The organism is Microbacterium sp. MPKO10, assembly GCF_026107415.2.
Taxonomy (GTDB): domain Bacteria; phylum Actinomycetota; class Actinomycetes; order Actinomycetales; family Microbacteriaceae; genus Paramicrobacterium.
On the sequence record NZ_JAPCHX010000001.1, the window covers coordinates 512896 to 570566 of the forward strand.

A 57671-nucleotide genomic window follows, 5' to 3' on the forward strand; every position below is an offset into this window, starting at 1 on the left:
TCGCCGGTCTCGGGCACTGTCCACACTTCGCCGCCGAGCGGCGCAACGGGAGTTTGGGCAGCCTCATTCACAGGAACCTGCACTGAGTCCCACGAGATATCCGTCTCGTTCAGCGCAGGAATCTGCCACGGCCCATTCACCATCATCGCCGCCTTGCCCGCGGCGAACTGGTCTTTCACGTCAGCCTGCGACCAGTTGAGAACGCTGTTCGATGCCGAGCCATCGTCGACGAGGTCCACCCATAGCTGCAGCGCTTCCTGCACCTCTGGCGTGTCGAGATCGGTCTCGTCTCCACCGTTCGTCCACATGAAGGGCAGGAACTGCCAGGCGCCCTCGTATGTGGCGATCGCCGAGAACGCGATTCCGTACTGGTCGCCGTCGGTCAGTGCGGCCGCGGCGTCCTTCAGCTCGGCCCAGGTCTCGGGCGGATCGATGCCGGCCTCCTCGAGAAGGTCGACGTTGTAGAACAGGCCGAGCGTGTTGACGGCAGGAGCGAGCCCGAAGAGCTCACCCTCGTACGTTGCAGCCTCGATGATTCCGTCGGCGAACCCCTCGGTGTCGACGTCGTAGTTGCTCAGCGGCGAGAGCCCGCCCGTCGCGGCGATCTCTTGCACATCGGGATTGTCGAGCATGAGCACGTCGGGAAGCGTCTTCGATGATGAGCGCTGCAGAACCTTCTGAATGAGATCCTTCCCCGGAACCGACTCGCGGTCGATGGTGACCCCGAGATCGGCAGCGCACGTATCCAAAGCCTCTTGCACGAGGGTCTTGTCTGGTTCGTTGTTGTAGTAGTCGAGAATCGTCAGGGTGTCTGGATCACCCGAGCTGCCCGACGATCCGCCGCTGCACCCGCTGAGCGCGATCGGCACGACCGCGGCGGCTGCCAGAACGGTGAGATACCGGCGATGACGCATTGTTGGCTCCTTTGCCTGTAGTAAAGCGCTTAACTCTTCGTCCGTAACCGAGTATCAGTCGACACGCTGGCTCTGTCAAGAAGAAAGTTAAGCGTTTATCTTGTTGTTATGCTCAGCGTGATCGAAGCTCATGAAAGACTGCAAGCGATCACACACCGGAAAGGGCGGGTCCGTGGCCACGATGCACGAAGTCGCGCAGCGCGCAGGCGTCTCGATCGCCACCGTTTCCTTCGTTGTCAACGATTCGAAGCCCGTCGCCCCTGCCACTCGCGCCCGTGTCGAGGCCGCGATGAAAGAACTCGGATACCACCGCAACTCGGTAGGCCGAGCTCTTGCTCGAGGCAGGACCTACATCATCGCCCTGCTTTACCCTGCCCTGCAGCACAGCTTCAGCAGAACGGCGGTGCGCTTCTTCACCAGCGCGGCAGCGCAAGCGCGCGAACGCGGCTATAACCTCGTGCTCTGGCCGATCAGCAACGAGGCAGAGCAGGTCACCGAGCTCACATCGACGGGTCTCGTCGACGGCGTGCTGCTCATGGAAGTGCAACTCGACGATTCCCGTGTCGGCGAGCTGGAACGCGGCAAAACGCCGTTCGCGCTCATCGGGCGCACACAAGATACCGCGGGCATCGCGTTCGTCGACATCGACTTCGAAACGACGATCGAATCGGCAATCGACCACCTCATGAAGCTCGGGCACACCAACTTCGCGCTTGTCGACGGCGGCTATGGCAGCGACGCGCTGTCCGGCTACGGGCCAGTCGCACGATCGCGGTCTGCATTCGGCGAGGTGACGACGCAGCGCGGTCTGAGCAGCGTGATGCTCACGTGCGACGAGAACCCAGACGCCGGCCGTGAGATCGCAGCCGAGCTGGTAGCCGACCACGCCGAAACGACGGCAGTGCTCGTCATGAACGAACTCGCCGCACCGGGAATCGTTGCCGGAGTGAAGAATGTCGGCATCGCCATTCCCGATGACATGTCGATCATCTCGGTCGGTTCCTCCGCCGACATGGCCTCGATGGCCGACCCGCAGCTGACGCTCATGACGTCGCCGTCGACCGAGTTAGGCCGTTCGGGGGTGGACGCAGTCATCGACCGAATCGAGAACCCGCTCAACCCGCTTCCGCAAGCGCTCATACCCTGCACCTTCACGGCGGGACGGTCGGTGGCGCGCGTGCGCAGCTCGTCATGACACGTGCCGAAGCATGAGCAGTCGGGCGGCCGGTTCGTCGGGAAGCGTGACGGTCAGCACACCCGAGGCACCGTTCCACTCCGTCTGCGTTGGCAGCGCGGTCGGGTACAGGCACGACACCTCGATCGCCAATCCTGTGAATTCTTGCAACGGAATCTCGACGCTCGTCGGGCCGCTTCGCCTCCACACCGAGAGGTAGGTGCGGTTGGCTGCTGTGAGGCCAAGCGACAGAACATCGTCGTGCCAGCCGGGCAGACCGTGCGGCCAGATCGGTGCTGAGACCGCAAGATCGGCGCGTATTCCCCGATAGACAGTGATCGCCTCGCGCACCTGCTCCGCCTGCTGCCGGTCGAGCAGGTCGAGGCGCCCTCCGAGGTGCACACGCCCGAGCAGGCTGTTGACCATCGAGAAGGCGAGTCGCTCGCTGCTCCAGTCGGCGTTTGGATACGCCCAGACAGCACCTTGCTCTGGCGTGACGGCGGTCGGTGCCGCCGCGGCGATGGGCGCGTAGTGAAGCGGGTCTTGGTTGTCGCTCGTCGACTGAACCGGATGCAGCGCAAGCGACGCGTAGTCCATGCGCTGCCCTCCGCTCGCGCAGTTCTCAATCACCAGGGTCGGATGCCGGTCGAGCAGACTCGAGACCCACTCAAGGTAGGCGCGCCCATGTTCGAGCTGACCATCGCCCGGACTGCTGCCCGACACATCGGTGCCCTGCGTCACATCCACGTTGTAATCGAACTTCAGATAGCCGACGCCGTAATCGGTGATGAGTCGCTCGACGACCCCGTTCAACCGGTCGATCACGGCGGGGTGACGAAAGTCGAGCTGGTAGCGACCCGCCTCGATAACGCGAACTCCGTCGCGCTGAAAGAACGCCTCGTGCGGCAGCTCATCTGCCGCCGTGCTTCGCACGCCGATCGATTCGGGTTCGAGCCAGAGCCCGGCAATCATGCCCGCCGTGCGAATACGCTCAGTCACCTCAGAGAGCCCTCCGGGGAAGCGCCACGGCGTTTCCCGCCATTCGCCGACGGCATCCCACCAGGCACGATCATCGGCGTGCCATCCCGCGTCGATGCAGAAGTACTCGGCGCCCGCAGACGCCGCCGCGTCGATGAGCGGACGCAGCTTCTCGGTCGTCGGGTCGCCCATGAGCGCATTCATGAAGTCGTTGAAGATCACCGGGAGCCGCTCGTTGTCCGGGTGCGGCCGGCGAATGCGTCGCCGATACGCGTTCATGGCGGCAAACGCGGCATCGTCTCCGCGCGCGACGGCGACGGCAGCGGCAACGCCGCGAAATCGCTCGCCCGGCGCAAGCCGACGCGTCCACGCGTGCGCCTGATCGGTCGGCCCCGTTCCCACGACGTAGAGCGCGCCTTCCCAGTCGCCGATCTCCCACCGCCAGCCGCCGTTGTTCTCGATCTGCCAGAGCGTCGAGCGAGAACCGTCGTTCGCGCTCAGCATTCCGAGCGGAAGGTGGCCGCCGCTCGACCAGCTTCCTCGGCCCGTCAGCGAGAACGACGCGCGCGAGCCCGCATACCTCCACTGGGCGAGGCCGACATCGTCGAGGCCCAGGTCGCCGGGAGGGCTGTGCTGCCAGGATGCCTCGCGAAACCAGCTGTTGTCGGCGAACGCGACTCTCTGATCGTTCCACCACGCACTGCCGGGAGCAGTGAGCCCTCCCAGCGCAAACGACGAGAGCAGCTGCACGTCGGCGGCGGCGTCACCGTCGTTGATCACGTCGGTCTGCCACCGAACCACCGCGATGTCGCGCCAGCTGCGAAGCCGCGTCACAACGGTGAGCGAGCTGCCGGGGTCACGCATGGTCACCTCGAGCCTGCTGCTGTCACCCTCCGTCGTCTCGTCGTGCGACACATAGCGCATCCGTCGACTCAGTGCGCTGCCCATCAGCCGCTCCGAGGAGGCGATGGCGTTGCCCTCCCCCGCAACGCGCACTTCGGCAAGGGGAAGACCGGCGGAACCCGCAGACCATCCCGACTCCCCCTGGGCGCCGATGTACGCCACCCGCGGCGGCGTCGCTTCGCAATCGATGACAACCTCAAGGCTCCCTGGCCTCCAGGTGATGGGACCGGTCATGCGCGCTCTCCTTCGCCGTTGCGCGCAGTGCGATTGCGCGCGTCGATGTCTTCTGAAACACGATTCGTGACGGGAAAGTAGACGGTGTAGCTCTCATCCCGCACCCGGTACAGCGGTGTGAACCGAATCGACTCGTACTGGCCGATGCTGCGAAAGCCGGGCAGCCACTGCGCCCACTGCCGCTCGTTGTCTGGTGCGAGAATCGTCGTCGGGTCATTCGGATCGCCGTGAAGGCGACGCTCTCGATCCGTCAGCCCCGCAAGCACGACCGGACCATGCACAAAAGCAACGGTCTCGGGCTCATCCGGTATGGGCTCGCACTGAAGCGCGCACGGAAGACTCATCTGAACCCTCGTGCGCTCGCCCGAGTGCCGAACTGCTGCGAACCCGTCGGCAACACGGACATCCGCTTCTCTGCCGTCGATGTGGAACGATGGCTGCCCGTGCACCCAGTTGGGAATGCGCAGACGCAGAGGCACGTCCGCCGCGGCATCCGACTCGATCGTGATATCGACCTGCCACGACTCTGGTCGATGCCGTGACCCCGACCGTCCTGCGTTGGCTTCCGGGCCGACCGCGTCGACCGTCTCGCTCCGTTCGATGCGAACAGTGACCTGCCGCCCATCGACTTCAAGCGTGATCGTCGACGCGATGTACTGCGCGATGACGAGCGTCCGTTCGTCGAGATAGGCGATGGACGCCTGGTGTCGCGAGTGCGCCTGCACAAGTGTTCCGTGGCAGCACCAGAAATCTTCGGTCGGCGTTCCCCAGAGTTTTCGGGCTCCCGCCTCAAGCGGCAGAAAGTAGGCCACCGTCCCCGTCGCGTCGTTCTGCTGCGCGAGGATGCCGTTGTAGAGATTTCGTTCGATGTAGTCGAGGTAGACGCGCTCCCCCGTCCAGCGAAACAGAACATCGGCAAGACGAATCATGTTGTAGACGGTGCAGAGCTCCTGATTCTTGTCTCCGCGGCGTGCCGCAAACTCGAACGGCGGCGTCCAGATCTCACCCGAGGTCTGCCCTCCTGTGCAGTACGTGCCACGCTGCGTCACCGCCACGTTCCAGTAGGACCTGACCACGTCTGCCCACCGCTGCTCACCGGTCACCTCGTAGGCACGAGCGGCGCCCAGCACCTCGGGGATCGTCGTGTTCGCGTGCATGTTGGTCAGCACATCAGCGCCAGCGATCAGCGGATCGAACAAGCGGCGCCGGTCATAGCGGTTCAGCAGCCGGCGATACATCTCGTCGCCTGTGAGCGAGAGCAGGTCAGCCCAGATTTCGAGCATTCCGCCGGTCTCAACGTCGAGAATCTCGTCGAATGTCTCTTCATCGAATGAGGCGGCCCACCGATCAAACCATGTTGCAGCTCGATGGGCTACGGCGAGCGCACGGGGGTCACCGCATTCTCGCGCCACGTCGACAAGGCCCATCAGCGTCTTGTGCACGTTGTACTGCGGGGCCCACACGGCGCGGCCTTGCGCAAGCCGATGCATGAACGACTGAGGGATGCCGAACACCCACTCGCCGCCGTTCTCACGTTGGCAGCGTTCGAGCTCCGCGACGATGGAGCTCACCCGCGCGGCCAGCAGTGCGTCTCCCGTCGAGGCCACCTCCCGTGCCGCAGCCGACATCCAGTGCCCGAGAAAATGACCCCGCAGCTCTCCCGATGGCGATTCCCACCCCCAGTGTCGACCGACGCCTCTGTCCGTGGGGTCCTCAGAGCTCGGTTTGAACTGCCAGAGGCGATTCGATATCCCCGCTTCGATGTAGTGGTTCTGAAGCAGGTTGTCGTCGGTCAGCGAGAGAAGATATTCCCGATTCAGGCGGCGACGTCGCTCGAACTCACCCGGACTCAGGGCAACGGCCGATAGCGGAAGGTTTGTGATCATGCGCGATGCCGTACTCGGTGGAGGGCGACGACGACGGGGTTCTCGCCAACAGTGATGAGCAGCTCGTTCGTGCCTGACTCGGAAAAGAGGAAGGATGACCCTGCCGTCAGACGTAGCGAGCCATCTGGGCGAAGCCATTCCGCGTCAGTGCGCCGCCGCACGTGAACGCGAGCCTCGCTTTCGTTCCACTCGAGGCGGTCAACGATGATGCCGCCGCGTGCGGTGAGCCCCGTTATCGCACCCTGCTCGCTCCACTCGTCGGGCAGAGCGGGGACCACGGTGAGCGATTCACGATCAGAGGAGACGAGCATCGCCGCGACGAGGGCGGGAAGCCCGCCACTCGGGTCGAGATTGAAGATGCGCCCGGCGTCATGCGTCGTGGTGAGCGCCGGCGTCCAGTGCTCGAGGGCGAGCCAGTCAATGCAGGTGAGCGTCGACTCGGCATCGCCGAGTGCGGCAGCGGCGAGCCCCAGCTGAACAAGACCGAACGCCATCTCCATGCGCCCTGGAGGTGCCGTCGGGTCGTCGGCCCGCCACGCGATCTTTCGCCGGATCGTCGTGGCCGCCGCGTTCCTCAGCGCTCGCGCCAACTCGGAGTCGCCGACGAATGCTTCGTCTGGTTCGTACCAGAGCGGGTAAAGCTGCGACGTGTGGCGGTGGGCGATGTTCTCAGACAAGGCGCCATCGATCCACTCGGCCAACGTGCCATCCGCCGCAACGCGATAGTCGGGCAGATCAGCGACAACGCGCGACCACCGTTCGTTGAGAGAATCGTCGCCCCGTGCCTCGGCGAGTACCCGCGCGCAGCGTGCGGCGTCTCGCAGAATCGCGATGTCCATCGTCGGATCGGCTGCGAGAGGAAAATCGCTCGAACCGGGCGTGTTCTCGGGCGAATAGCCGGGCGCGAGGTGACGTACCCCTTCCGTGACGATCGACGCCGACTCGGCGAACTCGAGCACGCCCGTCACGAGAGCCCAGAGATCATCGTCGACAATCGAACGATCACCTGTAGTCGACACAATGTCGGCGGCGAAACGCAGAATCCAGCCTCCGCCGCCGACCCAGAAGACGTGCGGAAACTCCGCCCCGAAGTGGTTGGCACGCCCCGTATCCGACATTCTCGCGGGCAACAGCATGCCGTTCGCACCGAAGATCTTACGGGCATTCGTTCGATAGTCCTGCAGGTGCGGGAGCACAAGTCTCAGAAGCGAGGTCGCAAGCTCAGGAGTCCCTGTCGGGATCAGGCTGGCTGCGCCGCCATTCTGCACGTTGCCGTTCATCGTGTAGTCGGCAGACCAGGCTGGCGTCCAGGTGCCCTGCCACACGCCCTGAAGAGTCGGCGGCAGAAAGCCCGTGGCACCGATGACGTTCGCTCGCCCCGAGAGGTACGCGATCTCGACGGCGCGTCGCCGTGCAGCCGCGTCCCCTTCTCTCGCCCGGCGCCACGTCAGCTCGGTCAGTTCTGCAGGGTATTCATCGCCGAAGTCGAGGACTGATTGCCGCACCAGTTCACCGTGCGACTCTGACTGCGCCTGCCGCAGCGACGCCCAGTCGCGAACATCGACAAAATCGGCAAGCGCCCCCGCGTCGTCACCCACCGCGACGGTCGCAGCAAGAAGCACCCGCCCGTTTTCGGGCACATCAACGACTGTCGTGAGATGGGTGCCCGTGTCGTCGAACGCCCACGGGTTGGGGGCGTGGACCCTCGTGGTCGCCGTGATCGCCGACCCGCTGTTCACAGCCGAGGCGACGATGCGAGCGGAGGGTCCGGCGATCAGCTCACTGCGCACGTGCTCGGAGTAGTTGGGCGCGCCGGTGGCGGCGCTAGACACGGCTTCGAACGAGAGACCAAGGTCGATGCGCGCCGAAAGCTCGTGCTCGGCCTCAATTGACACCCAGACGGTCTCCCCGCCACGCGGGGCAATGACGCTCACGCGTACAGTTCCGGCGCGAGCATCCTGCCACTGCGTAGCGACCTCTCCGTGTTCGAGATCAATTAGCCGTTGCACCGGCCCGCCTCTGCTTCCGGGTGCCCGCACGAGCAGCGTCGCACACATGCCCAGAGGGTTTGTCCACACCAAGCCGTTCCCATAGGCCGGTTCCCTCGCCGCCGCCATCATCAGCTCCGTCGCGAGCCCGCTGTCGCCGTGGTTCACCGCGTCTCTGATGCTGGCGACGGCCGCAGAGAGGTCGGGCGCATCGGGTGTCGGGTTCGCGGGGAGGAAGAACTGTTCGTGGGACAGCGATATCGTCTGCTCGCCTGGTTCACCAAAGAGCAGCGCGCCGACAGTTCCGCTGCCAGCAATCAACCCGTCTTCCCATTTCAGTGCGACGGTCCGGCTCTCGAAGGGAGCCCCTCCTGCTATCGCGTCGAATGAACCGGTCGGCTGCATTTCGTCAAGCACCCCTTCTTCGAGATGTCATGCGCGACACGTGGCGCGCGGAGACGGGAACGGGGGCGTGCGCCGAAGCGCTCGCCCCAGCTCACAGCCTCACTGGTCGTAGGCGTTCTGCCAGATCTCCACGTAACGGTCAGATCCAAGCCCCTTCAGGCCATCCACATAGGTGGACCAGTCCGCGTCGCTGTTGGGATCGCGCACGCCGGTGATGAATTCCGCCGTCGCTGTCGCCACATAGTTCTCAACGTTTGTCGTCAACGTCGACAGCTCGTTTGAATCATCGTCGGGAACCCAGACGTTCCAGTAGGGGAACATCGCATCAGACTCCTTCCCCTCGTAGAGCTCTGTCGCTTGGTAGAACCGGCGTTCGGCGCCCTCTTCGGTATAGATATCCATGGGCTGCACCTGCGCGTTGCGGAAGTCGTTCGTTTCGAATACCTGTGCCATCGGCCCCCAGTTGCCGTTGTAGTCTGCTTCGTTCTCCTCGTCCATCGGAATATCGACGAGACTGGGCTCGAGCTCCGTGTCCAGCGCTATCTCGCCCTCTTCCGGCGCGCGCCAGCCGATGCCTTCTTCGCCAAACTCGCCTCGAATGTGCCCTTCGTCAGAGAACATGTAGTTCATGATTTCCATGATCACCTTCTGCTCAACGTCATCGGCTTCCTTTGTGATGACGAAGGTTGCTCCCGGAACGCTGGGCAGCACATAGGTCGCGAGGTCACCTGCTGCCCCGGTCAGCGGGGGCATCGGATTGTACTGATTGACACGATGATCTTCCCGCCCGAAGGTGACGGCGAACCCGGGATGCATGGCGGTGAAGCCGCCGACGAGGACGCCCTCAGCCGAGTTTCCGGTGGCCGTCATCGCATCTCCGCCTTGGGAGAAGGCCGACGGATCAATGAGCCCTGCCTCCCACAGCTTGCTCATAAACTGCAACCCTTCGCGCCAACCGTCCTGTGCTGTCTGCATCTGCACAGTGTCGCCGTCAAGCCCAAGCGAGACGGGTTGTCCGGTAGCCCCAGACCCCGTGTTGAACGCGTTGTAAATGAAGGCGTTCATGATGAACGGAACGAGTGACTGCTGCGTACTCCCCGTCAGCGGAATCTCGTCAGCCTTGCCGTTGCCATTCGGGTCTTCGTTCTTGAACGCTGTCATGACATCGAAGAATTCGTCTGGCGTGCTCGGCATGTCCATCCCGAGATTGTCTAGCCATTGGGTGTTGATCCAGAACTTGTACGGATACGAGCAGTGATAGCAGTCGTTCCATTGGGGGAGGCCCCAAATTTTGCCATCCGGGGTCTCCGTCAGTTCTTTGAAGCCGGGCTCTGCATCGAGTGCCTTCGCAATATTGGGGCCGTAGTCGTCGATGAGGTCGTTCAGGGGGAGGATGACTCCCTGGTCGCCGTATCTCTGCAATTCGGCCTGGCTGAACTGCGATGCCCAGGGCACAAGCATGTATGCCTCGGGTAGTTCGCCGCCCGCAAGCGAGATCTGACGCGCTTCCGTTGCCTCCGAGGCCCCATATCCCGTGGTCTGAAACTTGATGTTGACGTCAAACTTCTCTTCGAGCAGCTTCGTGAAGGAGTTTGTGTTGAGATCGATCTGGGCGCCCTGCTCACCGAAGATGGTGATGACCTTTTGGTCTTCTTCTGCGCTCTGCCCCGTGCAACCCGCAAGTACGAGTCCCGAAATGGCGAGCACAGCACCGACCGCGATCGGATTCACGCGTTCGGCTCCTTTGCCGTGGTGTGATCGTAAGAACACTGTCTTACCTTTCTCTCTTGTTTTTGAACCCGGATGCCCCGGGGCTCTGAGGTGCGAAACCAAAGGGTGGCTTCGCGGTCCGTCGCTTCTCAGCCCTTGACAGAGCCGAGCATGATTCCTTTGTTGAAGTACCGCGCCACAAAGGGATAGATCAGCATCACCGGAACTGTCGAGATGACAATCAGCGAGTACTTCAGCAAGTCGGCCAGCTGCTGGCGCTCGATCTGCGCCGCAGCGTCCATTCCAGGGGTAGCCTGATTGAGGATCAGCACATTGCGCAGAACGATTTGCAGCGGGTACAAGCTGGGATCCCTGAGGTACATCAGAGCGTCGAAGTAGGAGTTCCACTGGAAGATCGCGTACATGAGCGCGATCACTGCCAGCAGCGGCTTCGACAGCGGAAGCACAATCGTCCACAGAAAGCGCAGGTCACTGGCTCCGTCAAGCTGGGCCGCCTCGTACAGCTCATCCGGAATGGACGAGCGAAAGAAAACGACAGCGATGATGACCTGCCACACTCCGACCGCCTGAGGAAGAAGCAACGCCCAACGTGTGTCGAGAAGGCCAAGCTGCTGCACAACGATGTACGTCGGGATGATGCCTCCCGCGAAGAGCATCGTGAAGATGACACCGAGGCTCAGTCCACCGCGCCCCCACAGATCTTTCCGCGAAAGCGGATATGCAATGGCAACCGTGAGAGTCAGGCTGATCAGAGTGCCCACCGTCGTGTAGATCAGCGAGTTGAGGAACCCCGTCATGATCTGAGAGTCGCCGAGAGCCCGCTCGTACCCTTCAAGAGTGAAATCAACCGGCCAAAAGGTGACCTGACCAGACGAAACGGCAAGCGGCGAACTGAACGAACTCGCCACGATGTACAGCAGCGGCAAAAGAACGGCAAGCAGGAACGTCGTCAACAAGATGTAGACGCCGATCATGAAGAAGCGATCGACAAGCGGATCCTTGATCTGTGTCTGGTGATCACCGCGACGGTTTCCTCCCGCGCGCATGCCCTTCTTGCCTGTCACAGCAATCAGACTCCGAGTCGTCACAGGCCCCGTCTTACCCAACTTCGTCATCACCACAATCCCGTTCCCGTCACACGTTTCGATACAGCGTTGACTCCGAGGAGCAGCACCAGGTTGATGACGCCGTTGAAGAGCCCGATCGCCGCTGCTTGGCTAAAGTCGGCGTTCAGAAGCCCGACTTTGTACGTATACGTTGGAATAATCTCCGACTGAGACAGGTTCAGCGAGTTCTGAAAGAGGAAAGCCTTCTCGAAGCCGATGGCCATCACATTCCCAACGCTCAGAATGAGGATGGTCATTGCCGTCGGCATGATGCCGGGCAGGTCGACGTTCATGATTCTCTGGAACCTGCTGGCGCCGTCCACTTTCGCCGCCTCGTACAGCGACACATCGATCGCTGACAGCGCTGCGAGGTAGATGACCGCAGAATACCCGGTCGTCTGCCAGACGTCTGTCGCAACGTAGATATGGCGGAAGAAGTCAGGATCACCGAGAAAGTCGATGGCGTGCATTCCGAAGAACGACGTGACGTCTCCCGCCAGGCCGAGCTTCGGCGAAAGAAACAGGATCGTCATCGAAACGACGACAACTGTGGAGATGAAGTAGGGCGCGTACGTAACCATCTGCACTGTGCGCTGGAAGAAGCGACTGCGCACCTCGTTGAGTGCGAGCGCAAGGATGATCGGCATCGGAAAACTCACGAGCACCACGTACGTCGAAAGAATGAACGTGTTGCGAAGCAACGTCCAGAAGATGGGATTGTCGAAGAATCGCGCGAACTGCTCGAACCCCACCCAGGGGCTACCCCACACGCCGTCGACAACGTTGTAATCCTTGAACGCGATCACCGCGTTGGTCATCGGTATGTACTTGAAGATGATGAAGTACGCGACAGGGGGGATGATCAGCAGGTAGAGCTGCCAGTGCCTCCGGAAGCTGCGCTTCGCAGCGCGCCAGCCTTTCGCATTCGGAGGGAGCCTTACCTGTCGCGCCGCGCCTTCGACGTTCGGGCCCGCGGCACCCTGCACGGGCATCACCACGGGAGACCAGTCTTTCTCCGACCGGCGGGGTGAGCTGCACATGAGCTCGTCGTGACCCGCAGAGAAAAGGGAGACATGTTCTCAACCATCCAATCGTCGTCGAACTGGCACGAGAACGACGATAAACGTCAGACCATTCCCTGTCAATGCCAATTTCAAAAATGGACGGCGACGGGCTCGAGGCCCGAGACGACGCCCCACTCGCACTCAGCAAAGCGAGCGAATCAGCAGAACAAGTTCGATGTAAAACCGCGAGTTTCTGCGCCTTCATTGCGTTCTAGCTCCCGAGATTCGCTACTGGACCTCAGAGAATCTCCAGGCGTACGCCACTGGTAGCAGCCCATAACGATTCGGCGAAATTTCTGTAATTTGTCGAACAACTGGCCTCAAGCAGTATGCTTGCGGTGTGGTAGATGATGTCGCAAAAATTCCAGCCGAAGGCGGCTCGCGCACAGACCTGGTCATCAGCAACGTCAAGCAGATGATTGCGTCAGGGGAGCTTCGCGCTGGCGACCGCCTGCCCATCGAAAAGGAACTCTCGGCGCGATGGAGCGTCTCACGCGGCTCGCTTCGCGAGGGAGTGCGAGCGCTCGCCTCCCTTGGCGTACTTGAGACGCGGCAGGGCGACGGCACCTACGTCACTCAGCTCGATCCTGACTCGCTGCTTCGCCCTCTCGGCTTCTACGCCGAACTGCGCGATAGCGACCAGTCGCAAGACCTTCTTGCCGTGCGGCGCGTGTTGGAGAGCGAGTCTGCGAGCCTTGCAGCGACCCGAATGACCGCGATCGAGCTGGACGCGCTCGACGGCATCCTTTCCGAAATCGACACGGTGCTCGACTCAGACGAGGTAGACCCGGAGACCTTCATCGACACGGATGCCGAGTTTCACAGGCGAATAGCGATGGCGAGCGGAAACCCGGCACTGGCGGCCATGATCGGCAGCCTCATGACGCGCACGCAGCGCGCACGCTTGTGGCGAGCGATCACCGAACGAGACTCACTCAACGAAGCGCATTCCGAGCACCGCGCGATCCTCAAGGCTCTTCGCACACGGGATCCGGAACGCTCCCGCATCAGGATGGCGTCTCACCTGCTCGGGGTCGAGGAGTTCGCCGCGGCGCACCCAGGCAAGGAGACCTAGATGATTGAGTCCTATTAGGGTTTGGCCCCGTGGAGGCTGTTAATCGTGGGCGGAGGGTGTTAAACCCTGTTTGTGAAGACAGATTTGAACACCCTCCTGACCACACTTTACGTCCATCTCGACGATCGGATCATCCCCGCGTTAGGATTTTCGAGAGCTCGACGCCCCGGCCGTAAACCCGCGTTGAACGATGTCGAGCTACTGTGTCTGCTCGTGGCGCAGCACCTGCTCGGCATCTCCTCGGACCGCAAATGGATCCGCTACGCCCGTAAACACCTGTCCGGCATGTTCCCGAATCTGCCGCAGCAATCAGGGTGGGGAAAACGCGTCCGCCAAGCAACGGGACTGATCTCCGCGGTGATCACGGAGCTGGCCCGCGATACCCCGACCTGGGGCGAGGTCACGAGGCTGATCGATTCGACACCGCTGCCCTGCGGCAAATCACGAGAGACGGTGAAACGCTCCGATCTGGCCGGTCATGCTGGTTACGGATACTGCGCCTCCCACTCCCGATTCTTCTGGGGATTCCGTCTCTATCTGATCTGCACCCCAGAGGGAATGCCCGCCATCTGGGGACTGGCGAACCCGAAGATCGGCGAACGAGAAGCCGCCGAAGCGATGCTCCGCCACGACCGGCACCTCCTCCAGCCCGGGCAAGTGATCATCGCCGACAAAGGCTTCGCCGGACGCGACTTCGAAGGCTTCATCACCACAGAGCTCGGCGCACACCTGATCCGCCCTGACCGCAAGAACGAGAAACCCAGATTCGGAAAACTCGGCGGCATCAGACAATGGGTCGAGTCAGCATTCGACACACTCAAAGGACAACTCACCCTCGAGGATCACGGCGGAAGAACCATCCCTGGCGTCTACTCCCGCGTCGCCGCAAGGCTCCTCGCCCTCGCCACAGGTATCTGGCACAACTGGCTCATCGGAGCGCCCCGCAAACGATCCCTCATCGCCTACGACCACTAAACCTAAACGGACTCACTCATCTAGGGACCCGGGAGCCGATAGACAGCGCGCGCCGTTCGAGCGAAGTAGTTCTCACGCTCGAATTGCGACCAGTCCGCGGTCGCGGCCTGCAGCGCCGCGAACACTCGCTCGTAGCCTCCGGCCATGGTCGACATCGGCCAGTCACCTCCGTACATCAGCCGCTCCGCCCCGAAGAGGTCGCAGGCGACCCTCGCTGCGCTGCCGACCTGCGGCGTCGTCCAACTGTCCGCCTTGCCCGACGCGGCGTAGAGACCAGAGACCTTCGCGAAGACGTTGGGGCGTTCGGCGACGAGGGCGAGCAGCCGTCGCCATTCGGCGCGCTCGGCCTCAGCACCGTCGATCGTCGGCTTTCCCAGGTGGTCGAGCACGATAGGCAAGTCCGGATGCCGATCGGCCGCGATCATCAGTCGTGTCAAGGCGGCCGGATCGCCGGTGACGAAATCAAAAGGCAGCCGCTCGCGTTCGAGAACGGTCAGCCCCTCATCGACGGGCGAGCTGAGGACCCAATCCGGATCGCTCCGATCGTGGATGAGGTTGCGCACGCCCACGATCTTCTCGGAGCCGAATCTGTCCAGAAGCTCCGTCGCTCGAGGGGCGTCGTCTAACGGCACCCAGCCCACGACGCCGACAACGCGCTCTTCACGAGAGGCGACATCAAGCATGTTCTCGGTGTCGCCGCGTTCGTCAGCCGACTGAACGAGGATCACGCCGTCAACACCGGCTCGATCCAGCTCGGGAACGACCTCGTCGAACGTGATGTCGCGGTCGACGTCGGCGACGTGCGGTCCCAGCCAGTCGTAACGCGCCCGCGAGCGATCCCATACGTGGAGGTGACTGTCAATGATGTCCATAAGCGGCCGTATCTCGTGCGTCCGGTTCAGGGGTTCAGCCGGCGTCAGCCATCGCGAGACGCGCCGCCCAGTACGTTCCGTTGGGGAACGCGTAGGTGGACACCGAGTCCTCGTATATCTCTGCGCTGTAACCGGGCTGAGTCGGAAGCAGGTAGTTTCCGTCTACGACGATACAAGGATCGACGAAATGCTCATGAAGATGGTCGACGTATTCTGTGACGCGATTCTCTAAGGTGCCTGATACAGCGACGTAGTCGAATATCGACAGGTGCTGAACCAGCTCGCACAGGCCCACGCCACCCGCGTGCGGACACACGGGAACACCGAACTTCTTTGCCATCAGGTAGACGGCGATGACCTCGTTCACACTCGCAAGCCGCGCGGCATCCAGTTGGCAGTAATCAAGTGCCTTCGCTTGGAACATTTGCTTGAAGAGCACTCGGTTCATTCCGTGCTCGCCAGTCGCGACTCCGACCGGCGCGACAGCGGCCCGAATTGCTGCGTGCCCGAGCACATCATCGGGGTTCGTCGGCTCCTCGATCCAGAGCGGCTTGAATCTCGACAGCTCTGACACCCAGTCGATTGCCTCCGGTACGTCCCAAACTTGGTTGGCATCGAGCATCAACTCGCTCTCCCAACCGATGACGTCGCGGGCAATGCCCAACCGTCGAACGTCCTCGTGAAGGTCGCCTCCCACTTTGAGCTTGAAGTGACGGTATCCGTCATCCATCGCCTGCTGGAGAAGCCGTGTGAGCTTTTGGTCGTCGTACCCTAACCAGCCTGCGCTCGTTGTGTAGCAAGGATAGCCACCCCGGGCATCGAGAGTCTCTATCCGCTCGCTGCGCGTCGGCGCCATCTGAACCAGCATCTCGATGGCTTCGTCTCGTGTGAGTGCGTCTGACAGATAACGCAGATCAGCTGCGTCTACGAGTTCCTCGGGACTCATTTCGGCGAGGAGCCGCCACAAAGGTTTCCCTGCGCGCCGCGCCGCGAGATCCCACACGGCGTTCATGACCGCCGCCATCGCCAAGTGCACGACGCCCTTCTCAGGCCCGAGCCAGCGAAGCTGCGAGTCAGACGCAAGTTCACGATAGACCTCTCCAAGCGAAGCCGTCATAGATTCCACGGATCGGCCGATCAATGGCTGCGCTCGCTGCCGCGCCGCCTCGACACACAGATCGTTGCCACGGCCGATCGTGAACGTAAATCCGCACCCCGTCAATCGCGGATCATCGGTTTCGAGCACCACATACGCAGCGGAGTAGTCCCCATCCTTATTCATCGCGTCCGACCCGTCCAGACTGAGGGACGTCGGAAATCGCACGTCGTGGACGCGTACACCGGTGATAATCGTCATCGAAGAGAGCCAATCGGATCCGGGGCCAGACCCGATTCATCGAGCTCGGCCCAGAGCCCGTCGGGAATGTCTGCGTTGTAGCGCGCAACACCGCTGTCAACGTGTGCAGCACTTCGCGTACCGAGAACAGCGGAGGATACCGCCGGATGGCGAAGCGGATACTGCACAGCCGCCTCCGCCAATGACACCCCGTGCGCCCGACAGATCGCCTCAATGCGCCGAGCACGAGTGACCACACCCTGCGGCGCTGGCGCGTAATCAAATCGACGTTCAGTTCCAACGTGCGACGCGCTCAGCAGCCCAGAATTGTAGACTCCGGCAGTGACGACGCCGACGCCTCGCCCCAACGCCGTTGGCAGAAGTCGTTCAAGGCCTGACTGATCGAGAAGGGTAAGCCTGCCAGCCACCATCACAACGTCAACGTCTGCGTAGTCGATGAAGTCGCTCAGCATCTCCGCCTGATTCATCCCAACGCCGACAGCTCCAATCACGTTCTGCTCACGCAATTCGATCAGCGCGTTCACCCCGGCGGTCGAAGCCTGCTCCCAAAATTCATCCGGATCGTGCAGATACACAATGTCTAGTCGATCGAGACCAAGCCGGATAAGGCTTTCATCGATCGACCGAAGGATGCCGTCTCGAGAGAAGTCCCACAAGCGCTTGCGTGAGGCGGGCACGTCAAAACCCTCCGTGTCGCGCAGGTGCGCCGTCTCTGGACTGTCAATGAGCAGACGGCCGACCTTCGTTGAAATGACGAATGAATCGCGATCATAGTGCTGCAAGGCGGCACCGAGTCGCCGCTCAGAGAGACCAAGCCCATAATGCGGAGCCGTGTCGAAATAGCGCAGTCCCACGTCCCATGCACGTACGACAGCGTCCCGGGATTCCTCGTCTGTCGTCTCGCGGTGCAGATTCCCCAATTGTGAAGCACCGAAGCCCAACTCCGTCAATGCCGTGATATTTCTCAATGCGCGCTTATTCATCTGATCATTACTCTATCAGGTTGGGAGATATCGCGTCCGAATACATTACCGAGGCAGATAGGTCTGATCTTCAATCAAATAACGTCTCCCCGGTCCCACATATTGCGGACGCTGAGTGCAAGCGCCACGTCGAACGGCGAGAATCAAGATCTGTCTGTGTGATCTCGAGGCACGATCGAGATCGGTCCGGTTCGCGACGCGCATCCGTGGATACTTCACCCGAATTCAGCTACATGCGTGTTTCGCGATTTCCCGCTCGGTGAAGGATGATGACGCCACAGCTGGAACCCAACGAAAACTCCGGCCCGGCCGCACATGAAGACACCGCGATATTGCGTGCGACTACAACACTCTTCGCGGGGAATCGGGTCCGGCGACGTCTGGTGCTGGCTGTCATCCACCAGACAGGTGCCGAAGTTCGCGCTCGCTGGTCGACTTGCTGAAGCCAGCGTCAACAAGGTGTGAAGATCGCCGCGCGCACCCGTAAGAAGACATCATCTCGGCCCAGACCATGCCCGGCACGGGCGCGTCAACGGCGCCGAACGTTAATGCCGAAAGCAATGTCTGGCCGGCGGATAGGGGTGATCATCCCTATCCGTCGGCGTCCGCCCATGTGCATCGCCGCTTAGTCTGGCGCCACCAGCATGAACGCATACCCCGTTGTGGATCGCGCCCAGCGATCGCCGATGCGCTGGCCATCCCACCGGTAGCCTCCAAGTGCAACGCGACACGGCAACCGCGCTCTGCCAGCCATCGGGATCATGCCCCCAGCGACGTCACAACGAACACCATGAGCCTTCAGAAGATGCCAGTCACGGATTCGCTCATCACCCACGACATCGTGCGATTCGTTAGAGCGGGAATGGCGAAAACTCCATCCTCAATGGCGAGTTCAGGGACTTTCGGAGCGCCGTCAACCTTAGGAGCAGAGTGACGTGATGCGCGTCGCGAGAAGTACCGTCACCCCATTCTGTCTGAGCGCAGATCAAGCCAGCGCACCTGTTCTTCGGTCAGCGAGATATCGAGCCCGGCCATCGAGGTCCGAGTCTCGTCGATCGAGCGCGGACCGATAAGCGGGAACGTCGGGAACGTTTGCGCGAGCACGTAGGCGAGCGCAACGGCAGTGGGCGCTACACCGAGCTCGGAACTGAGCGAGCGTGCACGGGCGAGACGCTCAAAATTGGCGTCGTCGTAGTAGCAGCGCACCAGCTCGGCATCCGATCTGTCATTTTGGTCAGCGCGAGCAAAGAATCCGCGAGCCTGTGACGACCAGGGGAGCAGCGGGGTTCCCGTTCGCTCCAGCCATTCACGATCGCTCGGCTCTGTGACATGCTCGCAACCAGCCCACGGCACATCAAGCGCATGAGCGAGCCCGAAGTGATCGCTCAGCACGGCAAAGCCTTGCTTGTCGTTCGCCTGCGCGTAAGCTTTTGCCTCATCAAACCGGGCGATGCTCCAGTTTGAGCCACCAAACGCACGGATGCGTCCGGCACGCACCTGTTCGTCCAGCACGTCCACGAACTCGCCGACCGGGATATCGAGGTTGTCGCGGTGCATGAGATACAAGTCGACGTGGTCAGTCTGCAGACGCTCAAGGGATTCTTCGAGCTGTCGCACGATCGATTCCGGGTCGCAGTACGGTGTGTGCGCCCCCTTCCCGACGATCACGACGTCGTCGCGGATACCACGTTGTGCCACCCACTGACCGAGTAGGCGCTCCATGAGGCCACCGCCGTATATGTACGCCGTGTCAAAGGCATTGCCGCCTCGTTCGACAAAGTCGTCGAACATCGCCGATGCATGCGCGAGGGTCAACTGGTTGTCGCAGCCGAGCACCAGCCGTGAGACCGGCTTGTCGATGCCTGCAATGGTGCCGTGTGGCATGGTCGCGTCGTCGCGACGAGCCAGTGGTCGGCCGTTCGCGGTAGGAATGTTCGCCGTGGCCGCTTCAAACGGGTACTCGAGCCCAATCGCTGCGCGCCATCGATCGAGCGTGCGTGCGTTGCCTTGACTGTCTGCCCAGCTCATGCGCGGACTCTGACCTGCCTCTGCGAATTCCGCGAGAGCGTCGGCCTGAAGCGCATAAGAGTACGCCGGTTCGAACTCGATGTGTTGCGCTGGTTCACCCGGCCGTTCAACGTCGATGAACGACGGATTCTCAACGCTCGGCAACCAGGGCGAGCGCACAGTAATACGCCCCCGTGCGCCATAGACAATGAGACTGCTCGGTTCGGCCAGGCCGATGCCACAGGTGACGTGAGCGGTGATTCCCGATGCGAATTCCAGTGAAGCACTTGCCCATTCGTCGACACCCGTGGGCCCGACTGTACCCTTCGCCGTGATCGATGTGGGGTCCGCGAACGGGGCATCGGTGGCGGCTCCCGCAACAAGCCTGGCGGCCGAGACCGGGTAGCCGCCCACATCCAGGATGCCGCCGCCCGCGAGGTTCGCGCTCTTGAGGCGGCTGTCGTCGAGAAGATCCGCCGCAAATGAGAACGCAGAGTCAATGTGCTGCACATCGCCGATCTCACCGTCGGCAATCAGCTGAATCAGCCGATCGATCTGCGGATGGAAACGATACATGAAGCCTTCGGCGAGATAAACACCCGCGCGGCGCGCTGCCTCCATAAGCGACATGACGCCGGCGTGATTGACGGCGAGCGGCTTCTCGCAGATAACGTGCTTGCCTGCTTCGACGGCCTCAATTGCAAGGCGGACGTGTTCTGTGTGCACTGTTGCGATGTACACGGCGTCCACCGCGGGGTCTGCGTAGAGCTCCGCGTACGAGCCATATGCATTGATGGTCGCGTCTCTGGACTCGAATTCGGCGGCGAATTCCTCTGCTCGGCCGAGCGCCCGACTGGCAACGGCGGTGAGCGTGCCCGTCTTGCTGTGCATCAGCTGCTCAGCAAAGCGATGTGCGATGTTTCCTGGGCCGACGATTCCCCAACGTACGTGATCCATGGTCTCCGCCTTCTGATTTCCGTGAACGTTCACGGAGTGAGTGTAGCAGTGTGAAGGAATGAGTACCATACAGTCAGAGGTGAACGCCCTTTGGCGAGAAAAGAGACATGGTGCGCTCGACGAAATCGGTGACGATCAACGACGTCGCGCGTGAAGCAGGCGTCTCCCGACAGACCGTTACTCGGGCACTCAACAACATGCCCGAGGTGAGTGCTGCCACTCGAGAGCGCGTCATCGCTGCAGCCAGCGCCCTCAATTATCGCCCCAATCGAGCGGCACAGGGCCTTGTGCGAGGTCGGGAGACAACCGTCGGGCTCGTTGTCAGCGATCTGCGAAATCCGTATTACCCTGAGCTCGCCTCCCAGCTCACGCGCAAAGCCGGATTGCGAGGGTGGAGCGTTGTGCTGTGCGACCTCGGCGACGACCCAGACGATGCCCATCATCGCCTTGAGGCCGTTTCCCAACGCGTCGACGCGATGGTGGGTCATCTGTTGGCGGCAACCGAGTGGCGGGGAACTCTCGTCAACACTCCGACTGTCGTCCTCGATGGACCCTCCGATTCCGAGAAGTATGCAGTGATCGCAATCGATTATGAACCGGGAATTCGCGCTGCCATCGATCATCTGATGGCAGGTGGACATTCGCACATCGCCATGGTGGATGCCGGCCGCACGCCATCGATTCGACGGCAGATCTACCGGCGCGTACTCCGGGAAAATGGGCTCCATTGGTCCCCCGATTCCGAGCTTGTCGCGCCCGACACGCACGATGGGGGAGTGCGCGCTGCTGCCCGTCTGCGGGAGCAAGACCCCGAGGCTGATGCCGTGCTTGCATTCAATGACGTTTTAGCCGTTGGGATGCTGAAAGGTTTCGCGCATGCGAAGGTCAACGTCCCGCACGACTTTGCCGTCGTCGGCATCGATGGTCTCGATATCGGCACTCTCGTGACGCCTGAACTCACGAGCGTCGCCATCGACAAGGCGAAGCTCGCTGACACGGCAATCGAGCTTGTCGAGGCGCTTCTCGACGGGGCTGCACCTCCAGACGAGCGACTGCATCGCACAGTGACGCACACGCTGGTGGTGCGCGAATCCGCGTGAACAGGCTTGCAGAACAGGCCGCGCCCAAACCCATATACATGTTCTGATCTACATGCCGCCGCTTAACGACGTCGGGCCCCGCCGAAGCGGGGCCCGACGCGTCTTCGCGCTGAAACTCAGTACGTGTACGTATCGAGGTCGCTCACCGCAGCGCCAACGACGACCACGACCACGATGATGTAAATAATCGTGATCACGAGTGACGCGAGCCCGATGATCACGCCAGCGATCGCGAGACCGCGGCCCTTTTCGCCGGTCTTCTTGATCTGCGACAGCGCGACGAAGCTGAGGATCGCGCCAACGATGCTCACGAAGAACGACAGGATGAACCCGACGATCGCCATGACGTTGAATTTGTCCTGCGGCGCCGGTGCTCCCTGGTAAGGGTTCGGGGCAGGAGGCGGAGGTGTCTGTGACATGAATCTGTTCCTTTCTGACGAAACACGGTTCAGGCTGCCGCCTGTGCCACGCCTCGGTTTCCTATGGTTGAGGTTGCTACATCTACAGTGCGTTCGTCAAGAGCAGCACGGAGTCGCCGCTGACGCACGCGGGCCGTTTACATCATGGAGAACGTCACGACGAGTGACAGAGCGTAGAGAATGCCGCCGATCACGAACCCGGCAAGTCCAACGACGATTCCCGCGATCGCGAGGCCACGCCCTGCCTCTCCCGTGGTCTTGATCTTGTTAAGAGCGATGAATCCCAGGATGCCGCCGGCGAGAGCGACCAGGCAGAGAATTCCAATCAGAAATGACGCGAGAAATCCGCCTCCGGCCAGGCAGATCGACGTCACTGCCATCGAGTTGGTTCGCTTCGGCGCCGCGCCCGAATACGGCTGCGGTGCTGATGGTGTCGACATGATTCCCCCAGAGAGTTACCGATCACGCGGCAGAACGCGCTGACGTCCGCCACACATCAACTATAGAGAAAGCTGTGAACGGGCGCCATGGAGAGCACTCCCCATGTCGAACTGTGACTAGGCTCCCTTGAGCCTCTCAGCGAGGTAGCCGGAGAGCCGGTCGAGCGATACGCGCTCCTGGGCCATGGAGTCACGGTCTCGCACGGTCACAGCCCGGTCGTCGAGAGAGTCGAAGTCGACGGTGATGCAGTACGGCGTGCCGATCTCGTCCTGACGCCGATAACGACGCCCGATCGCGCCGGCATCGTCGAAGTCGACGTTCCACTGCTGGCGCAGCGACTCGCCCACCTCGCGGGCCAGTGGCGAGAGCTTCTCGTTGCGGCTAAGCGGAAGCACCGCGGCCTTCACCGGCGCGAGTCGCGGATCGAGCTTCAGGACGGTGCGCTTGTCGACGCCACCCTTGGTGTTGGGAGCTTCGTCTTCTGTGTAGGCATCGACGAGGAACGCCATCATCGAGCGCGTCAGACCGAACGACGGCTCGATCACGTACGGAATGAACCGTTCGCCCGACGCCTGGTTGAAGTAGCTGAGCTCGGTGCCGGATGCTTCGGAATGGGACGTGAGGTCGAAGTCTGTGCGGTTGGCGACGCCCATGAGCTCGCCCCACTCGCTGCCCGTGAAGCCGAAGCGGTACTCGAAGTCGATGGTGCCGGCCGAATAGTGCGCACGCTCATCTTCGGGCACGTCGAACTGACGCATGTTGTCCGGGTTCATTCCGAGGTCGATGAACCAGTTCCAGCAGATGTCGACCCACCTCTGGAACCAGGTGTCGGCGTCGTCTGGGGCTGTGAAGAACTCGATCTCCATCTGCTCGAACTCGCGGGTTCGGAAGATGAAGTTGCCCGGGGTGATCTCATTGCGGAAGGCCTTGCCGATCTGACCGATGCCGAACGGCGGCTTCTTGCGCGCCGATGTGAGCACGTTGTTGAAGTTGACGAAGATGCCCTGTGCCGTCTCGGGGCGCAGGTAGTTGAGGCCGGCCGCCGAGTCGACGGGGCCGAGGAAGGTCTTCACGAGGCCGGAGAACATCTGCGGCTCCGTCCAGCGTCCCTTCGTTCCGCAGTCGGGGCACGGGATCTCGCTCATGCCGTCTTTCGGCGCCCGACCCTTCTTCGCCTCGAACGTCTCGATAAGGTGGTCCTCCCGGTGCCGCTTATGGCACTGTTCGCACTCGACGAGAGGATCGGTGAAGGTAGCGACGTGCCCCGAGGCCTCCCACACAGCCTTCGGCAAAATCACCGACGAGTCCAGGCCGACCATGTCTTCACGACCGCGCACGAAGTGCTGCCACCACTGACGCTTGATGTTCTCTTTCAGTTCGACGCCGAGGGGCCCGTAGTCCCAGGCCGATCGGGACCCGCCGTAGATCTCACCCGCTTGAAACACGAACCCGCGATGGCGGGCGAGGGCGATGACGGCGTCGAGTCTGCTGGAAGCGGCCACGATGGCTCCTGAAAGATTTGTCGTGCGAGAATTGCCGGATTGCGCGGCAGATGCCAGTCTATCGATTGCCTCCTGGGTCTTCACATCACACCGCTGGTGCAGACTGGAGAGGTGAGTCTCGACGCAGCATCCCCTCAAACCCTCCCCGACATCATCGTCTCCGCCGTCGCGATCATCCGCGACCGGAGAGTACTCATGGTGACGGCACGTGGCCGCGACGTCGTGTATATGCCCGGTGGCAAGGTGGATGCTGGTGAGACGCTGCTCGAGGCCGCGCAACGCGAGTCACGCGAAGAGGTTTCGGCCGGGCTGCGGCCGGATTCCGTACGCGAGCTTTTCACCGTCGTGACGCAGGCGCACGGCGAGCCCGAGGGGCGGATGGTGCGCATGACGCTGTTCGCCGGGGAGCCGGATGCGGAGCCGCGGCCGGCGGCCGAGGTGAGCGCCCTGCACTGGGTGACGACGGCGGATCTGCATCGCTGCCCGCCGGCGGGCGCCGAGGTGCTGCGTCGCCTCGCAGCATCCGGTCTCATCGACTGAGCGAGCACGTCAGGTCGCCAGGAGGCCCTCCAGGTGCGACTCGAGCACGCGGCGACTCAGCAATGCGTACTCCGGGTCCGACGCCAGAACGCCGTGGAGCAGCAGGCCGTCGACGACCGCATGCAGCCGGGCAATCTCCACGTCAAGATCGAAGTCGGCGCGGAACCGACTGCGCTGATTGCCCGACGTGATGATGCGTGCAACGAGGGCGCGCAGGCCATCATGCAACATGCTGATGGGTCGCGCGAGCTCTGTCGACGTTCGAGCCACCACCGCGAATTCCAGCCACACTGCCGCCTCGATCTCCCGCGCCGAGTCGAGCGGCAGAACCTCGCAGAGCATGTCGACGGCAATCGACCGCCGCTGATCAGCTGACTGCTCTGTCCCGAGACGAGCGAGGTGAGCCTCGAGGCGCTCGGTCGTGCGATCGACGAGTGTCTCGGCAGCGAACATCAGCAGTTCATCGTGGCCAGAGAAGTAATGGCGCACCGACCCCACGGCCAACTCCGACTCCGCCGCAATCGTCGCGAGGGTGGCTGCGCGCAGTCCGCCCCGAGCAATAACGGTCAGAACAGCGTCGGCAATGGCGTCACGTCGTGCTTCAGCATCCACGATTTTGGGCATGGTTCTTTTTTAGCATGATTGTGCTATTTTATTTAGCATGATGTTGTTATTTAAGGATCACAGCGGGATCGAGACGGTGCTGAACATCATGCTCATCCGCTTTGGAATCATCGCGGCGATTGTCGTCGTCGTCGTGATCGTGCTCTTCGCGATCGCCCTGTGGCTCCGCAGACACGGTGCACTGGGAAAGGCGACGCGTCACGCCGCACCGTTGGCGCGCAAAGCCGCTGTCGCCCGTGCGCGCACCACGCGAGGTCGGAGCGATCTGATGTCGTCTGGCCTCTCGCTGCTTGCGACGACACTGGAGCGGAGCGCCGAGTCACGCGACAGCGAGAGCCTCGACGGGGAAACCCACGACAGCGAGACGCGCAATAGTCACCGCGACGGAGACAGCGCATGATCGTTCACGCCGGGATCCTGGAGCATCTGCTCGCCGAAATGCTGATCAAGGCGTCGATCGTCGGCGGTGGCGTAGTCGTCGTCATCATCGCGATGATCATTCTGTGGCGGACGTTGGGCCCAAAACGGTGATCAGCTGACGCACGACACCGCGGCGACCCTCCTGTGGAGAGTCGCCGCGGCGATGATGCACAGACTGTTCGTGCCCGCTGTCAGTCGCGCAGGGTGTCCAGGATGCTGTTGAGCGTTGAAGACGGGCGCATGACCGCGTCGACCTTCGCCACGTCCGGGTGGTAATAGCCGCCGAGATCAACCGAGCTTCCCTGCACCTCGAGCAGTTCCTTCTCGATCTGGTCAGACTGCGCCTCGAACTTCTCGGCGATCGGCTTCAGCGCCTCGGCGAGAGGGGCGTCGTCTGTCTGCTTGGCGAGTTCTTCTGCCCAGTAGCGCGCGAGCCAATAGTGGCTTCCACGGTTGTCGCGCTCCCCTGCCTTGCGCGATGGAGACTTGTTCTCGTTCAAGAACGTCGCTGTCGCAGCATCCAGTGTCTCACCGAGCACCGCGGCACGCCTGTTGTCGGCCACGCGCGCCAGGTGACGGAACGACTCCGCGAGCGCCATGAACTCGCCGAGCGAGTCCCAGCGCAGGTGGTTCTCTTCGACAAGCTGCTGCACGTGCTTCGGAGCGGAGCCACCGGCACCAGTCTCGAACAGGCCGCCGCCCGCAAGGAGCGGCACGACAGAGAGCATCTTGGCGCTCGTACCGAGCTCGATAATCGGGAAGAGGTCGGTGTTGTAGTCACGCAGCACGTTGCCCGTGACCGAGATGGTGTCGAGGCCCTCGCGAATGCGCTCCATCGAGACGCGCGTCGCTTCGATGGGGCTCAGGATGCGGATGTCGAGGCCGTCGGTGTCGTGCTTCGGCAGCTCGTCGTTCACCTTCGCGATGAGCTGCGCGTCGTGGGCGCGCGCCTCATCGAGCCAGAAGATGGCCGGAGTGTCAGACAGGCGGGCCCGTTCGACGGCGAGACGCACCCAGTCGCGCACGGGGATGTCCTTCGTCTGGCAGGCGCGCCAGATGTCGCCCGTCTCGACGTCGTGGTGAATGAGAACGTCGCCCGCCTGGTTCACAACCTCGACAGAGCCGTCGGCAGGAATCAGGAAGGTCTTGTCGTGGCTGCCGTACTCCTCGGCCTTCTGCGCCATGAGGCCGACGTTCGGGACCGAGCCCATCGTCGTCGGGTCGTAGGCGCCGTTCGCCTTGCAGTCGTCGACGGCAGCCTTGTACACGCCGGCGTAGGAGCTGTCGGGAATGACGGCGAGGGTCTCGGCCGGGTTTCCGTCTGCGTCCCACATGATGCCGCCGCCGCGGATCATCGCGGGCATCGACGCGTCGATGATGACGTCGCTCGGCACGTGCAGGTTCGAGATGCCCTTGTCCGAGTCGACCATGGCGATCTGCGGCGCGTTCACGAAGCCCTCGTCGATGGCCGCGCGCACGCCGTCGGCAACATCGGCGGGCAGAGTGTCGAGGCCGGCGAGGATTCCGCCGAGTCCGTTGTCCGGCGTGAGGCCGGCCGCGGTGAGCTGCTCGCCATAGGTCTCGAAGACCTTCGGCAGAACGGCGCGAACGACGTGACCGAAGATGATCGGATCTGAGACCTTCATCATCGTGGCCTTGAGGTGCGCCGAGAACAGCACACCCTCGCGCTTGGCGCGCGCGACCTGGTCGGCGAGGAACGCGTCGAGAGCCTTCGCGCTCATGAACGTGCCGTCGACGATTTCGCCGGCGAGCACGGGCAGCTTCTCTTTCAGAACGGTGACGCCGTCGGCGGTGACGAGGCGGATCTGCAGCACATCGTCGGCGGCGAGCGTGACGGACTTCTCGTTGTGGAAGAAGTCGCCGGAGTCCATGGTCGCGACGTCCGTCTTGCTGTCTGTGCTCCAGGTGCCCATCGAATGCGGATGCTTGCGGGCGTACTCCTTGACCGAGCGCGGCGCGCGGCGGTCCGAGTTCCCCTCGCGGAGCACCGGGTTCACGGCGCTTCCCTTGACGCTGTCATAGCGCGCGCGGACGTCGCGCTCAGCGTCGGTCGACGGCTCGTCCGGGTAGTCGGGAAGAGCGATGCCCTGAGCCTGGAGCTCGGCCACGACGGCCTTGAGCTGCGGCACCGAGGCAGAGATGTTCGGCAGCTTGATGATGTTCGCCTCGGGCTTCTGCGCCAGCGCACCGAGCTCGGCGAGCGCGTCCGGCTCGCGCTGGTCCTCGGGCAGGACGTCCGAGAACGCCGCGATGACGCGCCCGGCAAGGGAGATGTCGCGCGTTTCCACCTCGACGCCTGCCTTGCTGGCGAATGCCTGCACGACGGGCAGGAGCGAATGCGTCGCGAGCATGGGAGCTTCGTCGGTGTGCGTGTAGATGATGGTCGCCATAGATGTACGCTTCCTCAATCTCTGGGATGACAGTTCCGCTGCGGGGTGTGCGCGGGCACCCCTACAAAACTACCCGACCCGCGCGAGCCGTGCGATTCAGCTCACGCAGCGGTGCCGAGCGATCCCGCGTCAACGGGATGCGCGAGCGGCTCACCCGCCGAGATCCGACGCAGCTCCGCGATCTGGGCGTCGATCATTCGATCGACTTCTGTGCCGACAGAACCTGCGATGTGCGGCGTCAGCACGACATTCGGATGCTCATAGAAAGGATGCTCGAACGGCAGCACCCAGGGAGACGTGACGTCGAGCACGGCGTACAGGTCGCCGCGCAGAACGCGGTCGACGAGGGCATCCTGATCGACGACCTCACCTCGCGACGTGTTGATGAGCGTTGAGCCCGCCGGCATCGCGTCGATATGAGCGCGTGAGAGCATCCCCCGTGTCTCCGGCAGCGACGGCGCATGCACCGAGACGACGTTGCAGGTCGCGCACACCTGCTCGAGAGTCGCCGCTGTTGCCCCGAGCTCGCCGACCGCAGCATCCGTCAACGTCGGGTCGTACACGACGACGTCGAGATCGAATGGCCGCAGGTGATCGATGACGCGTCTGCCGATGCGCGAGGCACCGACGATGCCGACACGGCGCCGGAAATTGCCCACGACCCCCAGCTGAGCCTGATCGATGGCCGAACGATCGCGACGATACTGCCGGGCAATCGGCAGCACTCTCTTGTTGGCGATCAGGATCATGGCGAGCGTGTATTCGGCGACCGGGACGGCATTCGCATCGACGGCGGAGGAGACCTTCACCCCGTGTTCCCAGACCTCGGGGGCCAACAGATCCTTGACGGATCCCCCCACGTGCAAGACATAGCGCAGGCGGGGGGCGAGCTCAAGAATCGAGGCGTCGATGCGCGGGGTTCCCCACCCCGTCACGATGACCTCGGCCGAAGCAAGTGCGGCCCGCGCCTCCGAGGACGCGAACTCCTGAATCGTGCCGACAACGTCGGACTCTGTGTCGAGCAGGTGGGCCAGGTGCTGTGCTGAGGCCTCGGCGAGCACCCCGGGGAGCACAGCGTTGACCACGTTCAGCCGGCTCATGCGGTCACGACCGAGGCTGCGGGAACGAGGGCGGGCTGCACTGTGTATCGCGACCCGGCCCAGACGACGTAGAGACACGCAGCCGAAGTCAGTCCGATTCCCCACGCGGGAGCGGCCACGACGATGCCTGCCTGAATCGCGACGACCGCGAGCGAGGCGAGTGTGAGGTACCACCGGCGCACCGCGAGCGTGACCGAGACGAGAAGCACCTGTCGGAGCGACGCTGTTGCTGCTTCGCTCGTCGCGACGAGGGCGACGGTTCCGGTCGCGAGCGCCAGCAGGGCGATGACGATGAGCACAGGCGCAACGGCCATCCCGAACCGGGTGGGAGCCAGCACGAACACGTCGGCGACGGCGACCACAACGGCAGCGGAGACAAGACCGCCGATGATCAGCGACCGCCTCCAGGTTGCCCGCAGAGCACGGAAGAACGGCGTCACCACCTGAGTCTCACCCTCTTTGTGCTGGCGGAAGACGGCGAACGCGGCAGTCAGCGCCGGAGCGCACAGCGGAGCGGTCACTGCGAGCAGCGGCCATGACAGCGACGGATCCGTCGTCATAAGCACGACGAGGAACGGCAGACTGAGCGCCGCGACAAGGGCGTTCACCCCCATCACGAGGAAGGCCGTGCCGAAGAGCGTGGCATAGAAGCTCCGCGGGATTCTTTTCAGCATCCGTCAGCCTTTCATTCCGCTGGTGGCGATGCCCTCGACGAAGTAGCGCTGGCCGAGGAGGAAGATGATAGCGATAGGGACGACGGAGATCACGAGGCCGGCGAAGAGCACACCGTAGTCGACGTTGTACAGGCTCGACACGAAGTTGTTGAGCCCGAGCTGCATCGTCCAGAGGCTCGGATCGCGCAGGTAGATCAGGGGTCCGAGGAAGTCGTTCCACGTGTTGACGAACGTCAAAAGCGCCAGGCTGGCGATCGCGGGGATGGACAGCGGCACCATGATCCTGGCCCAGATTCCATACTCGCTGAGCCCGTCGAGCCGCGCTGCCTCACTGAGTTCTTCGGGAATCGTCTCGTAGTACTGCTTCATAAGAAAGACGCCGAAGGCACCAAACGCCTGCAGAAGCAGAATCGACCAGAGGGTGTTCGCGAGCCCAGCATTCGACAGCATGATGAACTGCGGGATCATGTACGACTGCCACGGCACAGCGATCGTCGCCACGTAAAGAAGGAAAAGCGCGTCGCGCCCGCGAAAGCGGATGCGCGAGAATCCGTAAGCGGCGAACGAACCGGTGGTCACTTGAAGGAACGTCACCCCGACAGACACGACGACCGTGTTGCGGATCCACACGAGAATGTCTGACTTCTGCCAGATCTCGACGTAGTTGTCCCACACGAAGATCTCGGGGATCCAGTGAATCGGCACAGAGAACACCGAGTTCGCGTCCTTCAGCGAGCTCATGACCATCCAGAAGAACGGCAGAAGCAATGCAGCAGCCGCCGCGATCAGCAGAACGTAAAGCAGGGCGCGACCGATCTTCCGCTGCGGAGTCCCGGCCCCGGTCGCCTGCCCACCGGCTGCGCGCTTTCGTGGCGAGGGAGGAGTGATCAGCATCTTTGTTTCGCTCATGGCCTCACACCGCCTTTCGCTTGTTCCAGAGGAATTGGATGATGGTGACGATCAGGCAGAGAAGAAAGAGCACAACGGATGCTGCCGACGAGTACCCAAACTGGTTCTCTTCGAAGCCCTTCGTCCAGATGAACTGCGCGATCACCGTCGTTGCCTGCCCGGGGCCGCCGTCGGTGAGCACGATGATGAGGTCGAGGATCTTCAACGACTCAATCGTGAGCATGACCGTGACGAAGAACATCGTAGGGCGCAGTGCCGGAAGCGTTACGTGGCGGAAGCGCTGCAGGGCGTTTGCCCCGTCGGTGCGGGCTGCCTCATGGAGCTCCCGGGGTACGGTCTGCAGCCCGGCGAGGAAGAGGACCATGTAGTAGCCCATGCGGCGCCAGGTCTCGACGACGACGACGGCCGGCATCGCCCAGTCGGAACTCGTGAGCCATCCGGGCGGATTCTGAAGACCCAGGAAGCCGAGAACCTGATTCACGGGCCCGTACTGCGGGCTGAGCAGCAGGTTCCAGACGAGCGCAATCGCGACGATGGACGTGATGTAGGGGAAGAACGCTGCAGTGCGGAAGAACGCGACACCGCGCAGCTTCGAGTTGAGCAGCAGCGCAAGCCCAAGCGACACAGCGATCGTCAGCGGGATGTGAAGCACGGCGAAGTAGAGAGTGTTGCCGAATGCCGAGTGGAAGCTCGAATCGCCGGCGAGCCGGACAAAGTTGTCGAGCCCGATGAACTGGGAGGATCCGAAGATGTTCCAGTTCGTCAGTGACATGTAGAACACCGTCACCACGGGAATGAGGGTCAGGAGCACGAACCCGACGAAGTTCGGCAGGATGAAGCTCCAGCCGATGAGCGTATAACGCAGTCGGAGTCGAGATACGTGACGCTTGGGCACCTTCGCCTTCGCGTCGGTTGTCTGCTCAGCAGTGATGCTCATGATTGCTCCGTCGATACAGGAATCCGGGCCAGGGGCCTGCGCTCAGCGCTGTGTGGTGAGCGCAGGCCCCGGATGGTCGGAAGTCGTCAGCCGACCTCGTTCGCGACGCGCCCCTCTGCGTCAGCGATAGCGCTGTCGATGTCTTGCGAACCAGAGAGGACCGCGGTGTGGAGGTCATTCAGAATGTTCTGAATGGCCGCGGTATTCTCATCTGCCGGGTTCTCGGGCAGCGTCTCGTGCGTCGACAGGGCGAACTTCGAGAGGTCGTCCTGAGGTGTGCCCTCTACGTTGAAGTACGCCTCGGTGACTGCGTCATTCAGCAGAGCGGGCGTGATGCCGATGCCGGCGAGCGCCTTTGCAGCATCCTCACTCGCTGCATACTCGAGGAACTCCTTGGCCAGCTGCGCCTTCTCGTCACTCACATTGGCGTTGACTCCGAAACCTGTCGGATCGCCGAAAGTGACGGGTGTCGCGTCGGTTCCGGTCGTGGAGTCGTCAAGCTGCGGGACGGGTGCGATGCCCCACTCGAAGTCGTCGGCCTCGCCAGACTCCTGCTGCGACACGAGAGTCGCTGTGAACCACGTGCCCATGGGCATCATGGCGGCGCTCTGCTTACCGAATTCGCCCTGGTAGGTGAGCTTGTTCGCCATCACCGTGTTGTACGGAACCTGGTCGCCGTTCTCCTGCAGGTCGAGAACCCGCTGGTAGTAGTCCTTCAGGTAGCCGTAGTCCCCCGCAAGCAGGTCACTGCCGGTCTGAGCCGCGGCGAATCCCTGAACCGTTGACTGCCAGCTGTGCTGGTAGATGGGCGTGGCCTTCACACCGGCATCCTCGAACCCGGACTTCAGAGCGTCAGCCGCATCGGCATAGTCGTCCCACGTCCACGAGCCATCGGGGTAGTCGACCCCCGCCTCGTCGAAGAGCGCCTTGTTGTAGTAGAGCACCCAGGAATCCTGGCGATACGGGGTCGCATAGGCGGTGCCGTCCACCTTGTACGAGTCTGCCCCGCCGATGCCCTCGGGAAGCGTCACGTCAGAGACGTCGAGAAGCTGCCCGCCTTGCTGGAAGGTGGGGAGGTACTTGACCTCCTTCTGCGTGATGACGTCGGGGCCCTTACCCGCGGCGAGATCCGCTGTGAGTAGCGTGTTGTAGTCGGTCGGGTCGTACTCGACGAGCTTGACGGTCACGCCGTCGTGCTGCGCCTCGAACCCGTCGGCGAGAAGCTGGAACTCCGGTGTCGTGCTGAGACTCCAGCCTGAGACGGTGAGTGTGTTTTCGTCGCCGCCTGACGCCGTGCCGCCGCCACCCGAGCACCCGGTCAGGGCGAGGGCTGCGACCGCAATGCCGACGACGGCTGTGCTGGTGCGCTTCATGTGCTGCTCCTTTGCTGCGAAAAATGTGATCCAGGGCGAATCACGAGGATGCTTCGTCTGTTGACGACGAAGCGGGGACTTGAGGGGTTTCGGGAAGGGTAAGCGAGGTCTGCGTGCCGTCCGGCCACGCGATGCGGGCGTCGGAGCCGGCGATGTCGACGGCACAGCCACGTGGTGCATCGGCTCCGGTCAGGGCGAGTTCGATGGCGCGCCATTCGCCCGCCGCGACGGGGGCTGTCAGGGTCGGAACCGCAATGCGGTCATCCAGGGGACTCGCATCGTCTCTGGTGACGGATGCCGCGGCGGCGTCGAATCCGAGCGGGCGCACGGTACTGGCAAGCGTCGTGCTGCTGAGCGCTGCTCCCGTGGGAACGGGCCATCCGCCCCACCGCAGCGACCACCGCTCCGGCTCGTTGATCCCGTCGACGCGGGCAAACCGTACTTCCCACGGCCCGCGCAGAACCGAGACCGCTCTGATGGTCGCCACGGGTGTCGCATCTCCGCCGAAGCCTGAGCCGTGGTGCTGCTGCTCGGGCGCCACGTCCATCAGGTGCGCACACCAGCGCGAGGCGCCGGCCACCGCCGTGGACTCATCGTCTGTGGCGACGCTGAGCGGCACCAGCGCCGAGCGATGCGTCGCGTGGCCGGCCCCGTCGACGAGCGCAATCGACTGTTCGAGGGGCTCGACCCAGCCGCGTTCATCGAGCAGCGGGCTCGTCGCCGTCGAGTACCCGAGGCGGGCGTACAGGGGCGAGTCGGCGGCGAGTGCGTCGACAGCATCCCGTGTCGTGCCATGGTTCGCCAGACGCACAATGCCATCGGATGCTGTTCCAGACACCGCCCATCCGGGTGCCTGCACCCACCGGACAAAGTCGCCGCGTTCGACGGGAAGAGGTTCGGCGGGCTGCGTCCACACCGGGTGATCATCGGGGAGCATGATGCCGAGCAGGCCCTTGGCCGCCCAGTACGGCGATCCGGGGCCGGAGTATGACTGCGCCAGCTGACGCCATTCTCCGAACCAGCCCATCGAGAGGATGTCGTCGTCGTTCGGAGCGCCACGATCGTCGAAGTGACGCACGATCTTCTCGGCAGCGTGGCGCAGGGCACCGGCAGACACCGACGGCACCTCGGCGATCACGCCAGCCCAGAACGGCGCAGCCGCGGCGAAGCGGTAGATCAGGCTGCGTCCCTGGACGAGCGGCGATCCGTCGGCGCCGACAAGGTGCAGCGCGTCGTGCAGGTAGGCATCGAGGTCGGCGACGGTGCGCGCCGGCAGATCGCCGGCGAGGTCATCCGCCCCGGCCATGCGCGCCCACAGCACCGGATACAGGTGCATCGCCCAGCCCGCGTAGTGATCGAACGCACGCCCCTCACCGTCTGAGTACCAGCCACCCTCTCGCCGATACGCGTCGTATCGCGCCAGGTCGTCGTCAATGTCGCTCTGCGACCAGGGGCCGCCGACCGAGCGCAGAAAGGTCTGCACGACGATGCGAAACCAGAGCCAGTTGTTTGGCGGGTAGCTGTCATCCCCCACGACGGGGGCGAGGTAGGCGATCACCCGCTGCTGAGTGAGTTCGTCGAGGGTGTCCCACAGCCACGGCCGCGTCATATCGAAGACAAGAGCGAGGGATGCTGCCTCGACCTTCGCCTGCGGGTGCTCGTTGAGCCGCACCCACCGGTCCTCCGCCGCCGGGTCGACACCCGTCCGGATGCCCTGTGCGTAGAACGCGATCAGCTCGTCGACGCCCACGCCGCGTGCGCCGGCGATGCGGAAGCCGGCGATCAAGAACGTGCGGGCGAATCCTTCGAGTCCATCCACCGAACGGCCGTAGCCACCTTCGGCTCCCGGAAACGTGATGCGCCCGTTTCCCTCAGAGGCATGGCGCATGGCCGCTGACAGCAGTCGGTCTGCGAAGGCCACCCAGTCGCGGCGGGTCCACTCGCCGACCGTCGATGACGAATCTTCATTGACCACGGATGCTCCTCTGAATCGTGCTCAGGTGGGGACTGAATGGAGATTAGCAATCATTTTCAAAGCAATCAATGCTTTTTCGAACAGCATGTTCGGTTATGATCGTTTTATCCATGATCGGGCAATCGAGAGGAGCGCGCCGAGTGAAGAGGGAGTCCCAGGGGCCGCTGAGAACAACGCTGGCGCGGCAGCTGAATACCACCGCCGACACTCTCATGCCGGTACTCGGTCCGATGATCGCCCCTCCCGAGTCGGCACTCCCGGTCCCTCCCGCGTCGCGTCGGGACGTCTGGGAACGCGTCGAGGCCGACAACCTCATCACCCGCGCACTCGCCGAGCGCGACACACCTTGGCCGCAGCCGCTCGCCCATGACGCCGCCCGCATCCACGGCGATGGCGACCGTTCAACGTGGGAGCAGACGGCGTTCGCTCGTGTGCAGCGCAGCAGCCGATCGGTCGTCGCGGCCGTGGTGACAGGGGAGTCCTGCTGGCTTCCGAGCGTCCTCGATGGAGCGAGCCTTCTCTGCGAGCAGAGCAGCTGGTGCTGGCCCGCCCACGACGACGCATTTTCACGCCGCGGCTGGGTGCTTCCCGACGTGACCTCCCCCGTTGTCGACCTCGGTGCCAGCGAGGTCGCCGCGCACCTCGCCTGGCTTGACCACGTCATCGGGGCCGAGCTCGAGACGGCGTACGCCGGGGTCCGCGCGCGGATCCGCACAGAGGTGCGCTCGCGGGTCCTCGAACCGTTCGCAGACCGGGACGACTGGTGGTGGCTGGGAGCCGAACGCCCGACCATCAACTGGACTCCGTGGATCCTCGGGAATGTGTTGGTCGCCGCGCTGCGCCTGCTTGATGCCCCGGACGATGCCGAGCTGAGGATCCGCATCATCGACCGCGTCCTCCTGGGGCTCGATCGCTACATCGCCGATCTGCCGGCAGATGGTGCCGTTGACGAGGGGTACCACTACTGGTGGGCGGGCGCCGCACGCCTGTTCGAAGCGCTCGAGGCGCTCGCGCACGCAACCCTCGAGCGGATTGATTTCATTGACGGCATCCCCGTGCTTCGTGAGCTCGTCGCGTTTCCCCACCGTATGCAGCTCGGCGACGACTGGGTCGTCTCGGTCGCTGATTCGCGTGCCCGGGCGGCCACGCCACAGCCGTGGAATGCGCTCACACGTGCCGCTCGCCGGCTGAAGGACGGCGATGCCGAAGCCTTTGCCCGCGGGCACGAGTCACACCTGGATGCTGACGAGACGATGAATCTCGGGCGGCTGCTCTCCGCGCTTTCCGACGACCACGACGGCGGCTCGGGCCGGTTCCCGTTTCCTGCCGAAGTCTGGCTGCCGTCTGTCCAGATGCTCATCGCTCGCGAGTCGGCGGGAACACCAGCGGGACTCACGGTTGTGGCCAAGGGCGGCCACAATGACGAGAGTCACAACCACAACGACGTCGGGTCGGTCATCGTCGCCAGCGACGGTGTGCCGACGGTTGTCGACGCGGGGCGTCCCACGTATACGGCGCAGACGTTCAGCGCTGACCGCTATGGCCTGTGGATGATGCGCAGCACCTGGCACAGCATCCCCGTCATCGCCGGGCACGCCCAGAAGGCGGGTGCCGACTATCGAGCATCCGCTGTCTCGGTCGCCGACGGCGAGTTCTCGCTCGATATCGCGGCGACATACGGGCTGCCAGATCGCACGTCGTGGCACCGCACGGTGCGGCTCGACAGGGACGCGCGAGAGGTGCGCGTTCACGATGAGTGGCACGAGCTTCCGGCTCCGGTGGGCGACGGCGCGACAGAGAGCCGGTTTCTGCTTGCGGGCTCGGTGACGCTCGGCGAGGGCCGGGCAGTTGTGGAACCGCTTGAGGGGGCGACGCCGCTTGAGATCCTGTGGAATCCCGCCGCGCCAGCCCGGCTGACGACGAAGCGGCTCGACGACCCGATGCTGTCTTCGGTCTGGGGTGACAGCCTCACGCGCCTCGAGATCGATGTCTCGCGGGTATCTGACGTGACCGTCACGATGCGGCAGTATGGCACAGGAGGAGCACGATGAACGAGTCCATTGCGCAGTTGGCGGCGTCGAGGCGGCAGGCGATTCTTCGCACCCTGTCTGAGCACGGGTCGGTTCGCATTGCCTCTCTGGCAGACGAACTTGGGGTGACGCCCGTCACTCTGCGCCGCGACCTGCAGCAGATGGAGGCTCAGGGCCTGCTGGTGCGGGTGCACGGGGGCGCTGTGGCACCGGAGGGTGGGATTCCGCCGTCGCTTGAGCAGCCGCGGACGACCATTCAGTCGGTGGGAGTTCTCGTTCCGTCGCTGAGTTACTACTGGCCGAGTGTGCTGGCGGGTGTGGAAGAACGGGCGAATGCCCATGGGGCACGCGTGCTGCTGCGTGGTGCGTCGTATGAGCTTCAGGATGAGCGTCCCGTGCTTGAGCGCATGGTCAACCGCGATGGCGTTGACGCTTTCGTCGTCGCCCCGAATACGAATACGCCGCACGCGGGGGATGTTGTTGAGTGGCTGTATGACACGGGGCTGCCGTTCGTTCTGGCCGAGCGCGATGCGGTGATGCCGACCGATGGAATGCCTGCCGAGTCTGTGACGACGGACCATGCGCTGGGTGCGGCGATGGCTGCGCATCATCTGGCCGAGCTCGGGCATCGGCGTGTGGGGCTGATTCGCACCGAGGATTCCCCGACGTCACGCAAGATCGTTGCGGGCTGGGGGCCCGGCTGCGAGAGTGCGGGGGTCGCATCGCACCAGTACCTCGTCGCCGATCACCGCACTCCGTCATTTATCGAATCGGCTGCGGGGGTCCTTGATCGGCTGCGCGACGATGGCGTAACCGGGCTCCTCGTCCATGCTGATCCGGAGGCTCTCGCGTTCGTCGATCTGGTGCTCGCGCGCGGCCTCTCCGTCCCCGGTGATCTGTCAGTCATCGCGTATGACGACGAGACTGCGCACTTGGGCAGCCCTGCGCTCACGGCGATCCGCCCGCCGCGTGCCGAGTTGGGGCGCGCCGCGTTCGATCTTCTTCTCGGTCGTCTCGCCGATCCCGACCGCGCTGCCCACAGGGTCACGCTCAGTCCGTCTATCAACCGGCGCGCGTCAACTGCCGCACCGGGGAGGATGTCATGATCAGCCGTTTCGAACACTCCCCGTGGTCGTTCTGGACGGAGGGTTCCCCTGAAGAACACGATGCGCAGCATGCGTACGTTGCTGAGCTCATGAGAGCCTACCCGGCGTGGCGACTCGGCGACGAGTGTTTTATCTCGGAGCGCGCGTCCGTGCACGCTGACGAGCTCACCCTCGGCGATCGCAGCTATATTGCGGCATCCGCCTATCTCACCGACCGAATCGAGATCGGCGCCGACTGTTCGATCAACCCATTCTGCGTCGTCCGTGGCACGGTTTCGATGGGCAACGCGGTGCGCATCGGCGCGCACACATCGATCCTCGGCTTCAACCACTCGATGGAGCCAGGAACCGAGGTTTTTAGGCAACCGCTCGTGTCCGCCGGAGTGAGCATCGGCCGAGACGTCTGGATCGGTTCGCACGTCGTCATTCTCGACGGCGTCACCGTTGGAGATCACGCCGTGATCGGTGCGGGCGCCGTGGTCACGAAAAACGTCGCTGCCGGCGCTGTTGTCGTCGGCAACCCGGCTCGACAGGTGCGCTGGCGTGTTCCGCCGACCGCCGCGAGCAAGGCCCTGTCGCCGCTTGCCGAGCGGGCAGCATCCTTTGCCGATCGTGCTCGTTCTCAGGTGAACGAGATTCTCGATCGGTCGTGGGACGCCGAGAGACAGCTCTTCGCCGATCGGCCCGGTGTGCCCGCGAGCGTGCGAGCGCAGTGCGACGCGATCGAGCTGTCGATGCTGCTGACCGATGCTTCTCCGCCGCAGCTTTCCGCCGGGACGCAGCGTGACCGTCTGCGCGGCTGGCAAGACCCGCAGACGGGGCTCGTCGCCCCGATCGACGCGCACGGACTCCAGTCGGCACCAGCGTCGTTCGATGACGACGACGTCGCGTACCACATCGAGTGCGTCGGGTATGCGCTCGATCTGCTTGGGTCCTCTTTTCCACACCCGCTGGGTGCCGTGACGAGGGGTTCTGCCGAGATTCTCGCGCGTCAACTGTCCGATCTGCCGTGGGCGCGGAACGCTTGGGGCGCCGGGCATGTCGTCGACGCCATCGGCACAGCAGTGCACTGGACTCGCCGACGCGGCGATGTCATTCCGGCGGGGTTCGTTGAGACGCTCTTTAGCTGGCTCACGACGCACTCCGACCCGCGCACGGGCATGTGGGGCGAGCCGACACCCGCCGAGGGGCTGCTGCAGCCCGTCAACGGGTTCTATCGGGCGACACGCGGAACGTTCGCGCAGTTCGGCATTCCGATTCAGAATCCGGATGCCGTGATCGACACTGTTCTCAGGCACGCGCGCGATAGCCGGTACTTCAGCCCGGAGGCGCAGAACGCGTGCAACGTTCTCGATGTGGCGCATCCGCTGTGGCTCACTCGTGAGACGGGCTACCGATCAGAAGAGGTGCGTGAACTCGCGACCCGCCTTCTGCGCGACGCATTGAGGCGCTGGATGGACGGCTCCGGAATTGGGTTCCACGCTGCAACGAGTACCTCAGCTGACGAATCAGACTCGACTCCCGGCTTGCAGGGGACGGAGATGTGGCTCGCGACGATCTGGTTTCTAGCAGACCTCGTCGACGTTTCCCCGGCTCTCGGATACCGACCCCGCGGCATTCATCGCCCGGAACCCGTCGCGCGGTCCTGAACTGCCGCATCACCGGTGCCTTGTGGGGCTTGGGCTGTGGTCGACTCTGCCGCAGCTGTCGTCGTCGATGTCGTTATGCTGTAGTGCCCATCGTGAGGGACTGCAACCGTACATTGGGCCCGCCGGGCGAAACGCACATCGGTTTGAGAGAGTTACGAATCAACGAAGAGGCAAGCCTCCAGCAAGTTGGCGACAGATATGCTGACGTCTCAGCACGCACAAGTTCAACCCACTCGCGAGCCTCAGGCTCCCCTTGAATCATGACAAGCATCGACGAGATGGCAACGATCACTACGACAACCCTGTGGCCATGCCGTAGAACTCATCGAAGTCCAACCGACGAGCGCATCCGCTCTCTCGCACCGCGAACTGGGCGCTCTCAGCCACAGCTTCATAGACTCTCAGCATGAGTGAGCAACGCGAGTTCGTGAGCGCTGGTCGAACGACGATCATCACCGAATCGGGCATCGACACGGGCATCGACTACGTTCTGGTGCACGGCATCGGCATGGGGCACCGGTACTGGTCGGAGTTCGCCGAGGCGCTCGGCCGCACCGGACGCGTCTTCGCCCTCGACCTACCCGGGTTCGGAGACGCACCGGAGCCAGACGAACCGCTCGACATCGCAGCATCCGGTGACCTGATCGCCGAGATCGTCGCGCACGAAGGCCTGCAGAGATCGGTACTCGTTGGGCATTCGATGGGCACCGAGATCGTCGTGGAGGCAGCTGCGCGCCACCCGGAGTTCGCAGACCGCGTGGTGCTCATCGCCCCGACCGTCAACCCGCGCGAACGCACGGCGGCCAAGCAGGCCGTGCGGATGCTGCAGGATGTCTCGATGTCGAAGCCCAAGGTCATGGCACTCGGGCTCATGTATTACCTGAAGGCTGGCCCGCGCTGGTACGTCAAGAAGCTCGGCACCATGCTCGAGCATCACGTGGAAGACAGCCTGCCGAAGGTAACAGCTCCCGTGCTCGTACTGCGTGGCCGCACCGACACCGTCGTTCCCGATTACTGGGCCCGCGACGTCACGCGCCTCGTGCCCGATGGACGCTACATCGAGGTTGATGGGCACGGGCATGAGGCGATGATCACGGGTGGTGTGCAGATCGCCAAGCTGGTCGCCGAACACGCAGGCACCACGCTGCCGGACGACGACGAGATCGTCGCCGCACCCCCGCTCACTGTGCTGGGCAAGGCCGGCATCTGGGCCGCCGACTACCTGTACGCGGGGTCGCGGCAGCTCGTCTCCCTCTTTCGACGGCGACCGCCCGCGCGCTATCTCAAGGGCGATCGCCGCAAACCCGTCATCGTGCTGCTGCCCGGCGTCTATGAGACGTGGGTGTTCATGGCCCCCATCGCCGAGCGGCTCTCGAAAGCCGGGTATCGGGTGAGCGTCGTCTACGGTATGAAGCACAACCGACGCCCGATCGTCGACACATCCCGGATGCTGCAAAACGCACTCACACGCGTGCACGTCCCCTCGGCGGGGCGCATTATCGTGGCCCACAGCAAGGGCGGGCTGATCGGCAAGCACCTCATGAGCGAGGCGGACCTCGGCGTGCGCGGCATGGTCACCCTCTGCACCCCGTTCACGGGGTCGAAACTCGCGCGATACGCGGTGGGCCGGACGCTCCGTGAGTTCGGGCCAACGAACGGGACCATCACCGAACTCGCGGGCAGAACATCGGTGAACGAGCGCATCACCTCGCTGTCGCCCTCTTTCGACCCGCACGTGCCAGGCGGGAGCGCTCTCGACGGTGCACGCAATATCGCGCTGCTCGGCGCCGGGCACTTCCTGACACTCGCGTCGGAGGAAGCCGCCGATACCGTGCTCACCGAGGTCAGCAGACTCGCGGATCGCGAAGCCTGACCGCAGGTCGCGCATTCCTGTGAGCCAAACGGCTCTTCGCGTGCGCCGCAAAGGCGCATATGGCTCACATCAGCGGGCATGCAGCGTCTGTTGCGGCACCGAAGCTTGGGCGCGCTGCGTCCATTGCGGCCCTCCGTGCGGCGCCGAAGCTAGGGCAGGCGAGGGATCGCCGCGACGAGGCTGCGCGCATAGTCCGTTGTCGGCGACGACAGGATGCTGCCTGTCGCCCCTTCCTCGACGACGCGGCCGTCCTTCAGCACGACAGTGCGCTCGCACAGAGCCGCAACGCTTGTGAAGTCGTGCGACACCATGAGCAGCGCAAGCCCCGTCTCGTCCCGCAGCCGTCGCAGCACATCGATCACCTGGATGCGCGTCGTGACGTCAAGACCGCTCACCGGCTCGTCAGCCAGGAGCACCTTCGGCCGGCACACAATCGCCCGCGCGATCGCGATGCGCTGGCGCTGCCCTCCCGAGAACTCGTGGGGGAAGCGCCGAAGTGCATCCCGCTCGAGACCAACGGATGCCACAGCCTCGGCGACGCGCTCCAGGGCATCGTCGCCGGTCGCGATGCCGAGCGACCGCAGCGGTTCGGCCACGATGCGGTCGATGCGCTGACGCGGATCGAGCGACGAGTACGGGTCCTGGAATACCGTCTGCACCGACGACCGGAACCGCCGCATGAGCGTGCGATCACGGCGTGCGAGCGGAATGCCGTCGAACAGCACCTCGCCGCTCGTCGGCGCAGACAGTCCGAGAAGCAGCGACAGGATCGTGGATTTTCCTGCCCCCGACTCACCGACAAGGCCAATGCTCTCTCCCGCTCCGAGAGAGAGTGACACGTCGTGCACAACGGGTCCGCCTCGGCGATAGGCGAAGCTGGCGCCCTGAAGCTCGAGGAGACTCATGCGTCGTCACCTCCGCCAGGACTGTTACTCGACGACGGCGCAGAATCGAGGGCATCATCAAGCAGCCGCGCGCTCGCGACGAGCCGTTGCGTGTAGGCGTGGGCGGGTGCGGCGATGACGTCGCCGACGGAGCCGGATTCGACGGCGACGCCCTTCTCGAGAACGGTGACCCGCTGCGCCATGCGTGAGACGACGGCGAGGTCGTGGCTGATGAACAGAAGCGCCATGTCGCGCTCGGCCACCAGGTGATCGAGCAGGTCGAGAATCTCATTCTGCACGGTCACGTCGAGCGCCGTCGTCGGTTCGTCCGCGATCAGCAGCCGTGGGTGCGCTGCGAGCGCGATCGCGATGGCCACACGCTGCCGCTGACCGCCCGACAGCTCGTGCGGGTACGACCGTGCGATGCGCTCCCCCGGCAGCGCGACGGCGTCAAGCGCCTCAGCCACAGCGCGCGTCAGATCGCGCCCGCGCAAGCCGCGGTGCCGGGTGATGGGCTCGGCGATCTGCCGGCCGACGCGCATCAGCGGGTCAAGCGCCGTGAGCGGCTCCTGAAAGACGATGGATGCGCACGGGCCACGCAGCGGACGCAGCATCCGATCTGGTGCCCCCACGATCTGATGCCCGTCGAGCAGCACCGACCCGCGCGCGTCGAGACCGGCATCGAGAAGCCCCGTGACCGCGAGGGACGTCACCGATTTGCCCGAGCCCGATTCGCCGATGAGGCCGACGCGCTCACCGGCGTCCACGCTGAACGACAGATCGTGCACCAGCAGGGCGCCGTCGCGCGTACGCACGCTCAGTCCGGCCACCTCGAGAAGACTCATCCGTGCCTCCTCGTCGGGTCGGCGACGTCACGCAGGCCGTCGGCGATGAAGTTGACGCCGAGCACGAGCACGACGAGAGCGATGCCCGGCGCGATCGCCCCGACCGGGGCCGTCAGCACCGTGCCCTGCGCTTCGAACAGCATCCGCCCCCACGATGCGTTCGGCGGCGGCGCCCCGAGCCCGAGGTACGACAGGCTGGCCTCGGCGAGCACGGCGATGCCGAACTGCAGGGCGAGGTTGACGCCGAGCATGGGGGCGATGTTGGGCAGGATGTGACCGCCCACGACGCCCGGCCAGCGCGTGCCGCTCGTGCGCGACGCCGTGACGAACTGCTCACCAAGGACACGCCGCGCCAGAATGCGCACCAGCCGCGCCACGACGGCGGACTGCGCCAGCCCGATCGCGAGGATCGCCGACCACAGCGACGCCCCCTGCACCGCCACGACGAGCATCGCCAGCAGCAGCACGGGGAAGGCGATGATCACGTCGAGCGCCGCCGACAGCGTGTCGTCGAGCCACGGCCACGCGAACGCGGCAATGAGGCCGAGCGTCAGGCCCAGCACGGCGGCGATCGCGACGGACCCCAGGCCCACGACGAGAGCGATGCGCGCGCCGATCATGAGCTGCGTCATCAGGTCGCGCCCCAGCTTGTCTGTGCCAAGCCAGTGTTCGGCGCCCGGCCCCTCGAGGCGTGTTCCGCTCGTGTCCGACTGCGGAAAGGGCAGCCAGACGAGCGAGACCAGGGCGAGAAGAATCACGGATGCTGTCAGCACGCAGCCGATCACGAGCACGGCGCGGCGGCTGCGGCGGCGCGGGCGACGCGCTGCCGCGGCAGCATCCGGAATCTCCGTGACCTGCACGGGCGCTGTATCGCTCATCGGTTCCCCGAGACGCTCAGCCGAAGGCGCGGGTCGACGAGGCGCTGCGCGATGTCGGCCGCGAACCCGACGAGAAGCACGAAGAGGGTGCTCACCACGAGGATGCCCTGGATGTTGGGGTAGTCATGCTGGGCGATGGCGTCGAGAAGCATGTTGCCGAGACCGGGCAGCGTGAAGACGCTCTCGATCACGACGGCGCCGAGCAGCGTTGTCGAGAGCTCAATGCCGAGGATCGCGATCACCGGGACGGAGCCGTTGCGCACCCCGTGACGCCACAGCGCCTGCGCCATGCCCGCCCCGCCCGCGCGCGCGGTGCGCAGATACCCGCTGCCCAGAACGTCGAGTGTGGCGGCGCGCACGTAGCGGGTGAGCGAGGCGCTCATCACGACGGCGATGGTGATGATCGGAAGGGTCAGCGCCGTCAGAGCGTCGCCGGGCGCCTCCCAGTCATCGCGCGGGAAGCCGCCGCTCGGCAGCATCCCGAGCTGCAGCGCGAACACCCAGACGAGGATGATCCCGATCCAGAACACTGGAATCGCGATGCCGACCTGCGCGAAACCGTTGAGCAGCGTGCCGTACCAGCGGTTGGAGCCGACGGCCGCGGCCACGCCCGCGACAAGCGCGATCGCGAGGGCAAGGAGGAACCCCAGCACCGTGAGCGGGAGCGTGATCTGCAGGCGCGCGAGAACCTCGGGAAGAACCGGAAGCCCGCTGATGTACGACTCGCCGAGGTCGAAGCGCAGCATCTGCCCGGCCCACGTGGCGAACTGCTCGGCGAGCGGCCTGTCGCTTCCCACCTGCGCTCGTGCGGCGGCAATCTGCTCGGGCGTGGCGTTCACGCTCAGCAGCGCGTTCGCCGGGTCGCCCGGCAGCAGCCTCAGCAGCACGAAGATCACGACCAGGGCGACGACGAGCGACAGCACCAGGAACGCGAACCGGCGGATCAGGTAGGCAGGCATGGGTATCTCAGGTTAACGGCTGGATGCCGCGAGGCAACGCCCCGCGGCATCCATTCACTTACTTCTTGACGATGTCGTACGCGTAGAACTGCGAGTTCAGGCCGTTCACCGGGTAGCCCGAGACGTCGCTCGCGGCCACGACGATCTGCGGGTAGAGGTACAGCCACACGCTCGCAGCATCCTCGGCGATTTGCCTGTTCACCTTGGTGAGCAACTCGGTCTGCTCGTCTGTGGTCTTCGCCTGCTCGGCCTCAGCCACCCATTTCTGAACGTCGGCGTTGTCATAGCCCCAGTAGAAGTCGGGGTTGCCGTACCACACGACATCGCGATCGTTCACGTGCTCTTGCAGCGTCGCCTCGAAGTCGCGATCCTGGAACACCTTCGTGTACCACTCATCTGCGGTGATCGTGTTGATCTCGACGGTGATGCCGACCTTCGCCAGCTCTGACTTGAGGAACTCCGCGACAGCCGGATGCGGGTCATAGCTGGGGGTGTCGAGCGTGAACGAGAACCCGTCGGCGTAGCCGGCTTCGGCCAGCTCGTCCTTCGCCAGCTCTGGGTCGTACGGGTTCACGTCGCTGAGGTCCACGTACCAGGGGTCGGTCGGCGGAACCATCGAGCCGATGAGCTGGCCGTAGTCGCCCCAGATGGAGTTCAGCAGCTTCTCGCGGTCGATCGCCGAGTAGACGGCCTTGCGTACGAGAGCGTTGTCGAAGGGCTCGACGCGATCGTTGAACGCGAGCAGCTCCTTCGTCGTCGACGATCCGTCGTTCACCACGTAGTCGTCGTTGCCGTCGAACTGGCTGAGAGCGTCGGGACTCTGAACGCTCGTAATGATGTCGATCTGCCCGCTGATGAGCGCGTTGTTCTGCGACGTGGCGTCGGTGAAGTAGTGGAAGACCACCTCGGCGTTCTTCGCGGGGTCGCCCCAGTAGTCGTCCCAGCGGGTCAGACTCAGCGTGCTGCCGCGCTTCCACTCGTCGAGCGTGTACGGGCCGGTGCCGTCTACGCTCGTCTTCAGGTCTGTCGCGGCATCGTTCACGATCGACACATAGCTGAGGTTGTAGATGAACGAGATCGACCGCTGGCTGAGCGTGAAGACGACGGTGTGCTCATCCGGCGTCTCGATCGCGTCGATGACGTCGAGGCTTGACTTACGCGCCGACTGCGAGTCTTCGGCGGTGACGGCTTCGACGCTCGACTTCACGTCGGCTGCGGTCAGCGGGTCACCCGAGTGAAACTCGACATCATCGCGCAGAGTGATCGTGTATGTGAGTCCGTCTTCGCTCACCTCGTCGTCGGCGGCGAGAAGCGGCTCGACCTCACCGTCGTCCGTGAGCTTGTACAGCCCCTCGTAGACGTTGCCGCTCAGCGCCTCGGTGACGCCCTGACCGCCGCCGCCGGTGTTGCTGAGGTTCTGCGGTTCGTACAGCGACCCGATGTTGATCGTGGCGTCCGCGCCACCCTCGTCGCCCGCCGAGCCGCCGCCAGAGCAGCCGGTCAGCACGAGGGCTGCGGCGGCGATCGTTGCGGTCAGGGCTAGTTGGCGTTTCACGGTTTCTCCTGGTGCATTCTGCGGGTCATGCTGAAAAGCTGCGGGTCATGCTGCGTAGATGTCGAAGTCGCCCGTGAACCGCACGCGCTTCTCGCCGGCGGTCACCGGCACGGCAAAGCGATTCTGCGCCGGCGGCATGGGGCAGTTGTACTGCGCGCTGAACCCGCAGGGCGGAACGAACGCACGATTGAAATCGAGCGTCACGGTGCCCGATTCGCCCAAACGGATGCTGCCGTCGGCGCCGTCCGCGCGCTCTACGAAGAGGAATCGCCCGGCGCCATACGTTCCCTCGTCGCCGTCAGAGCCGTTCGTCGGGTCGCCGAACACGAGCAGAAGCGCGCCGCCGTCGTCGAACGCGGCAAACGTGTAACGGGTGCCGTCTCGCGAGAACGTGATGTCTCCGGGTACGACGAGATCGCGCGTGCCGCCATTGTCGCGGATGTGCTCGAACGGCACGGTGCGGTCGGCAGCGACGGGAGTGAATTGCGCCTCGATGACCCACTCGGGGTCGAAGGGGAACGCGTCGATGCCCTCGAACGCACGGATCGCCGGTGCCTCGGCGTCCCAGAACCGCAGACCATGCTGCACGTCGCCCGTATCGATGTCCGTGCGCGAGAGGGCAGTGACGGTGACGGATGCTGGCAGACCAGCACCCTCAGCCTCAACGTCCGGCTGCGCGCTGCCGACGGGCAGCCACCGTGTTTCGACGAGCGCGAGGTTTCCCGTGTGCCCCGTCACGGCACGGCGACGATCGTCGCGCCAGGCGGCGTGCGCGTCGCGCGCCGCCGCAGTCCCGTGAGCTGAGGCCGCCTCGTGAATCGATGCGATATCTTGGGCCGGCGCTGGGCCCTGAGCTGACGCGGCGTCGTCTGAGGCCGCGCGATCTGAGGCAGGGAGGTGTGTGGGCATCGTACTTCCGATTATCGGGCGCGAGGGAGGCCGCGGCGAATCGCGACGTCATGATCTGCAACGAATCCGAGCGGCAACGTATTCCGCACCGATTCAGGTGTCACAGATGACCCTTATACAGGCCGCATAACCGCCAATTTCGACACCTGAACTCGCGGGCGAGAAGCTACACGAGATCGAAGGGGCCATCCCGCCACGTGGGATGCTCGGGCACCCACCCCAGCGACGCGGCGAGCGTATTCGTGCTGGCACGTCCCGTCGCCCGCACGGTCAGTTCCGTCGTGTCTCCGCCCGCCGCCCACACGAGCTCCGGTGCCCATTCGTCGGCGTCCACCGGGTCGTCATCCACGATGTTCACGACTCCGCGCGGCCAGTCGAGCGCCATGACGACGGCGAGCGCCGCGTCATCGACGTGCACGAATGAGGTGTGGCGCACTGTCGCGACAACGGTGCCGCCTTCAGCCCGTTCGTAGATGCGACCGCCGCGCCCAAACCAGGTGCCTCGGCCATACAGCATCCCCATGCGCAGCACCACGCCGTGTTCGAGCCCGAGCACTCCCGCCTCCAGCGACTCCACGGCGGGAAAGAGGCTCTCATCCGTATCGGGGTCGCGGGCGATTGCGACGGACTCGTCGCCCGGCGCAGCATCCGGTTCGCCCACCCAGGCGATGCTCTCGGCGACCATGCGTGTGACGCCCGCGCGTTCGGCGGCCGCAACCAGGTTGCGCGTGCCCACAACACGCAGATGCGCATTGCCCGCGAAGTCTTCGGTGGCGAGATCGGTCAGCAGGTGCACGATGGCATCGGGGCGGGCGCCACTGACGACGGCGTCGACGGATGCTGCGTCACGCGCATCCATGACGGCTCCCTCGGCTCCGGCAGCCTGGGCAGGAAGCAGCCGTTCGGCACGGCGGCTCGTGGCAATGACGTCGTGCCCGGCCGCGGTCAGGAGCGGGACGACCCGCGACCCGATCACACCGGTTCCCCCGGCAACCAGTATCCTCATGACGCCATTGTCCTCGCCTCGACATGGAACGTCTACTCCGTCGGCGCTCGGTTAGCGTTAACGCATGCACCATCGATCACGCGCACTGTGTTCTCTGCTGGGAGCGGCAACCGCCGCCGCGCTGGTGTTCATCGGACCGGCATCTTCTGCCACAGCATCCGATGCTCAGCCCGTTCGTGCACTGGCTCCACTGGATGCTGACAGCCTCACGATCAGCTCGTTCGACGCCGAGCTGACGCTGGGCCGGGATGCAGACGATCATTCGACCCTCGAAGTCGTCGAGACGGTTGTCGCCGATTTTCCGACGGGCAACGAGAACCACGGCATCATGCGGTCGATTCCGCTCTATACGGGCGACGGGGTGTCGATGCAGACCGACCTCGTCAGCGTCACGATGGATGGCGGCGATGTGCCCTACGAGCGGGAGAATGACAGCGGGTTCCTCGAGCTGACGATCGGCGATGAGAATGCGTATATGCACGGCTCGCATACGTTCGAGATCGCCTACACGCAGCGCGATGTCGTGCAGGATTTTCCAGACACCGCGAGTCAAGAGCTCTATCGTGACATCAACGGCACCGGCTGGGAGCTGCCTTTCGGCTCCGTAACGACGACGGTGCGGCTGGACGATGGCCTCGAGGATGCTCTGACCGGCAACGCTGCCTGCTACGCGGGCGAAGAGGGCTCGACAGACACCTGCCCGATCACCGTGACCGGGTCGACGGCGACAGCGACGTCCGGCCCGTTCGAGCCCGGTGGCAACATGACGATCGCGATGGGCTTTGAGCAAGGAACATTTGCGACACCGCCGCCGTTCCGTGAGTCAGCGGCGGCGCACATCGGTGCCTGGATTCCGGCCATCGGAGCCGGCCTTCTTGCGCTCTGGCTCGTAGCTCTGCGTTTCAGCGCCTGGCGCAACGCCCGGGGCCGCGGCACGATCATTCCGCAATACACGCCGCCGCCGGGGATCTCACCACTCGAGGCGGCGCTGCTTCTGCGCGTGCGGAAGCGCGGCTTCGCCGCCCAGCTGATCCAGCTCGCCGTGCGCGGGGTCGGCCGCATCGTCGAGGACACCCGTCAATCGTCGAGCCACCCCACCTATGGGTTCCAATCGACGAATGTCGACGCTGCCGATTCGCTTCAGCCCCTCGAACGGAGTTTTCTGCACGCCGTCCTCGGCAACAACGAGAACATGGTGACCACGTGGCTCGACAAGAGAAACACCAGCCTGGGCGACCGACTCGCGCGTCGCCGCCGCGACGCCGACACAGCGATCACGTCGCGCGGGCTCGCCCGGAAGGGCTCGCTCAAGGTGAGCACCGCACTCCGCGTGCTCGCCGGCATCGCCATCTTCGGCTCGATCAGCGTGATCGCTGTGTTCAGCACGCGTGGCGGGGTGCCAGGGTACGCGTGGCTCTCGGTGCTCGTCACGATCGTGGTGTCTGTTCTCGTCATCATCTTCGCGAAGTCCCGGTACTGGTTGACCCACGAGGGAGCGCTGGTTCACGAACACCTGCGTGGTCTGAGGGACTACATCCGGCTCGCTGAGGCCGACCGCATCCGGTATCTGCAGTCGCCGCAGGGCGCCGATCGTGTCGACACTTCGGACGGGCTCGCGATCGTCAGGCTTCACGAGAAGCTGCTGCCATATGCCATCCTCTGGGGCCTCGAGAAAGAGTGGATCAGTCAGCTCACGCGCGAATACGCCACGAGCGCCCAGCCAGACTGGTTCTTCGGAAACGATCTGGCGAGCGTGGCGGTGCTGTCGTCGACGTTCACCATGGGGAGCATCATGACAACGCCGTCGTCCTCAGGCTCATGGTCGGGCTCCGGTGGGAGCAGCTCGTTCGGTGGGTCGACCGGTGGCGGATTCTCCGGCGGCGGCAGCGGAGGCGGCGGGGGCGGCGGCTGGTAGCACGCGGCACGGATGCCGTCACGGGCTGCGTGAGGGGCGTGTGAGCACTGCGCGACGCGTCAGTGCACGTACTCGAGCAGATCGTTGCCGACCGTGCGAAGCCCGTCGTTGATCGAGAGCCGTGTGACGAGGTCGGTGTCGGTGAACGACGTGGCGACGGCGTAGGCGACGCCCGCGCGCGGCCCGCGCAGCACACCCGCTTCGGCGCGGACGCCCGGCGCCGACCCCGTCTTGTTGAAGAGCGTGAGCCCGTGGGTGCCGGTGCGGTGCGAGAGCGGGTCGAGGCCGAACGCCGATGCGACGAGCGAGAGATCCATGTTGAGCGAGAGCCAGTCGACGACGCGCTGGCTCGCCGCGGGGCTGATCGCCTCTCCTCGCGCGAACTCGGCGAACAGCCACGTCAGCTCCTTCATCGAGCCGACGGAGAGGTGCGGCGCATCGTCGGGGCCGCGCTGGTCGCGCGCAATGTCGAGGAGCGCCGTGCGCTTGAGACCCAGGTTCTCGGCACGGAGGCGGACGGCGTCGAGGCCGATCTGCCGCAGCAGCACGTTCATAGCAAGGTGATCGTTTGACGCGCCGATGAGGGCCGCGAGATCGGCGATTGGCAGCGACGGCGCCTGGAGGTGCTGCCACAGGCCAGCATCCGCCGCCTGATCCTGCGTCTCGCGATCGAGGATCATGAGTGATTCGAACGCGGGATCGTCGAGACGGGCGGCGACGTCGGCGAGCAGAAGAGCTGTGCCAACGCCCGCCGTCGGCATCACAATGTAGTCGTCGATCGAGAACAGCTCACGCCCGCTCGCCAGGTCGATGGCACGAGCCGAGACCTGGACGCCATTGCGGGCGAGCGTTGCGAGCGCGCGGAACCCTGACGAGAACGTGTCGACGGGCTCCTGCGAGCGATGGCGAGCACGGCGGGCGCTCTGACGCACCCGGCGACCGGGCTCACGAGTGGGGGATGCCACGGACTACGTCCTCCTTCACAACCGGAATGTTCCAGCTGGGTTATTCGATGACGCGTTCCCCCGTGTTCTCGCACCATCGCCGTCCACAGTACTACCAGATGGTGACGCGCTGCTCCGGGTCGAGCCAGAGCGCGTCTCCTTCTTGAACTCCAAACGTAGTGTAGAACTCGTCGATATTCCTGACAATCTGGTTGCACCGGAATTCGTTGGGCGAGTGCGGGTCGATCGCCAGGAGGCGGATCACCTCGGCGTCGCGGCTCTTCTGCCGCCACGCCTGCGCCCAGGAGAGGAAGAAGCGCTCGGCACCCGTCAGCCCGTCGACGACGGGCGGCTCCTCGCCGTTCAGCGAGATCAGGTACGCCTTCCACGCGATGCTGAGTCCGCCGAGGTCGCCGATGTTCTCGCCGATCGTCAGGGCACCGTTCACGTGATGGTCGGGCGTCTGCTCGGGAGCAAGCGCGTTGTACTGCTCGATGAGCGATCCGGTGCGCTTCTCGAATGCCTCTCTATCAGCATCCGTCCACCAGTCGGTGAGCCGACCGTCGCCGTCGAACCGCGAGCCCTGGTCGTCGAAGCCGTGCCCGAGTTCGTGCCCGATCACCGCGCCGATCGCCCCGTAGTTGGCTGCGGCATCCCGTGTCGAGTCGAAGAATGGGAACTGCAGGATCGCCGCGGGGAACACGATCTCGTTGAACCCCGGGTTGTAGTAGGCGTTGACGGTCTGCGGTGTCATGAACCACTCGTCGCGATCGAGCGGCTTGCCGATCTTCGCCGTCTCGCGGTGCAGCTCGAAGCGGTTGGCGCGCGACACGTTGCCGATCAGGTCGCCTGGGTCGATCTCGAGCGCCGAGTAGTCGCGCCAGCTGACCGGGTAGCCGATCTTCGGCGTGAACTTGGCGAGCTTCTCAAGGGCGCGCTCGCGCGTGGCGGGGCTCATCCAGTCCAGCGTTGAGATCGACTGCCGGTATGCCTCAATGAGGTTGGCGACGAGAGCATCCATCGCCGTCTTCGCCTCGGGCGGGAAGTGCCGCTCGATGTACACGCGGCCCACGGCTTCGCCCATCGCGCCTTCCACGAGCGAAACGCCGCGCTTCCAGCGCTCGCGCTGATCGGGCGTGCCCGTGATGGTGCGACCGTAGAAGTCGAAGTTCTCGGCCACGAAGGCGTCGGGAAGATACGGTGCCGCACCGTGCAGCACCTTCCACGCGAGCCAGTCCTTCCAGGCGTCGAGCCTGTCGTCGACGAGCAGCCCCGCAAGGCCCTCGAGGTAGGACGGTTGCATGACGACGACCTCGCCGAGCGCCGCCTCGGGCATGTCGAGGGCACGCCGCCACGGTGTCATGTCGACGCCCGCGACGAGCGCGAGTGCGTCGTCGCCCGAGTACAGGTTGTAGGTCTTCTGCGCGTCGCGGCTGGCGACGTTGTCCCAGTGCTGCGCGGCGATCTCCGTCTCCAGCTCGAAGACACGCTGCGCACGCGCCGCGGCGTCGTCGACACCGCCGAGCTCGAACATGCGCTGCAGGTGGCCGAGGTACGACTCGCGGATCTCGGCGAACTTCTCATCGCGGTAGTAGCTCTCGTCCGGCAGGCCGATGCCGCCCTGGACCATGAACATGACGTAGCGCTCGGGATTGCCCGGGTCGTTGTCGACGCCCATGCCGACAAAGCCGCTGAGTCCGTCGTTCTCGAGGGTGCCGATCGTCTCGAGAAGCTCCGGGATCGACGAGACAGCGGATGCTGCGCGCAGCTGCTCCACGATCGGCTCGGTTCCCCGCTCGGCGATCGCTTCGGTGTTCATGAAGCTCGCATAGAGGTCGCCGACCTTGCGGGCCTCGGCGGCAGCATCCGTGTCGTCAAACACGCCCTTCTGGGCATCGAGGATGATCTGCTGGACGTTCTTCTCTGCCGCCTCAGCGAGCTGATGGAAGGTGCCCCAGCGAGCTTTGTCCCCCGGGATCTCGGTCTTCTCGATCCACGATCCGTTGACGTGCCCGAACAGGTCGTCTTGGGGGCGGATGCCGGCGCTGAGGCCGTCTATTTCGATACCGGAGTTCAGAACACCATCAGTCATGCACCCAGCCTAATCGAGCGAAGCTCTGCCGTAGCGCCCAGACCCTACGCCCCACGCCCAGGCACTATGCTTCAGCATCCAAAAGCTGCTCGCTCAGCTTCCACAGGCGCCGAGCAGAGTCCGGATCGATCGAGTGTGAGACGACGTCGGCCGGAATCTCGTCTGCCGTCACCGGCGGCTGGTCGTCGTTCAGCTGCGAGACATCGCTGTTGTTCAGATACAGACCGCCCATCCCGTCGAGCAGCGGGCTCGTGGCACCGAACGCAATCGTGGCGGCCCCCTGCTCCGCCGTCTTCTTGCCCCGCTCCGGGTCGATGATCTGGTTTCCCTTATCGTCGATCAGACCCATCTCACGCTGGACGTCCTCGCCGACAGAGCTGTTCAGCGCCGTGCTGGCAATCACGCCCGGGTGAGCGGCGAATGCCCGAATGCCGTTGTCGCGCCAGCGGCGATCCAACTCGACGGAGAACAACACGTTCGCCGTCTTCGACTGGGCGTAGGCGAGCCCGGGATCGTAGTCGTGCTCGTCAAAGTGCGGGTCATCCCAGAGGACGTCCGAGCCTCGCTGGGCACCAGAGGTTGTGTTGACGACGCGCGCGCCCTGTGCGGACTGCAGGGCGGGGAAGAGCGCCCTTGTCAGCTGAAAGTGCCCGAGGTGGTTCGTGGCGAACTGCACCTCGAAGCCGCGTGCGTCTCGCGTGATGTCAGCCGGTGCGGGATACCCCGCGTTGTTGATCAGAATGTGAAGCGGCCGGCCGGTGTCGAGCCAGCGCTGGGAGAAGGCATCGATGGATGCCGGATCAAGCAGGTCAAGCTGACTGACCTCGACCCGTGGGATTCCGGCAACCGCGGCCTCAGCGCGCTCGGGATCTCGTGAGCCGACGGTGACCGAAGCTCCGGCCGAAGCCAGCGCGCGGGTGATCACGAGGCCGAGGCCCGAATGGCCACCCGTCACAATCACGTTCTTGCCTGACAGCTCGACTCCCGCGAGAACGTCGTCAATTGTCGACGACGCGGAGAATCCGCTGCCGATGGGATGCTGCTGATGAGACATGTGCTGTTCCTTTCGTGTTCCTGATTTCTGGATCGACGTCAGTGTCATGCTGCTGCGACGTCAGAGTTGTCGCGCCGACGCAGGTTCGGTTGCTGCAGCGACGGTGGGATATACGCCGACTGATCGGGGGCACCGACCTCTGTTCCGGGCGGGACGATCTCGTCAATGCGGTCGAGCACGTCGTCAGACAACGTCAGGTCGGCCGCTGCCAGCAGGTCATCGAGCTGGTCCAGCGTTCGCGGCCCGATGAGGGTCGATGTGACGCCGGGATGCGAGGAGGCAAACGCCAGCGCGAGGTGCGGCATCGACAGTCCCGACTCGTCCGCGAGCGCGGCGATCTTCTCGACGGCGTCCAGCCGAGCCGAGTCATTGAAGCTCGGGAACATCGGTGCGCGCCGAAGATCGGTCGTCTGACCACGACGCAGTCGACCCGTCAGCATCCCCTTGGCCAGTGGACTCCACGTCAGCACACCCATTCCGTAGCGCTCCGCGACGGGAAGCACGTCGGCTTCGATTCCACGACTGAGGATCGAATACGGTGGCTGCTCCGTACGAAAGGGCTCGAGGCCTCGTCGCTCAGCAGCCCACTGCGCCTCGACGATCTGTGCGGCAGGAACGGTCGACGCGCCAATCGCGCGCACCTTTCCGCTGCGCACCAGATCCGTCAGTGCTGACAGGGTCTCGTCGAAGTCGGTGTCGGGGTCGAGGCGGTGCATCTGGTAGATGTCGATGTGATCGGTCTGCAGACGGCGAAGCGAGTTCTCGACAGCTGTCATGATCCACCGACGTGAAGCCCCTCGCTGCGTGGGGTCGTCGCTCATCGGAAGACCGAACTTCGTCGCGAGCACGACATCGTCGCGGCGGCCCTTGAGCGCCTTGCCGACGACGATCTCGGAGTCTCCGGTCGAGTAGGCGTCTGCGGTGTCGACAAGGTTGATTCCCGAATCGAGAGCCTTGTGAATGATGCGTGCCGAATCGTCGTGATCCGGGTTTCCGAGCTTTTCGGCGCCCAGCACCATAGTGCCCAGGGCAAAAGAGCTGACCCGGATGCCGGTGCGGCCAAGTGTGCGATATTTCATGAACTCTGCTTTCGTGCGAGGTGTGGCGGCTCGGTGCCGCATGACGTAAGCTGATCTAAACGGAACGTCATTCCGCTACTATACGGAACAATGTTCCGATTAAGCAAGAGGGGATTCTCATGAGCGAACGCCGGCCGCAGCGCGCCGACGCCAAACGCAACCTCGACGCCCTTGTCGAGGCAGCGAAGAGCTGCTTCGCCGAGTCAGGCGTCGATGCCCCGACGCGTACAATTGCCGAGGCAGCCGGCGTCGGCGTCGGGACCCTGTATCGGCACTTTCCGCAACGCTCCGACCTCGTCACCGCCGTCTTTCGCCACGAAGTCGACGCCTGCGCCGACGCTGCTCCGGTGCTTGCCGAAGAACTCGAGCCGGACGAGGCGCTCGTGACGTGGCTGCGACGCTATACCGACTTTCTCGGCACGAAGAAGGGGCTCGGCAAGGCACTCCACTCGGGCGATCCGGCGTTCGATGCGCTCCCCAACTACTTCGTGGATCGCCTTGTTCCCGCGCTCACATCGTTGCTCACGACTGCCGAGGCCGCTGGATCAATCAGGCCAGGGGTGAATGCGAAAGAGCTGCTCTACGCCGTCGCCAGTCTCTCCGCGCCCGTCGACTCAGAGAACTCGGCTCCTGGCACTGACATGGTGGGGCTGCTCATCGACGGTCTGAGGTACGCGCCACAGCGCTGAGCACGCCAGAGCTGTCGCTGTCGGGGAAACGTCTCTCCTGGCAGCCAACACACCCAGAGACCAGAGATCTCTGCTGTCGGAGGGTCATGACAGGGTCGTCGCCATGGAGGACGAACACACCCCGACGATCGAAGAGCTCCTTTTTCACTTCTTCGCCTGGCAAGCGGCCGGGAAGACGGGCAAGCGTCTGAGACGTGTGCAGGAGGTCGAACGACACCTGCGCGAATACCTGGAGACCGCAGGACATCGCAGCCTCACAACAGGGGGCCTCGGCATCCTGAACCTGGAGCGCCAGTTCCACCCCGACGATGCGTTCATTCGCTGCATGCACGCGGACGACCTGCTGTACACCCTCACCACATTCATCGAGCCGGCCTGGCTGCCGGACGACCGCGTTCAAGCGCGCGTACAGGTCGGCATCGTCGAGAAACTGATGAAGTGGCTGCGCGAGCACCGGCTCGTCACCTATGCCGACGAGGCGAGTGAGCTGCAGCGACTCGTCGTGGCGATCTATCGCGTCAAGCGGGCGCAGCGCACCGAGGCGACACTGCGCCGACTCGGTGAGATTCACCGTTAGAGTCGAGGGCGTGAAAGCTGTCGACCGCGAGATCATGCGCCTCGCGGTGCCCGCTCTCGGCGCGCTGATCGCCGAGCCCATGTTTCTGCTTGCCGACTCGGCGATGGTCGGGCACCTGGGTGTCGAACCGCTCGCCGGTCTGGGAATCGCGAGCGCCGTTCTGCAGACGATCATCGGTCTCATGGTCTTCCTCGCGTACGCCACAACGCCCGCCGTCGCACGGCTGCTCGGCGCGGGCGATGAGCGCGGCGGCGTCTCGGTGGGGATCGACGGAATCTGGTTGGCGCTCGCACTCGGCATCGTGCTGGCTCTCGCCGGCTGGTTCACGACACCGCTGATGATCGCCCCGTTCGGAGCGACGCCAGGCGTCGCCGACCAGGCATCCATTTATCTGGGAATCTCGATGGCGGGCATTCCCGCCATGCTCATTGTCTATGCCGCGACGGGGCTGCTGCGCGGCCTGCAAGACACCAAGACGCCGCTTGTCGTCGCCGTCGCGGGGTTCGGCGCCAACATCGTCCTCAACTACATCTTCATGTACGTGCTCGACTTTGGTATTGCCGGCTCGGCGCTGGGAACCGTCGTCGCCCAAT

Annotated in this window: 48 protein-coding genes (2 of these 48 only partly in view); 15 read left to right on the forward strand and 33 right to left on the reverse strand. The window is 64.1% G+C overall.

The annotated features are described in order from the left end of the window. A protein-coding gene (locus OK352_RS02470) for a sugar ABC transporter substrate-binding protein (protein WP_265139807.1) crosses the window boundary here: on the reverse strand, positions 1 to 914 show its 5' portion. Its footprint begins 301 nt before the window's first position; the window shows 914 of its 1215 coding nt (coding positions 1–914); the start codon lies at positions 912 to 914; its stop codon lies beyond the left edge, outside the window. A gap of 181 nt (positions 915 to 1095) precedes the next feature. On the opposite strand from OK352_RS02470, the gene OK352_RS02475 reads away from it, so the two are divergent. Then, positions 1096 to 2109, forward strand: a complete 1014-nt coding sequence (locus OK352_RS02475) for a LacI family DNA-binding transcriptional regulator (protein WP_265140263.1) — start codon at positions 1096 to 1098, stop codon at positions 2107 to 2109. Here the strand turns inward: OK352_RS02475 and OK352_RS02480 are convergent. The 6 genes from OK352_RS02480 to OK352_RS02505 form a co-directional block, all read right to left on the reverse strand. Further along, positions 2104 to 4203, reverse strand: a complete 2100-nt coding sequence (locus OK352_RS02480; protein WP_265139808.1) for a glycoside hydrolase family 36 protein — start codon at positions 4201 to 4203, stop codon at positions 2104 to 2106. The two genes, OK352_RS02475 and OK352_RS02480, sit on opposite strands and share 6 nt — an antisense overlap. After that, positions 4200 to 6089 (reverse strand): glycoside hydrolase family 127 protein, encoded by a 1890-nt coding sequence (locus OK352_RS02485; RefSeq protein ID WP_265139809.1) that lies wholly within the window; start codon positions 6087 to 6089, stop codon positions 4200 to 4202. The genes OK352_RS02480 and OK352_RS02485 overlap by 4 nt, the downstream gene beginning before the upstream one ends. After that, positions 6086 to 8494, reverse strand: a complete 2409-nt coding sequence (locus OK352_RS02490) for a glycosyl hydrolase family 95 catalytic domain-containing protein (RefSeq protein ID WP_265139810.1) — start codon at positions 8492 to 8494, stop codon at positions 6086 to 6088. Before OK352_RS02490 ends, OK352_RS02485 begins: the two co-directional genes overlap by 4 nt. An 87-nt stretch (positions 8495 to 8581) precedes the next feature. After that, positions 8582 to 10213, reverse strand: a complete 1632-nt coding sequence (locus tag OK352_RS02495) for a type 2 periplasmic-binding domain-containing protein (RefSeq protein ID WP_265139811.1) — start codon at positions 10211 to 10213, stop codon at positions 8582 to 8584. Positions 10214 to 10341: 128 nt separating this feature from the next. Then, a complete protein-coding gene (locus tag OK352_RS02500; RefSeq protein ID WP_265139812.1) occupies positions 10342 to 11277 on the reverse strand; it encodes a carbohydrate ABC transporter permease in 936 nt (311 codons plus the stop codon). 50 nt (positions 11278 to 11327) lie between these two features. After that, on the reverse strand, positions 11328 to 12311 hold the full coding sequence (locus OK352_RS02505) for an ABC transporter permease (protein ID WP_265140265.1): 984 nt from the start codon (positions 12309 to 12311) through the stop codon (positions 11328 to 11330). Positions 12312 to 12723: 412 nt separating this feature from the next. On the opposite strand from OK352_RS02505, the gene OK352_RS02510 reads away from it, so the two are divergent. Further along, positions 12724 to 13458 (forward strand): FadR/GntR family transcriptional regulator, encoded by a 735-nt coding sequence (locus tag OK352_RS02510; protein ID WP_265139813.1) that lies wholly within the window; start codon positions 12724 to 12726, stop codon positions 13456 to 13458. Positions 13459 to 13530: 72 nt separating this feature from the next. Further along, on the forward strand, positions 13531 to 14433 hold the full coding sequence (locus OK352_RS02515) for an IS982 family transposase (protein WP_265139814.1): 903 nt from the start codon (positions 13531 to 13533) through the stop codon (positions 14431 to 14433). A 20-nt stretch (positions 14434 to 14453) separates the two neighbouring features. Here OK352_RS02515 and OK352_RS02520 read toward each other — a convergent pair whose 3' ends face one another. From OK352_RS02520 to OK352_RS02535, 4 genes are all read right to left on the reverse strand, one after another. Next, positions 14454 to 15305, reverse strand: coding sequence for an amidohydrolase family protein (locus OK352_RS02520; RefSeq protein WP_265139815.1), 852 nt, complete (start codon positions 15303 to 15305; stop codon positions 14454 to 14456). 34 nt (positions 15306 to 15339) lie between these two features. Next, a complete protein-coding gene (locus OK352_RS02525; RefSeq protein WP_265139816.1) occupies positions 15340 to 16662 on the reverse strand; it encodes an L-fuconate dehydratase in 1323 nt (440 codons plus the stop codon). Next, positions 16659 to 17645, reverse strand: a complete 987-nt coding sequence (locus tag OK352_RS02530) for an aldo/keto reductase (RefSeq protein ID WP_265139817.1) — start codon at positions 17643 to 17645, stop codon at positions 16659 to 16661. Before OK352_RS02530 ends, OK352_RS02525 begins: the two co-directional genes overlap by 4 nt. Before the next feature lie 960 nt (positions 17646 to 18605). Further along, a complete protein-coding gene (locus OK352_RS02535) occupies positions 18606 to 20642 on the reverse strand; it encodes an aldo/keto reductase (protein WP_306387762.1) in 2037 nt (678 codons plus the stop codon). A 74-nt stretch (positions 20643 to 20716) separates the two neighbouring features. Between OK352_RS02535 and OK352_RS02540 the strand changes: the two genes are divergently transcribed. Further along, on the forward strand, positions 20717 to 21709 hold the full coding sequence (locus tag OK352_RS02540; RefSeq protein WP_265139818.1) for a LacI family DNA-binding transcriptional regulator: 993 nt from the start codon (positions 20717 to 20719) through the stop codon (positions 21707 to 21709). A 116-nt stretch (positions 21710 to 21825) separates the two neighbouring features. Here the strand turns inward: OK352_RS02540 and OK352_RS02545 are convergent, their stop codons facing one another. The 3 genes from OK352_RS02545 to OK352_RS02555 form a co-directional block, all read right to left on the reverse strand. Further along, a complete protein-coding gene (locus tag OK352_RS02545; RefSeq protein WP_265139819.1) occupies positions 21826 to 22128 on the reverse strand; it encodes a DUF4190 domain-containing protein in 303 nt (100 codons plus the stop codon). A gap of 137 nt (positions 22129 to 22265) precedes the next feature. After that, positions 22266 to 22568, reverse strand: coding sequence for a DUF4190 domain-containing protein (locus OK352_RS02550; RefSeq protein WP_265139820.1), 303 nt, complete (start codon positions 22566 to 22568; stop codon positions 22266 to 22268). A gap of 117 nt (positions 22569 to 22685) precedes the next feature. Next, the gene (locus tag OK352_RS02555) at positions 22686 to 24071 is read right to left on the reverse strand and encodes a glycine--tRNA ligase (protein WP_265139821.1); all 1386 of its coding nucleotides are present in this window, start codon (positions 24069 to 24071) and stop codon (positions 22686 to 22688) included. Between the two features lie 111 nt (positions 24072 to 24182). On the opposite strand from OK352_RS02555, the gene OK352_RS02560 reads away from it, so the two are divergent. Further along, a complete protein-coding gene (locus OK352_RS02560; RefSeq protein ID WP_265139822.1) occupies positions 24183 to 24611 on the forward strand; it encodes an NUDIX hydrolase in 429 nt (142 codons plus the stop codon). 9 nt (positions 24612 to 24620) lie between these two features. Here OK352_RS02560 and OK352_RS02565 read toward each other — a convergent pair whose 3' ends face one another. Continuing rightward, positions 24621 to 25235, reverse strand: coding sequence for a TetR/AcrR family transcriptional regulator (locus OK352_RS02565; RefSeq protein WP_265139823.1), 615 nt, complete (start codon positions 25233 to 25235; stop codon positions 24621 to 24623). Between the two features lie 37 nt (positions 25236 to 25272). Here OK352_RS02565 and OK352_RS02570 point away from each other — a divergent pair, with 37 nt between their 5' ends. Continuing rightward, positions 25273 to 25635 (forward strand): hypothetical protein, encoded by a 363-nt coding sequence (locus OK352_RS02570; protein WP_265139824.1) that lies wholly within the window; start codon positions 25273 to 25275, stop codon positions 25633 to 25635. Then, complete coding sequence (locus tag OK352_RS02575) at positions 25632 to 25766, forward strand: hypothetical protein (protein ID WP_265139826.1); 135 nt, start codon at positions 25632 to 25634, stop codon at positions 25764 to 25766. Before OK352_RS02570 ends, OK352_RS02575 begins: the two co-directional genes overlap by 4 nt. Before the next feature lie 80 nt (positions 25767 to 25846). On the opposite strand, the gene OK352_RS02580 is transcribed toward OK352_RS02575, so the two are convergent. The 7 genes from OK352_RS02580 to OK352_RS02610 all read right to left on the reverse strand — a co-directional run bounded on the left by OK352_RS02580 (position 25847) and on the right by OK352_RS02610 (position 35034). Next, positions 25847 to 28066, reverse strand: coding sequence for an NADP-dependent isocitrate dehydrogenase (locus OK352_RS02580; RefSeq protein ID WP_265139827.1), 2220 nt, complete (start codon positions 28064 to 28066; stop codon positions 25847 to 25849). A 101-nt stretch (positions 28067 to 28167) separates the two neighbouring features. Next, positions 28168 to 29166 (reverse strand): hydroxyacid dehydrogenase, encoded by a 999-nt coding sequence (locus tag OK352_RS02585; RefSeq protein WP_265139828.1) that lies wholly within the window; start codon positions 29164 to 29166, stop codon positions 28168 to 28170. Next, positions 29163 to 29840, reverse strand: a complete 678-nt coding sequence (locus OK352_RS02590) for a DUF624 domain-containing protein (RefSeq protein WP_265139829.1) — start codon at positions 29838 to 29840, stop codon at positions 29163 to 29165. The genes OK352_RS02585 and OK352_RS02590 overlap by 4 nt, the downstream gene beginning before the upstream one ends. A gap of 3 nt (positions 29841 to 29843) precedes the next feature. Further along, the gene (locus OK352_RS02595; protein ID WP_265139830.1) at positions 29844 to 30749 is read right to left on the reverse strand and encodes a carbohydrate ABC transporter permease; all 906 of its coding nucleotides are present in this window, start codon (positions 30747 to 30749) and stop codon (positions 29844 to 29846) included. Between the two features lie 4 nt (positions 30750 to 30753). After that, complete coding sequence (locus OK352_RS02600; protein WP_265139831.1) at positions 30754 to 31686, reverse strand: carbohydrate ABC transporter permease; 933 nt, start codon at positions 31684 to 31686, stop codon at positions 30754 to 30756. An 86-nt stretch (positions 31687 to 31772) separates the two neighbouring features. After that, entirely contained in the window at positions 31773 to 33059 is a 1287-nt protein-coding gene (locus OK352_RS02605) for an ABC transporter substrate-binding protein (protein WP_265139832.1), read from the reverse strand. Positions 33060 to 33099: 40 nt separating this feature from the next. Beyond that, a complete protein-coding gene (locus tag OK352_RS02610; protein WP_265139833.1) occupies positions 33100 to 35034 on the reverse strand; it encodes a DUF2264 domain-containing protein in 1935 nt (644 codons plus the stop codon). Positions 35035 to 35174: 140 nt separating this feature from the next. Between OK352_RS02610 and OK352_RS02615 the strand changes: the two genes are divergently transcribed. From OK352_RS02615 to OK352_RS02630, 4 genes are all read left to right on the forward strand, one after another. Then, positions 35175 to 37085, forward strand: a complete 1911-nt coding sequence (locus tag OK352_RS02615) for a heparinase II/III-family protein (protein ID WP_265139834.1) — start codon at positions 35175 to 35177, stop codon at positions 37083 to 37085. Next, positions 37082 to 38170 carry a substrate-binding domain-containing protein gene (locus OK352_RS02620; protein WP_265139835.1) on the forward strand — a complete coding sequence of 363 codons (1089 nt, stop codon included), beginning with the start codon at positions 37082 to 37084 and terminating at the stop codon, positions 38168 to 38170. Before OK352_RS02615 ends, OK352_RS02620 begins: the two co-directional genes overlap by 4 nt. After that, the gene (locus tag OK352_RS02625) at positions 38167 to 39819 is read left to right on the forward strand and encodes an acyltransferase (RefSeq protein WP_306387763.1); all 1653 of its coding nucleotides are present in this window, start codon (positions 38167 to 38169) and stop codon (positions 39817 to 39819) included. The genes OK352_RS02620 and OK352_RS02625 overlap by 4 nt, the downstream gene beginning before the upstream one ends. Positions 39820 to 40225: 406 nt before the next feature. Beyond that, the gene (locus tag OK352_RS02630; protein WP_265139836.1) at positions 40226 to 41692 is read left to right on the forward strand and encodes an alpha/beta hydrolase; all 1467 of its coding nucleotides are present in this window, start codon (positions 40226 to 40228) and stop codon (positions 41690 to 41692) included. A 149-nt stretch (positions 41693 to 41841) separates the two neighbouring features. Here the strand turns inward: OK352_RS02630 and OK352_RS02635 are convergent, their stop codons facing one another. The 7 genes from OK352_RS02635 to OK352_RS02665 all read right to left on the reverse strand — a co-directional run bounded on the left by OK352_RS02635 (position 41842) and on the right by OK352_RS02665 (position 48728). Next, positions 41842 to 42597, reverse strand: coding sequence for an ABC transporter ATP-binding protein (locus OK352_RS02635; protein WP_265139837.1), 756 nt, complete (start codon positions 42595 to 42597; stop codon positions 41842 to 41844). Beyond that, entirely contained in the window at positions 42594 to 43421 is an 828-nt protein-coding gene (locus OK352_RS02640; RefSeq protein ID WP_265139838.1) for an ATP-binding cassette domain-containing protein, read from the reverse strand. The genes OK352_RS02635 and OK352_RS02640 overlap by 4 nt, the downstream gene beginning before the upstream one ends. Continuing rightward, positions 43418 to 44299: an ABC transporter permease gene (locus tag OK352_RS02645; protein ID WP_265139839.1), complete on the reverse strand. Its 882-nt coding sequence runs from the start codon at positions 44297 to 44299 to the stop codon at positions 43418 to 43420. Before OK352_RS02645 ends, OK352_RS02640 begins: the two co-directional genes overlap by 4 nt. After that, on the reverse strand, positions 44296 to 45258 hold the full coding sequence (locus OK352_RS02650) for an ABC transporter permease (protein ID WP_265139840.1): 963 nt from the start codon (positions 45256 to 45258) through the stop codon (positions 44296 to 44298). The genes OK352_RS02645 and OK352_RS02650 overlap by 4 nt, the downstream gene beginning before the upstream one ends. A gap of 58 nt (positions 45259 to 45316) precedes the next feature. Further along, complete coding sequence (locus tag OK352_RS02655; protein ID WP_265139841.1) at positions 45317 to 46813, reverse strand: ABC transporter substrate-binding protein; 1497 nt, start codon at positions 46811 to 46813, stop codon at positions 45317 to 45319. Positions 46814 to 46858: 45 nt separating this feature from the next. After that, positions 46859 to 47722 carry a DUF1684 domain-containing protein gene (locus OK352_RS02660; RefSeq protein WP_265139842.1) on the reverse strand — a complete coding sequence of 288 codons (864 nt, stop codon included), beginning with the start codon at positions 47720 to 47722 and terminating at the stop codon, positions 46859 to 46861. A gap of 166 nt (positions 47723 to 47888) precedes the next feature. Beyond that, positions 47889 to 48728: an NAD-dependent epimerase/dehydratase family protein gene (locus OK352_RS02665; RefSeq protein WP_265139843.1), complete on the reverse strand. Its 840-nt coding sequence runs from the start codon at positions 48726 to 48728 to the stop codon at positions 47889 to 47891. Positions 48729 to 48792: 64 nt separating this feature from the next. On the opposite strand from OK352_RS02665, the gene OK352_RS02670 reads away from it, so the two are divergent. Continuing rightward, complete coding sequence (locus OK352_RS02670) at positions 48793 to 50643, forward strand: DUF2207 domain-containing protein (RefSeq protein WP_265139844.1); 1851 nt, start codon at positions 48793 to 48795, stop codon at positions 50641 to 50643. A gap of 59 nt (positions 50644 to 50702) precedes the next feature. Here the strand turns inward: OK352_RS02670 and OK352_RS02675 are convergent, their stop codons facing one another. From OK352_RS02675 to OK352_RS02690, 4 genes are all read right to left on the reverse strand, one after another. Continuing rightward, positions 50703 to 51608, reverse strand: coding sequence for a serine hydrolase (locus tag OK352_RS02675; protein WP_265139845.1), 906 nt, complete (start codon positions 51606 to 51608; stop codon positions 50703 to 50705). A 91-nt stretch (positions 51609 to 51699) separates the two neighbouring features. Further along, a complete protein-coding gene (locus tag OK352_RS02680; protein WP_265139846.1) occupies positions 51700 to 53679 on the reverse strand; it encodes a M13 family metallopeptidase in 1980 nt (659 codons plus the stop codon). 64 nt (positions 53680 to 53743) lie between these two features. Continuing rightward, the gene (locus tag OK352_RS02685; RefSeq protein WP_265139847.1) at positions 53744 to 54733 is read right to left on the reverse strand and encodes an SDR family NAD(P)-dependent oxidoreductase; all 990 of its coding nucleotides are present in this window, start codon (positions 54731 to 54733) and stop codon (positions 53744 to 53746) included. A gap of 44 nt (positions 54734 to 54777) precedes the next feature. Beyond that, a complete protein-coding gene (locus OK352_RS02690; protein WP_265139848.1) occupies positions 54778 to 55812 on the reverse strand; it encodes an aldo/keto reductase in 1035 nt (344 codons plus the stop codon). Positions 55813 to 55931: 119 nt separating this feature from the next. Between OK352_RS02690 and OK352_RS02695 the strand changes: the two genes are divergently transcribed. From OK352_RS02695 to OK352_RS02705, 3 genes are all read left to right on the forward strand, one after another. Beyond that, positions 55932 to 56501, forward strand: coding sequence for a TetR/AcrR family transcriptional regulator (locus tag OK352_RS02695; RefSeq protein ID WP_265139849.1), 570 nt, complete (start codon positions 55932 to 55934; stop codon positions 56499 to 56501). A gap of 103 nt (positions 56502 to 56604) precedes the next feature. After that, entirely contained in the window at positions 56605 to 57078 is a 474-nt protein-coding gene (locus tag OK352_RS02700) for a hypothetical protein (RefSeq protein ID WP_265139850.1), read from the forward strand. 34 nt (positions 57079 to 57112) lie between these two features. Further along, a protein-coding gene (locus OK352_RS02705; RefSeq protein ID WP_265140267.1) for an MATE family efflux transporter crosses the window boundary here: on the forward strand, positions 57113 to 57671 show its start. It continues 731 nt past the right edge of the window; 559 of the gene's 1290 nt are visible here — the first part of the coding sequence; it begins with the start codon at positions 57113 to 57115; its stop codon lies off the right edge, out of view.

Coding starts and splice junctions, on each gene's coding strand:
- OK352_RS02475 (WP_265140263.1), top strand. CDS start 1,096: ATGCACGAAGTCGCGCAGCGCGCAGGCGTCTCGATCGCCACCGTTTCC.
- OK352_RS02480 (WP_265139808.1), bottom strand. CDS start 4,203: ATGACCGGTCCCATCACCTGGAGGCCAGGGAGCCTTGAGGTTGTCATC.
- OK352_RS02485 (WP_265139809.1), bottom strand. CDS start 6,089: ATGATCACAAACCTTCCGCTATCGGCCGTTGCCCTGAGTCCGGGTGAG.
- OK352_RS02505 (WP_265140265.1), bottom strand. CDS start 12,311: ATGCCCGTGCAGGGTGCCGCGGGCCCGAACGTCGAAGGCGCGGCGCGA.
- OK352_RS02520 (WP_265139815.1), bottom strand. CDS start 15,305: ATGGACATCATTGACAGTCACCTCCACGTATGGGATCGCTCGCGGGCG.
- OK352_RS02525 (WP_265139816.1), bottom strand. CDS start 16,662: ATGACGATTATCACCGGTGTACGCGTCCACGACGTGCGATTTCCGACG.
- OK352_RS02530 (WP_265139817.1), bottom strand. CDS start 17,645: ATGAATAAGCGCGCATTGAGAAATATCACGGCATTGACGGAGTTGGGC.
- OK352_RS02540 (WP_265139818.1), top strand. CDS start 20,717: ATGGTGCGCTCGACGAAATCGGTGACGATCAACGACGTCGCGCGTGAA.
- OK352_RS02545 (WP_265139819.1), bottom strand. CDS start 22,128: ATGTCACAGACACCTCCGCCTCCTGCCCCGAACCCTTACCAGGGAGCA.
- OK352_RS02550 (WP_265139820.1), bottom strand. CDS start 22,568: ATGTCGACACCATCAGCACCGCAGCCGTATTCGGGCGCGGCGCCGAAG.
- OK352_RS02565 (WP_265139823.1), bottom strand. CDS start 25,235: ATGCCCAAAATCGTGGATGCTGAAGCACGACGTGACGCCATTGCCGAC.
- OK352_RS02570 (WP_265139824.1), top strand. CDS start 25,273: ATGATGTTGTTATTTAAGGATCACAGCGGGATCGAGACGGTGCTGAAC.
- OK352_RS02575 (WP_265139826.1), top strand. CDS start 25,632: ATGATCGTTCACGCCGGGATCCTGGAGCATCTGCTCGCCGAAATGCTG.
- OK352_RS02580 (WP_265139827.1), bottom strand. CDS start 28,066: ATGGCGACCATCATCTACACGCACACCGACGAAGCTCCCATGCTCGCG.
- OK352_RS02585 (WP_265139828.1), bottom strand. CDS start 29,166: ATGAGCCGGCTGAACGTGGTCAACGCTGTGCTCCCCGGGGTGCTCGCC.
- OK352_RS02590 (WP_265139829.1), bottom strand. CDS start 29,840: ATGCTGAAAAGAATCCCGCGGAGCTTCTATGCCACGCTCTTCGGCACG.
- OK352_RS02595 (WP_265139830.1), bottom strand. CDS start 30,749: ATGAGCGAAACAAAGATGCTGATCACTCCTCCCTCGCCACGAAAGCGC.
- OK352_RS02600 (WP_265139831.1), bottom strand. CDS start 31,686: ATGAGCATCACTGCTGAGCAGACAACCGACGCGAAGGCGAAGGTGCCC.
- OK352_RS02605 (WP_265139832.1), bottom strand. CDS start 33,059: ATGAAGCGCACCAGCACAGCCGTCGTCGGCATTGCGGTCGCAGCCCTC.
- OK352_RS02620 (WP_265139835.1), top strand. CDS start 37,082: ATGAACGAGTCCATTGCGCAGTTGGCGGCGTCGAGGCGGCAGGCGATT.
- OK352_RS02625 (WP_306387763.1), top strand. CDS start 38,167: ATGATCAGCCGTTTCGAACACTCCCCGTGGTCGTTCTGGACGGAGGGT.
- OK352_RS02630 (WP_265139836.1), top strand. CDS start 40,226: ATGAGTGAGCAACGCGAGTTCGTGAGCGCTGGTCGAACGACGATCATC.
- OK352_RS02635 (WP_265139837.1), bottom strand. CDS start 42,597: ATGAGTCTCCTCGAGCTTCAGGGCGCCAGCTTCGCCTATCGCCGAGGC.
- OK352_RS02640 (WP_265139838.1), bottom strand. CDS start 43,421: ATGAGTCTTCTCGAGGTGGCCGGACTGAGCGTGCGTACGCGCGACGGC.
- OK352_RS02645 (WP_265139839.1), bottom strand. CDS start 44,299: ATGAGCGATACAGCGCCCGTGCAGGTCACGGAGATTCCGGATGCTGCC.
- OK352_RS02650 (WP_265139840.1), bottom strand. CDS start 45,258: ATGCCTGCCTACCTGATCCGCCGGTTCGCGTTCCTGGTGCTGTCGCTC.
- OK352_RS02660 (WP_265139842.1), bottom strand. CDS start 47,722: ATGCCCACACACCTCCCTGCCTCAGATCGCGCGGCCTCAGACGACGCC.
- OK352_RS02665 (WP_265139843.1), bottom strand. CDS start 48,728: ATGAGGATACTGGTTGCCGGGGGAACCGGTGTGATCGGGTCGCGGGTC.
- OK352_RS02670 (WP_265139844.1), top strand. CDS start 48,793: ATGCACCATCGATCACGCGCACTGTGTTCTCTGCTGGGAGCGGCAACC.
- OK352_RS02680 (WP_265139846.1), bottom strand. CDS start 53,679: ATGACTGATGGTGTTCTGAACTCCGGTATCGAAATAGACGGCCTCAGC.
- OK352_RS02685 (WP_265139847.1), bottom strand. CDS start 54,733: ATGTCTCATCAGCAGCATCCCATCGGCAGCGGATTCTCCGCGTCGTCG.
- OK352_RS02690 (WP_265139848.1), bottom strand. CDS start 55,812: ATGAAATATCGCACACTTGGCCGCACCGGCATCCGGGTCAGCTCTTTT.
- OK352_RS02695 (WP_265139849.1), top strand. CDS start 55,932: ATGAGCGAACGCCGGCCGCAGCGCGCCGACGCCAAACGCAACCTCGAC.
- OK352_RS02700 (WP_265139850.1), top strand. CDS start 56,605: ATGGAGGACGAACACACCCCGACGATCGAAGAGCTCCTTTTTCACTTC.